Raw genomic sequence first — 57,671 nt, 5'->3', positions numbered from 1 at the left:
CGCCCGACGTGGCCGTGTCGATGTCGGTGCCGACGACCTTGGCGACGTCGAGGACGTACTTGAAGCTGCCGTCGGTCTCGCAGGCCGCGTACTGCTTGTTCGGGTCGTCCTGGACGCCCTGGCCGCGGTTGGCCGGGGTGGCGCAGTCGAGCTTGTTGAACTGCGCCAGCACCGCCGGGTCGATGCCCGAGGTGTCGATCCCGGCGTTGGGGTCCTGCGCGGGCGGCGTGCCGGCCTGGCCGGAGGGCGTGGCCGAGGGCGACGCCTTCGCGTCCTGGGCCTTGTCGTCCTGCTTCTTGCCGTTCTGGCCGCCGCTCTCATTGGCCGAAGGCTGCGCGGACGGGTCGGCGGACGCCTGGCCGGAGCCCTCGGCGGGCGCCGACGCCGCCGGGGACGGGGCGGTCAGCGCCGACGACAGCGCCTTGCCCGTCGGGGAGGCGCTCGGCGTGGAGACCGACTGCGAGCCGGACGGCGACGAGGACGGCGAGGTGGACGCGTTGCCCGACGGGCTCGCGGAGCCGCTCGGCGTCGGCGCGTTCGTGGGGAGGTTCTGCGGGACCTGCGTGGCCTCCATGGCGAGCACCTGGCGGAAACGCAGCTCCGCCGTGGTCGCGACCAGTTTGATGGCCTCGCTCTGGCCGACGCCCGGGATGGAGATGATGATGTTGTCGCCGGACTTGGCGACCTCCGCGTCGGAGATTCCGGTGCCGTTGACCCGGTCGCGGATGATGTTCACCGCGCGGTCGAGGATCTCCTCCGGCGGCGCCGCGTTGTTCTGGGTCACGGGGGACAAAGTCACCGTCGTGCCGCCCGCGAGGTCGAGCCCCAGCTTGGGCGTGAACGCCTTCTGCAAGAGCATCGTCCCGCCCAGGGCGAGGATGAGCGCCAGCAGCACCAGGAGCGTACGCCCCGGTCGGCTGTGGCGGCTGGTCGGTCGGGCCACTGGTCGTCAGTTCTTTCAGATAGAGGTTGTATCGCAGAGCTTAGTCAGGACTGCTTCGTGCTGGAGTCCTGGTCGCCGTTGCGCTCCACGGTGGCCTCGGACTCCTTCTTGCCCTCTTCGCCGAGCCCGGTCTCCTGGGCGGACGGCTCGTCGTCACTCCCGGCCGCGTCGGACTGGGTGACAACGCGGCCGATGGCGGCCTTCACCCAGCGCGTCTCGACCCCCGGCGCGATCTCGAGGATGACGTCCTCATTGTCCACCGCGACGACGGTGCCGAACAGCCCGGTCGTGGTCATCACCCGGGCGCCGGGCGCCAGGGAGTTCTGCATCTTGACTGCCTCTTGCTGGCGCTTGCGCTGGGGGCGGATCAGCAGGAAGTAGAACACCACCACCAGAAGAATCAGCGGCAGGATGCTTCCGAGTTGTCCCATGTCCATCAGGGGCGACCTTCCATTGTCGTACAAGAAGTTGACACCGGCCTCGCGCCGGAAATTCCGTGCGTTGCGTCGGGCCGCGCCGCTCAGCCCGTCAGCCTACACAGCCAGCCAAGCCACGGAGTGTAGGCGCTTGTTGCGAAACGCGGCAACGAGGCAGCGTTTCGGCGCGCGGGGAAGTTCCCAATTTGAAATGGTTGCAACCGTTCTGTGATCAGTCGAAAAGCGACGCTCCGAACGCGTCGGGTGGCGGAGTCATTCCGAGATGTGTCCAGGCGGCAGCCGTGGCGACCCGGCCGCGCGGGGTCCTGGCCAGCAGCCCTTGGCGGACGAGGAACGGCTCGGCCACCACCTCGACCGTCTCCGGCTCCTCCCCCACGGCCACCGCCAGCGTGGAGAGACCGACCGGGCCGCCGCCGAACTTCCGCAGCAGCGCGCCCAGCACGGCCCGGTCGAGCCGGTCGAGCCCTTCGCCGTCGACCTCGTACAGGTTGAGCGCCGCCGAGGCGATCTCCCGGTTGACCAGGCCGTCGGCGCGGACGTCGGCGAAGTCGCGCACGCGGCGCAGCAGCCGGTTCGCGATGCGCGGCGTGCCCCGGGACCGCCTGGCGATCTCGTGCGCGCCCTCGCCGGGCAGCGCGACCTCGAGCAGCTTGGCCGAGCGGTGGAGCACCTGCTCCAGCTCCGCGACCTCGTAGAAGTCCATGTGGGCGGTGAAGCCGAAGCGGTCGCGCAGCGGCGCGGGCAGCAGGCCCGCGCGCGTGGTGGCGCCGACCAGCGTGAAGGGCGCGATCTCCAGCGGGATGGCGGTGGCCCCCGGCCCCTTGCCGACCACGATGTCGACCCGGAAGTCCTCCATGGCGAGGTAGAGCATCTCCTCGGCGGGCCTGGCCATGCGGTGGATCTCGTCGATGAACAGCACCTCGCCCTCCGCCAGCGTCGACAGGATGGCGGCGAGGTCTCCGGCGCGCTCCAGGGCGGGGCCGGAGGTGATCCTCAGGGGGGCGTTCAGCTCGGCTGCGATGATCATGGCCAGCGTGGTCTTGCCGAGGCCGGGAGAGCCGCTCATGAGCACGTGGTCGGGCGGGCGCCGCCTGCGCAGGGCGCTCTCCAGGACGAGGGAGAGCTGCTCGCGCACGCGCCCCTGGCCGATGAACTCGCTCAGGCGCTTGGGCCGGAGCGCGGCCTCGATCTGGAGCTCGTCGCCTCCGGCGGAGGGCGACAGGATCTCCTCCCGCTCATACCCCACGCCCATGCCTCCTCTTGCCGACGCCCCGGCTGACCGAGCCCATGCCCACAGCGCCCTTGCCGACAGCGGCCTTGCCTACAGCGCCCCCGCTGACAGCGCCCCTGCCCTCAGCGCCCCCGCTGACAGTGCCCTTGCCGACAGCGCCCCTGCTGACTGAGACCTCGCTGACCGAGACCTTGCCGACTGAGATCTTGCCGGCGCAGACCCGGCTCACGGGCTCTCCGGCGAGGGTGCCGGTCCCGGCTCGCGGCCGTTCGCCTGTGGTTTCGGCTCTTCGCGGATCGCGCGGGACCGTGCGGGCGCGGCGGAGGGGAGGGGTCATCGGACGCTCAGGGAGCGCAGGGCGGCCTTGAGAAGGGCGGCGACCTGGGGCTGGCGTCCGGCGGCCAGCTCGGCCTCGGCCTCGGGCTCCACGGTGGCGACGGCCTCGTCGGCGTCCTTGCCGGAGTAGCCCAGCCCCACCAGCCCCGAGTGCACCTGATCCCGCCACAGCGCCACCCGCCGCTCCCCGTTGAGCGCGGCGTTGACGGCCTCTTCCGGCGTGCCGAGCCGGTCTTTCAGCTCCAGGACGATCCGCTGCGCGCCCTTCTGGCCGATGCCCGGCACCTTCGTCAGCGCCTTGAGGTCGGCACTGGCGACGGCCACCCGCAGCGCGTTGGGCGGGTGCACGGCGAGCATGGCCAGGGCCAGCTTGGGCCCGACGCCGCTGGCCGTCTGAAGCAGCTCGAACACGGCCCGCTCGTCGTCGGTGGCGAAGCCGTAAAGAGTGAGCGACTCCTCACGCACGACCAGCGACGTCGCCAGGCGCGCGTCTTCTCCCATGCGCAGGGTCGCGAGGGTGCCCGGAGTGCAGTGGGTCAGAATGCCGACGCCGCCGACCTCGATCACGGCTCCGTCGGGCGCTATCGCGGTCACCCTGCCCGCCACCGACGCGATCACGTCAGCCCTCCTGCCACCGCTCCCCCTGACCCGATCGCGGCCGTGCCGCCGGTCACCGGCCCCATCGGCGCGATCACACCCGTCCCCCTGGTCACTGGCACCTCCGCCACGGCTCTGCTTCCCGCACGCGTCTGCCCCGGCTGTGCCTTGGGCTCGCCGGCGATGCGGCTATCTGTCATAGCGCACTCCGGGCCCCGGCGACCACCGACACCACGTGAACCTCCGGCCAGGGCTCACCGGCGCGGGCCTTTCGGAGTGGCCTTGGCCAGGGCTTCGGCCAGGCGGTGCTGGGCGCCGCCGCGCCAGACGTGGCAGATGGCCAGGGCGAGCGCGTCGGCGGCGTCGGCGGGCCTGGGCATCTCCGCCAGCCGCAGCAGGCGGGTGACCATGGCGCCGACCTGCTTCTTGTCGGCCCTGCCGCTGCCGGTGATGGCCGCCTTGACCTCGGACGGCGTGTGCAGCGCCACCGGGAGCCCACGCCGGGCCGCGCAGAGCATCGCGATACCCGCCGCCTGCGCGGTGCCCATCACCGTGCGGACGTTGTGCTGGCTGAAGACCCGTTCGACGGCCACCGCCTCGGGGCGTACGTCGTCGAGCCACTCCTCGATGCCCGCCTCGATGCGGACGAGCCTGGACCCCAGCTCGTCGTCGGCCCCGGTCCGCACCACCCCGACGGCCACCAGCGACAGCGGCGCTCCCGGGCGCCCTTCGACGGCGCCCAGGCCGCACCGGGTCAGCCCCGGATCGACGCCCAACACCCGCACCCGCATGCCCTCCCGGCCCCGTCGCCGAACATCTGTTCGGCACGAGACTTTACCCCTGCTGAGCGGGGCGCGCATCGGGAAACGCCCGTCAGAAGCTGTCGAGCATGTACGGCTTGGCGGCGAAGGCAGCCTCAAGTGCCTGGTCGTATCGGTCATCTCCGGACATGAGCCCGCTGAGCCGCAGCGTCTGCACCGGAATCCCGGCGTACAGGGCGGACAAGCCGTTCACTGAGAGCGTGACACCGAGGGGCCCGGAGACCGGTGTGGCCGTGCCTGAGCCGCCGGAGACCTCCAGCCGGTACGTCCCCCCGCCCCCGATCGGGTCGTCCACGGTGACCACGGCCTCGCAGGAGACGTGCGCGGGAAAGCCCCTGCGCTCGACGGCCGCGGCCACGTCCAGCACCCTGAACATCCACCGCTCCTGGTGGACCCGCTCGGCCGTCCGCTCGTGGAGCAGCCACAGCACGGGGTCGTCGGGCGCCACCGGGGCCACCACCTCACGGGCGATCGTGGACGCGCTGCCCACCAGGGACCACAGCGCGCGCAACGTCTGCGTGGAGGCGGCGAGCAGGCTCTCGACCTCCATCGTGCCGTCGCCCTGCCATCGGTAGATGGCGTAGCCGTCGTCCGCGAGGTAGAGGAAGTCGTCCTCGTTGGCCAGCCACCCGCTCCAGGTGCGCTCGTCCCAGGAGACGGGACCGCTCGAACGGGCGGCGCCGTGCACGCGGTGCAGCACCGAGACCAGCTCCGCGGCGTCGTCCGGCCCCATCCTGCGCAGCTTGACCTGCCCGGACGGCCGGATCCCGCGCAGCGACTCGGCGGGCAGGCGGACGGTGTGCCGGGCACCGGCGTGCTCGTAGCCGACGCCGCGGTAGATGGCGGTGGTGGCCGGGAACAGCACGGACACCGCGTCGCCGAGCGCCTTCCCCCGCTCGACCACGGCGCGCATGAGACGGCCGCCGACACCGCGACCGCGGTCTTCCGGGCTGACGGTGACGGCCGCGACGCCCGACATCGGCTGCGGACGCCCGTGCCACCACTGCGTGAACGGGCGCAGCCGGGCCGCCGCCACCAGCCGGCCGCCGTCGAGCACCCCGAGGTAGCGGCCCTCGCTCAGGTCGGGGAGTACGACGCGCCGCCACCTCTCCCCGTCGGCGGGCGCGATCGGGCCGAAGGAGCGCTTGCGCAGGTCAAAGACGTCGTCGAGATCGTCGGGAGTGAGGTCGCGTATATCCACGAACAGGCAACCCTACGCAACCGGAGTACGTTCGGGCGAGCGATTTGCGGCGCCGTTCGTCGCGACCGCGAGCCTGTCGAGATAGAGGAGCTGGGCGGCGACCAGGGCGGCCAGCGCGACCGCGACGACGAGCAGCGGCGTCCCTGCGGCGACGTCGGGGGCGACGCCGCTGTAGCCGCTGAGCAGGGCCAACTGCGCGACCGGGGTGGTGAACAGCTCGGCGTTCTGCGCCACCAGCAGCGGCCAGCCGAGGTCGTGGGCGTTCACGAGCGTGACGGCGCCGACGAGGATGCCCGCCATGGGGAGCGAGGGCAGGAACACCCCCGCGAAGAAGTCCTTGTCGGTGCGCTCGGCCAGGCCCTTGCACAGCAGCGTGAGCACGAACAGGGCCGGGACGCTCACCAGCAGCGGCGGAATGAGCGCGGGAAGGGTGTCGATGAGGCCGAGGTTGCGGATGTTCTGCCAGTTGGCGACGCCGAGGGGGCCGGTGCCGACGAACAACCACGGGGCGAAGAGGAGGAGCAGCCACTCGCTGGCCCTGCCGAGCGGGCGCAGTCCGCCGATGCCGAGCGCGGCCAGGTACGCCACACCCACCGAGACGAACGCCCCGACGATCGCGGGCACCCAGGTATTGACGAACGCGCGCAGGCTGCCGGCCTCGGTGGAGGGCGAGGCGAGGACGCCGTCCATCCAGGGCCAGGTGAGCACGAACGCGGCCACCACGACGACCACGAGCGCGACGACGCCGACCGCCACGGCCACGGGGTTCGCCGCCGTTCGGGCCGGGGCCTGCCCGCCGTCGCCGCTCACGGGCCCCGGGAGGTACGGGCTGACCGGCCCGGGAACGGCGCCGGGAGCCGCCGGGGGCGGCAGGGGCACCGCACTGCCCGGGGTCGGCTCGCCGCCCGGGATGCCGGACGCCGGATCGTACGGGCCCTGCGGTGCCGGGTCCGACGCGGCGCGGCGGTTCACGGTGATGCTCAGGCGCGCGGCCACGGCGACGATCGTGGCGATAATGCCCAGCACGCCGAGGATCACCCCCGTAAGGACCGCGATGGACGCACCAAGGCCGAATTCGGCCGTTCTGAAGGCCTTGTCGTACTGGAGGCCCGCGAGCGTCTCTGTGACGCGCTCAGGGCCGCCCCGAGTGAGCGCCAGGCCGATGGAGAACGACTGGAGGCCGACGGCGACCATCGCGAGCACGACGAGGACGCCGACGACGAGCATCGCGGGCACGGGGGTGCCGCCGCGCAGCGCGGGCAGGAACGCGATCACCGCCAGCGCGCAGACCAGCCCGAACGTGGCGGCGGCGACGATCAGCCGGAGCGCGCCCGGGGCCGTGGCGGGCTCACGCAGGCCGTCGGCCAGGGTGGCCAGGCCCGTGGCGTCCTCCGTCAGCCCGCGCATCCAGGCCCCCGCGACCGCCACCGGCGAGAAGGTGACGACGGCCAGCGAGAGCACGACGCGCCCGGCCCGCCGCGTCCAGGTGCCCGCCCGGTCGAGGGCGAGGGCCAGCAGCGGTCCCACCACCACGGCCACCAGCAGCGGGAACACGATCATCGAGAACGTGAACCCCAGCGCACGCCAGAACTCGGCCTCGCCCAGCAGATGGGCGTAGTTGGCCGTCCCCGCGTAGGCGCTGTCACGCAGGATGCCGCCGCTCTGGAAGCTGAGCCAGATCGTCTGCCCGGTCGGCAGCACCAGGGTGATGAGGGCGCCGAGTAACGCCGGGACGGCCAGCAGGAAGCCGAGCGCTCGCGAGTAGGGCTGTGGAGGGATGGGGGAAGTCACGACGCCCGACCCTACGCTGCCCCGGCCCCCTCGTGCACGCATCGCCACCAGCCGGTCCGTGATCCATCACACCCGGACGAACCGTGCCGGTGAACGCCAGGCCACCGCGACCGTCCGCCAGAACGCCCGTCCGGTGAACGCCGCGCCCGCGAGCACCGCCCCGGTGAACGCGGGGCCAACAGGACGCCAGACGCGGTGGAACACCGAGGTGGCGGACGCGGGACCGGCCGGCTCGCGGACGTCGGGGGCCCGGCAGCGGAGCCGGGTCAGTCGAGGGCGGCCAGCACGTCGTCGGAGACGTCGAAGTTGGCGAAGACGTTCTGCACGTCGTCGCTGTCCTCCAGCGCCTCGATGAGGCGGAAGACCTTCTTGGCCCCGTCCTCGTCGAGCGGCACGCTCATCGTCGGCAGGAAGCTGGACTCGGCCGAGTCGTAGTCGATGCCGGACTCCTGGAGCGCCTTGCGCACCGGCACCAGGTCACCGGCCTCGGAGACGACCTCGAACGAGTCGCCCAGGTCGTTGACCTCCTCGGCGCCCGCGTCGAGCACGGCCATGAGCACGGTGTCCTCGTCGAGCCCGTTCTTGGGCACGATCACGACGCCCTTGCGGTTGAACATGTAGGAGACGGAGCCGGGGTCGGCCAGCGAGCCGCCGTTGCGGGTGAGCGCGACGCGGACCTCGGAGGCCGCGCGGTTGCGGTTGTCGGTGAGGCACTCGATGAGCACCGCGACGCCGCCGGGCGCGTAGCCCTCGTACATGATCGTCTGCCAGTCGGCGCCGCCCGCCTCCAGGCCGCCGCCGCGCTTGCGCGCCCGCTCGATGTTGTCGTTGGGCACGGAGTTCTTCTTCGCCTTGAAGATGGCGTCGAAGAGGGTGGGGTTGGCGTCCGGGTCAGGGCCACCGGTCCGGGCCGCCACCTCGATGTTCTTGATGAGCTTCGCGAACAGCTTGCCGCGCTTGGCGTCGAGCGCGGCCTTCTTGTGCTTCGTCGTCGCCCATTTGGAGTGGCCGGACATTACCTAGAGCTCCCTCACCATGTCTACGAAGTAACGGTGCACGCGCACGTCCCCGGTGAGCTCGGGGTGGAACGACGTCGCGAGCAACGGCCCTTGACGGACCGCGACGATCCTATCCCCAGGCTCGCACCTGCCCAGCACTTCGACGTCCGCGCCGACCGATTCGACCCAGGGCGCGCGGATGAAGATCGCGTGGACCCGTTCGCCCGCGAAGTCGAGGTCGGACTCGAAGGAGTGGACCTGGCGGCCGAACGCGTTGCGCCTGACCACCATGTCGATGCCGCCGATGGTCTGCTGGCCGGCGACGCCGTCCTCGATGCGGTCGGCGAGCATGATCATGCCGGCGCAGGAGCCGTAGGCGGGCATGCCCTCCTTGATCCGCATGCGCAGAGGTTCGAGCAGGTCGAAGGTCTCGGCGAGCTTCCACATCGTGGTCGACTCGCCGCCGGGGACGACCAGTGCGTCGACCGCGTCCAGCTCGGCGGAGCGGCGTACGGCGGTGGCCGTCGCGCCCGCCTCCCGAAGCATGCGCACATGCTCGCGCACGTCTCCTTGGAGGGCGAGAACACCGATCGCGGGCACAGCCGATCCTTCCGTCCGGGTACGGGTTCCGCTAATTCAACACCAGAACCACGCGCCGTCTTCCATGTGGGGCGCGTCCACGGCCCGTCCGCAGGCAAAGAGGCCCGCCCGAGGACCGGCCGCGGAGGGCCGGCGCAACGGGCGGGCAGGAACGGCGACGGGCGAAGGGTGAGGTCCCGTGCCCGTCGGCGGCGTTACGGGCGTTCGGTCTCCAGGCGGACCGTCTCCTCCACCGTCATCTCCTGAGCGGTGCGGAGCGTCGGGTCGAGCGGCCGCAGGTACGTCTGCTGCACCCCCGGCACCCGGTCCTCGATGACGAACGTGGCCCGGGTGTAGACCTCGGCCCCGGGCGTCTGCACCCGCGGCACGACCTTGAAGTCGGCCGACATCTGCTCGCGCTCGATCTTGGTCACCACGTACCCGCGCTGGTTGTTGTAGAACTTCAGGTGCGGGTTGATCGTCAGGAACGGGTGCCGGGCCGGGTCGGAGTCGGCCCCGTCGCCGCCGGTCGAGATCGAGGTCGCCACCAGCTCCGACCCCACCGTGGGCCCGGTCGGGTCGTCGTAGTCGAGCTTGAGGTCGCTGGCCCAGTGCGCGTGCACGTCACCGGTCAGCACCACCGGGTTGCGCACCTCCGCGTCGATCCAGCCCTCGGTGATGCGGCGGCGGGAGGCGACGTAGCCGTCCCAGCCGTCCTGAGAGGTGATCTTGGCGGGCCCGGCGTTGTTGTCGCGCTGGGCGAAGAAGACCTGCTGGCCCAGGATGTCCCACTGGGCGCGCGAGTTGTGGAAGCCGTTCAGCAGCCACTCCTCCTGCGCCGCGCCGGTGATCGAGCGGGCCGGGTCCACCGCGGCGGGGCAGTCGCGGTAGCCGTCGCCGCAGCCCTGGTCGTCGCGGTACTGGCGGGTGTCGAGCATGTGGAAGGTGGCCATGCGCCCCCAGCGGACGCGCCGGTAGAGCTGCATGTCGATGCCGCGCGGGATCGAGGTGCGGCGCAGCGGCATGTTCTCGTAGTAGGCGCGGAAGGCGGCCTCACGCCTGGTCAGGAAGTTCGGCTGGGGCACTTCGGGCTTCTCCGGCACCTCGTCGGCCCAGTTGTTGTCCAGCTCGTGGTCGTCCCAGACCACCAGCCAGGGCGCGGCGGCGTGCGCGGCCTGAAGGTCGGGGTCGACCTTGTACTGGGCGTGGCGCTGGCGGTAGTTCGCGAGCGTCTCGGTCTCGGGGCCCTCGTGGTGGCGGATGTTGCCGCCGGGGATGGTGTAGGTGTTCTTGGTGTACTCGTACTGGTAGTCGCCCAGGTGCAGGATGATGTCCGGGTGCTCCTCGGCGAGGCGCCGGTAGCTGGTGAAGTAGCCGTGCTCGTACTGGGCGCACGAGACGAAGGCCATGGCCAGGCCGCCGCCGTACGACAGGGGGTGCGGGGCGGTGCGGGCGCGGCCGAGCGGCGAGACGTACGGGCCCACGCGGAAGCGGTACCAGTACTCACGGTCGGAGCTGAGCCCCTCCACCTCGACGTGGACGCTGTGCCCCCACTCCGGGGCGGCGACGGTGACGCCGCTGCGCACGACCCGGCGGGCGCGCTCGTCGGAGTACACCTGCCACAGCACGGGGAAGGTCCGCTGCGGCATGCCGCCGAGCCCGTCCTCGGCCATCGGCTGCTGGGCGAGCCTGGTCCACAGCACGAAGCCCTCGTGGTCGGGGTCGCCGCTGGCGACACCGAGGGTGAACGGGTCGGTACGCAGCCCGCGAGACGCCAGGCTCTGGGCGGTCTCGGCGGCCGGGTCGGGCTCGGCGTGCGCGGCGCTGGCGGGGATGGCCGCGGCGGCGCCTGCCGCTAACCCTGTGACGAGGAAATGCCTGCGGTTCAGCTTGGACACCTGGGGCTCCTGTGGTGATCAAGGGTGAGGGACGCCCCGTAGCCTGTCTCAGCATGATGACCACTTGGTGAACAACAGACAACACGAAAAAGGCGACATCCTTCGCGGATGCCGCCTTCTCCGGCAATTTTCACCGTCACATTCTGGCGCCCCCGCCAGGCCGTCTCCGGCCTGCCGGATGTGATCGTCTCACGGGTCCAAGCCTGTGACCTGCAACGACGCGCCGGAACTACCAGCCGCGCTCGGCCAGGCGGTGCGGCTGCGGAATCTCGTCGACGTTGATGCCGACCATGGCCTCGCCCAGACCGCGCGAAACCTTGGCGATGACGTCGGGGTCGTCGTAGAACGTGGTGGCCTTGACGATGGCCGCGGCGCGCTTGGCCGGGTCGCCCGACTTGAAGATGCCCGAGCCCACGAACACGCCCTCGGCGCCGAGCTGCATCATCATCGCCGCGTCGGCGGGGGTGGCGATGCCGCCCGCGGTGAACAGCACCACCGGCAGCTTGCCGGACTTGGCCACCTCGGCGACCAGCTCGTAGGGGGCCTGCAGCTCCTTGGCGGCGACGTAGAGCTCGTCGTCCGGCAGCGAGGCGAGCCGCTTGATCTCGCCGCGGATCGTCCGCATGTGGGTGACGGCGTTGGAGACGTCGCCCGTGCCGGCCTCGCCCTTCGAGCGGATCATGGCCGCGCCCTCGGTGATGCGGCGCAGGGCCTCGCCCAGGTTGGTCGCCCCGCACACGAACGGCACGGTGAACTGCCACTTGTCGATGTGGTTGGCGTAGTCGGCCGGGGTGAGCACCTCCGACTCGTCCACGTAGTCGACGCCCAGCGCCTGCAGCACCTTGGCCTCGACGAAGTGGCCGATGCGGGCCTTGGCCATGACGGGGATCGACACGGCGCCGATGATGCCGTCGATCATGTCGGGGTCGCTCATCCTGGACACGCCGCCCTGCGCGCGGATGTCGGCGGGCACGCGCTCGAGGGCCATGACGGCCACCGCGCCGGCGTCTTCAGCGATCTTGGCCTGCTCGGGGGTGACGACGTCCATGATGACGCCGCCCTTGAGCATCTCGGCCATGCCGCGCTTGACGCGGGCGGTTCCGGTGACGGGGGTGCTTTCTGGCGTGCTGCTGGACACGGTCATCCTCACGGGCTCTACGGCGATTCTGTACACGTTTATCAAGCCCATCGTAGGTCCTGCGCCACCCCTCCCCCGACATACCAACATGTCAGGATCTATGGCCTCACCCATACAGGATGGCCAGAGCGCGGCCCCACGAGGCTCATGAGGGGGCCCTCCTTCCGGCGGGAGGGCGCTAGGGGATGACGGGCTTGCGGCTGGCGAGGGCCACCCAGACCTGGCCGGGCGCGAAGTTCATCGGCTCGCCGCTCGCGGTGGTGAACGTCGTGCCGCTCTCCTCCGACTTCCGCTCCCACTTGGCGTTGAAAGCTTTACCGTCGCGCAGCACGACCGCCGAGCCCTTGCCCGTGGTGTGCACCAGCGGCGTGTAGCTGTCGTTCACGTCGTGGAACTCCGAGCGCTCGGTCTTGGTGTACTGGACCACGATCGTCGGCGCGCTGAGCTGGCCGCCCTCGGCGGCCATGTCCTTCTTGCCGTCCTGCGCGATCATCCACTGCTTCTTCGCCTCCGACCAGGTGAAGGTGAAGCGCGCGGCGGGCCACCTGACCGTGAACGACTTCCGCTCGGTCCCGCCCTCGGCCGGCGCGTCGCCGAAGGTGAAGCCGACGTCCTTGGCCTTGCTCGCCTTGGGGGCCCCGGCCAGCAGTTCCTTGGTGTTGGCGAACAGGTTGTAGGGGGCGACGCGGCCCGGCTGACGGAAGTACGCGCCGGGGGTGCGCGTGTCGCCGACGTCGAACAGGGACGCCTCGGCGATGAACGGCAGCATCTTGGTCTGCGCGCCCGAGTAGGAGAAGGCCGGCTTGCCGAACTGCGGCGCGATGTGCAGGTCGGAGATGCGGGCGCTGCGCACCGGGCCCACCTTGGCCGGCAGCTTGGAGGAGAAGATGGCCATGAGCCGGGTCAGTCCGGCCTCGACCTGCTCCACGTAGACGATGTCGGCGCTCTTGAGCCCGAGCTGCGGCTTGCCCGCCGCGGTGTTCTCGATCTTCACCGCGAGCACCGGCTTGAGCTTGTCGTACGGCTTGCCGGTGAACGGGTGGGCGTTGACCTCCTCCGGCTCCTCGCTGGGCACCGCCGCGGCGGTGGCGGCCTGCGGCGCCTGCCCGGCCGCCGGGTCGTCGGAGGAACAGGCCGTTACGGGCAGCACCACGGCCGCTCCCGCCAGCCAGAGCGTGATCATCCGGGTAAGCCGCACGTGTAACTCTCCTTGCCTCAGCCCGAAAACGGGATGAAGCTTACTGGCTTCCCCAAATCAGGTCATTCAGTTGCCATGGTCGCGGGCGGATTGTCATCAATCTCGAAGAATTGCGGGTATTCGGTGTAGCCCGCCAGGCGCAGGGTTCTGGCCAGCCAGCGGCGCTGCGCCGTACGCGTGACGCCGACGGCGTTGTTGTAGAACCGGCGCGAGTAGACGACCTTGGCCACCGCCGCGTCGAGCTCTTCCAGCAGGTCGGGGCCGCCGGGCGCCTCCGACAGCTTCTCCCTGAAGCGCTCCTGGTCGACCACCGCCCGCAGCGCCCGCGACAGGTCGCTCTCCGCGTGCTCGCGCTCCTCCGGCCCCGCCGTCCTGGCCTCGTGGGCCGCCGCGGCCAGCACCAGCGACGTGGCCGGGTCGAGCAGGCGCGAGCCGGCCAGCTCCAGCACCACCGCCCGGCGCCGCATCAGCGCCGCGTCGAGCGACTCCTGGGCCAGCTCCAGCCGGATGTGCAGGCGGTCGAGACGACCGGCCCGCCAGGAGATGTAGACCGCCATGAGCACCACGACGATGCCCACGATCAGTACGATCATGGTGGACGTCACAGGTCTTCCTCCACCCGCCCCACACCGCTCATGGTGACGGTCTCGTAGACGCGTACGACGTCGCGCGCCACCGTGGACCAGTCGTACTTCCTGACCGCCACCAGCGCCTCCGCGGCCAGCTTGGCCCGCCGCTCCGGCGCGTCGAGCAGCACGCCCGCCTCGCGCGCCAGCGAGGCCGGGTCGCCGTTGGCGAACAGCGCGCCCGCCTGCCCCTCGCCCAGCACCTTGCGGAAGGCCGGGATGTCGCTGGCCAGCACCGTGGCCCCGGACGCCATCGCCTCGGCCAGCACGATGCCGAAGCTCTCGCCGCGCGTGTTGGGCGCGCAGAACACGTCGACCGAGTGGTAGGCGCGGATCTTGTCGACCTCGCTCACCATGCCCAGCACCGTCACCCGGTCGCGGAACTCCCTGGGCACCCGCTCGTAGACGTCTTTCTCGTCGCCGGGCCCGGCGATCAGCAGCTTCACCTCGGGCCGCTCGGCCGCCAGCGTGCGGAAGGCGTCGAGCAGGATCGGCAGGCCCTTGCGCTCTTCGTCCATGCGGCCCAGGAAGCCGATCGTGGCGCCGTCGGGCCCCCAGCCGTCGAGCGGCTCGGCCTCGGTGTAGCGGGCCACGGTGACGCCGTTGGGGATGAGCACCGTGTCGCCGCCGAACTGCTCGACCAGGCTCTTGCGGGCCGCGTCGGAGACCGCGATGCGGCCGCTGAGCTTCTCCAGCGCGCTGCGCAGCAGCGGCTCGGCGATCGCGATCGCCCGCGAGCGCGAGAACGAGGCGTGGAACGTGGCCACGATCGGCCCCTTGGCCGCCCAGCAGGCCAGCACGCCCAGGCTCGGGATCAGCGGCTCGTGGATGTGCAGCACGTCGAACTCGCCCGTGCGCACCCAGCGCCGCACCCGCGCGGCCGACAGGAATCCGAACGACATCCTGGCCACCGACCCGTTGTACGGCACCGGCACCGCCCGGCCCGCGCCCGTCACGTAGGGCGGCAGCTCGTCGTCGTCGGCGGCCGGCGCGATCACCGACACGATGTGGCCGTGCGCCATGAGCGCCTGGGCCAGGTCGTCGATGTGCTGCTTGACCCCGCCGGGCATGTCCCACGAGTAGGGGCAGACGATGCCGACCCTCATCGGGGCTCCAGGTCGTCGAGCCAGAGGCGCTGCATCATGTGCCAGTCTTCCGGATGCTCGGAGATGCCCTTCTCGAACACGTCGGCCAGGCCCTGCGCCAGCGCGGAGACCTTCTCCTGCCGGGTGCCCTCCGCGGGCACCGGCAGCTCCCCGTGGATGTGGATGCCCCAGTCGTCGCCCTCGAAGTAGACGATGGCGGGCAGCAGCGCCGCCCCCGTCTGCACCGCCAGCAGCGGCGGCCCCGCGGGCATCTTGGTGGCCGCGCCGAAGAAGCGCACCTCCACGCCGTTCTTGGTCAGGTCGCGCTCGGCCGGCAGGCAGACCACGCCGCCCTTGCGCAGGCGGGTGGCCAGGGTGCCGAAGTTGTGGCCGTCGCCGCCGGTCAGCGGCAGCACCTCCATGCCGAGGCTTTCGCGGAAGGCGACGTAGCGGCGGAACAGCGACTCGGGTCTGAGCCGCTCGGCCACGGTCGCGAACGGGTGGCCCACGCCCACCAGCCACGCCCCCGCCTGGTCCCAGTTGCCCATGTGGGGCAGGGCCAGTACCACCCCGCGCCCGGCCGCCACGGTGTCGTGGACGTGCTCGGCGCCGATGACGTGGGTGCGGCGGACGATCTCGGCGCGGTCCATCGACGGCAGGCGGAAGATCTCGTGGAAGTAGCGGAAGTAGGAGCGCATCCCGGCCCGCGTCAGCTCGCCCAGCTCCCTGCTGCCCGCGTCGAGGCCGCTCACCCTGGCCAGGTTGGACTCCAGCCGCAGCACGGACCTGCCGCGCCCGCGCCAGACCCGGTCGGCCAGGAACCGGAAGACGGCGGCCGTGGGTCGCCGCGGCAGCAGCGGCACGAGCCGCCACCCCGCCGCGAACCCGGCGGCCACGACACGGTCGGTGAAAGACGCCTTCTCGCTCATCTCTCCCTCGTCTGCTGGTAGACGGCCACCACGCGCTGCCCCACGGTGATCACGCTGGCCAGCGCGAGCAGCCACATGCCCACAGGCAGAACGTACGGAACGCCGAGCCCCGCCAGGCACGCGGCCACCAGTGCCACCACCAGCCGCTCCGGCCGCTCGGCCACCCCGACGTCGGCCGTGAGCCCGAGCCCCTCGGCCCTGGCCTTGGCATAGGACACCAGGGCCCCGGCGATCAGGCACACCAGCGTCACCGAGGCCGTCACGGTGTCGCCCAAGGAGATGAAGTAGAGGATCAAGCCGGCGAAGATGGCGGCGTCGGCGACCCGGTCGAGCGTCGAGTCGAGAAAGGCCCCCCAGGTCGTGCCCCCCTGCCCGCCGAGCCGGGCCACCACGCCGTCGAGCAGGTCGAACAGCACGAAGACGGTGATCACGAGGGCGCCCAGGGTGAGCTGCCCCAAGGGGAAGAAGAACAGGGCCGACACGACGGTGCCGAGGGTGCCGACCGCCGTGACGGCGTTCGGGCCGATCCCGCGGCCGACGAGAGCCCTGCCCAGCGGGGTGAGTATCCGGGTCATGGCCGGGCGCAGGAGTTTGAGCATCGCGCTCCGATCCTAGGCCACGACGGGGCTGACAACTTTCTTTGCCGTGCCCCCCTTGTGATATCCGCCACATGGGTATTTGGTGAACACACCGCGTCCATGCGGTTTCCAGCACCCTCCGCGCGGGCGCGGCGTTGGCAGACGTACCGACGACGCGGGAGGCGATGTGGCGGAAAGACATTCGAGCGGCGCCGTGGGAGCCGCGGGCAGGGCACCCGCGGCCGACAGGGCGGATGCGATACGCAATGTCGTGCTGGTCGGCCACTCAGGAGCGGGCAAGACGACCCTCGTCGAGCAGCTACTGGCCGCGACGAGCACCATCCAGCGCCCGGGACGGGTCGAGGACGGCAACACCGTCAGCGACTTCGACGAGGTCGAGGTCCGGCAGCAGCGGTCGGTCAACCTCGCCGTGGCGCCGCTGGTGCACAACGGCATCAAGATCAACCTTCTCGACGCACCCGGTTACGCCGACTTCGTGGGCGACCTGCGCGCCGGCCTGCGCGCCGCGGACGCCGCGCTGTTCGTGGTCTCGGCGTTCGAAGGGGTCGACGGTCTCACACAGATGCTCTGGGAGGAGTGCGCCAGGGTCGGCATGCCGCGGGCGGTCGTCATCACCAAGATCGACCATCAGCGGGCCGACTTCCACGAGGTGCTGGCCACCTGTCAGGAGGTCTTCGGCGACGGCGTCGCGCCGCTCTATCTCCCGGTGATCACCAACGGTCACGTGAACGGGCTGATCGGGCTGCTGACGCAGAAGTTCTACAACTACGCCACGGGGAAGCGTACGGAGAAGGACCCAGGCGCCGAGTACGAGGCGCAGATCGATGAGCACCGCGGCGTCCTGATCGAGGGCATCATCCAGGAGAGCGAGGACGAGTCGCTCATGGAGCGCTACCTCGAGGGTGAGCCGATCGACACCAAGGTCCTGGTCGACGACCTGGAGAAGGCCGTCGCGCGCGGCAGTTTCCACCCGGTGCTGTGCAGCGGCCTCGGGGTGGGCGCGCACGAGGTGCTGGAGCTGATCACGCAGGGCTTCCCGTCGCCCCTGGAACATCACATGCCCGAGATCACCGATCTGTCCGGCAAGCCGGTCAACGGCATCACCTGCAACCCTGACGGCCCGCTCGTGGCCGAGGTCGTCAAGACCACCAGCGACCCGTACGTGGGCCGCATCAGCCTCGTACGCGTCTTCTCCGGCACCCTGCGCCCCGACATGACCGTGCACGTCTCCGGGCACGGCCTGGCCGACCGCGGGCACGAGGACCACGACGTGGACGAGCGCATCGGCACCCTGACCTGCCCGCTGGGCAAACAGCAGCGCGGCGCGGCCAAGGGCGTCGCGGGCGACATCGTGGCCGTGGCCAAGCTCTCGCGGGCCGAGACCGGCGACACACTGTCGGAGGTCGAGCACCCGCTGCTGATGACGTCCTGGACCATGCCGGAGCCGCTGCTGCCCGTGGCGATCAGGGCCAGGTCGAAGGCCGACGAGGACAAACTGTCGCAGGCACTCGGCCGCCTGGTGGCCGAGGACCCGACGCTGCGCCTGGAGAACAACGCCGAGACCCGCCAGCTCGTGCTGTGGTGCATGGGCGAGGCGCACACCGACGTGCTGCTCGACCGCCTGGCCAAGCGCCACGGCGTGGAGGTCGAGCGGGTCGACCTGCGGGTGCCGCTGCGCGAGACGTTCGGCGGCAGGTGCCAGGCGATGGGCCGCAACGTCAAGCAGACCGGCGGCCACGGCCAGTACGCGATCTGCCACCTCGAGGTCGAGCCGCTCCCGTCCGGCGGAGGCTTCGAGTTCGTCGACAAGATCGTGGGCGGCGTGGTGCCGCGACAGTTCATCCCGTCGGTGGAGAAGGGCGTGCGCGCGCAGATGGAGCGCGGCGTGGTGGCCGGCTACCCGATGGTGGACGTGCGCGTCACCCTGTACGACGGCAAGGCCCACTCCGTCGACTCCTCCGACATGGCCTTCCAGATCGCGGGACAGCTCGCGCTCAAGGAGGCGGCGTCTAAGGTGCCGACGCTGCTGCTGGAGCCCGTGGACGAGCTGTCGGTGCTGGTGGCCGACGACTACGTGGGCTCGGTGATGTCCGACCTGTCGTCGCGGCGCGGCCGGGTGCTCGGCACGGAGCCGGTGGGCACGGGCCGCACGCTGGTCAAGGCGGAGGTGCCCGCACTGGAGATCACGCGCTACGCCATCGACCTGAGGTCCATGTCGCACGGGACGGGGACGTTCCACCGCGCGTTCCTGCGCTACGAGCCACTGCCGCCGAACCTCGCGAGCAAGATGACCGCCACGGAGTGAGCGCCACGGAGTGAACAGGTCCGGGTAGACAGGCAGACACATCAGGCCGCAGAAGCCGGGAGGGAAATGTCCCTCCCGGCCCAGCCCTTTACTTTTGTCACAAGAGCATCACGACTCGATTTCGTTTTTTCGTACCGAGCATGCCCCGGCGGCTGCCACACTGGGGGCACTATGCGAACCGGACGCCCACTCCTAGCCGTTGCCGCTCTCGCGGTGGTGACCACCACCGCCGCCTACGCCTTCGGCCCCGACGCCGGGCAGAGCACTGCAGCGAGCGGGAAGAAGTCGGCCCTCGCCGCACCCTCGGCGGCCTGCAAGGCCGACGCCCGTTACCCCAAGCGTGAGCTGCGCGGGGTGTGGATCGCCACGACGACGAACATCGACTGGCCCACCAAGACCGGCCAGAGCCCGGCGCGCCAGAAGGCCGACTACGTCAAGATCCTCGACAGCGCCGCCAAGCGCAATTTCAACGCGGTCTTCGTGCAGGTGCGGCCCGCCTCCGACGCGTTCTACAAGTCCTCGCTCGAGCCCTGGTCGCAATACCTCACCGGCACGGCGGGCAAGGACCCCGGCTGGGACCCGCTGCCCTTCCTCATCAGCGAGGCGCACAAGCGCGGCATGGAGTTCCACGCCTGGTTCAACCCCTACCGCGCCTCCTACGGCGACGACACCGCCAAGCTGCCCGCCGATCACCCCGCGCGCCGGCACCCCGACTGGACGGTCGAATACGGCGGCCGCCTCTACTACAATCCCGGCCTGCCGGCCGTGCGCGACCACGTGACCAAGGTCATCACCGACGTGGTGAGCCGCTACGACATCGACGGCGTGCACTTCGACGACTACTTCTACCCTTATCCGGTGGCCGGGGAGAAGTTCGACGACGCCGCGGCCTTCCGCAAGCACGGCAAGGGCAAGAAGCTGGCCGAGTGGCGGCGGAGCAACGTCAACACGCTCGTGGCCGAGGTCGACCAGGCCGTCCACCGGACGAAGAAGCACGTCAAGTTCGGCATCAGCCCGTTCGGCATCTGGCGCAACAAGTCCAACGACCCGAGCGGCTCGGCCACCTCGGGCATGTCCGCGTACGACTCGATCTACGCCGACTCGCGCGCCTGGATCAAGTCCGGCACCGTCGACTACGTGCTGCCGCAGCTCTACTGGCCGCGCGGGCACGACCTCGCCGACTACAGCACGCTGGTGCGCTGGTGGGCCGACGAGGTCGAGGGCAGCGACGTGCAGCTCTACATCGGCCACGGCCTCTACCGGGTCGGCACCAAGGACGACAAGGCCTGGACCCGTCCCGGAGAGCTGTCCGCCCAGGTGGCCGCGAGCCGCGACGGCAAGGTGGTCGAGGGCGCCGTCTACTTCAGCGCCAAGCAGCTCCTGTCCAACCCGCTCGGCGCGATGGACCGGCTGGCGAAGAGCCACTACAGCCGCCCGGCGCTGCTGCCGCTCATGAAGGACCGCGGAGGCCAGGCCCCGGCCGCGCCCGCCGGCGCCAAGGCGGCCGGCACCCGCCTGTCGTGGACGCCGTCGGCGAACGCACGGGCCTACGCGGTCTACCAACTGCCGAAGTCCGGCAAAGACTGTCACACCACCGACGCCAGGAACCTGGTGGCGGTGGTGAGCGAGCCTTCCTACACGACGAAGGCGGAGGGGACCTATCTGATCACCGCGCTCGACCGGCTGCACAACGAGAGCAAGGCGGTCAAGGTGAAGGTCGACGCCGTCTGACGTCCTCAGTCCACGGTCTGACGTCCGTAGGAGGCGGGGGCCGGTCCCTACCCGGGGCCGGCCCTCGCGCATGTCCAGGCCCTGACGCACATCCGGCTCTGACGCACATCCGGGCCTGACGCACATCCGGGCCTCGCGCTCGTCCGGGCCTCGGCACGTGCTGGTCGGGAAGATCTTCCTGTGCGGGACGGCGGCGTACGCCCTGTGTGACCGGCGCCGACGCGCGCCGTCCGCCCGGCCCCGGTCCAAGACGGCCTTGCGCGCGCCCGGCCCGTGAGAGGGTAGTCGGGTCTGATGGCGTGTCAGGGCCCGACTACAGCCTGCCGCGTCACGCGAAGTCAGCGAACGCGGGAGGTCGTCGGCGTGAGGCGCGCGCTGGTCGTGCTGGCCGTCCTGGTCGGTCACGTGCTTGTCGGTCAAGGTCTGTTCGCCGGGCCCGCCCGGGCGGAGCGGCCGGCCGATCAACGTTCCCCGGCCGCCGCGGAGCAGGCCGCGCAGCGGGTGGCGCTCATCGGCGTGTCCGGCCTGCACTGGAACGACCTGACCCCGTCGGACACGCCCCATCTGTGGGAGTTCGCCAAGGGCAGCGCGATCGGCTCGCTGTCGGTCCGTACGGTCGGCAACGTGACCTGCCCCTACGACGGGTGGCTGACCGTGTCGGCGGGCACCCGCTCGGCCGTCGGCTACGGCTGCGGCGCGCCCCCGGCGCCCGAGCCCAGGGGCGAGGGCGCGGTCATCCCCGACTACGGCTACCTCACCGACGTGGCCGGGCAGCGCAACGCGGGCACGCTCGGCGAGTCGCTCAAGGCGGCCGGCCAGTGCTCTACGGCGATCGGCCCGGGCGCCGCGCTGGGGCTGGCCGACCGGCAGGGCGCGGTCGGCCACTACCGCGCCTCCCCGCTCCAGGTCACCCCTGCCGACCTGGAGAAGTGCCGGATGATCGCCGTGGACGTCGACGACCTCGTCCTGCCCTACCTGGCGGGCGAGCAGGACCGGCTGCCCAAGGTGCCCGACAAGCTCACCCCGGCCCAGCGCCGCGAGGCGCTGCGGCAGGCCGACGCGAAGGCGGGCGCGGTGCTGTCGGCCCTCCCGGCCGGCACCACCGTGCTGCTGGCGGGGCTGTCCGACCACGGCTCGGTGCCCCACCTGCGGGTGGCCGCGCTGCGCGAGCCGGGGGCGGAGGGGCGGCTGCTCGGCGCGGCCTCCACCAAGCGCGCGGACATCTCGATCCTGCCCGACCTGACCTCCACCGTGCTGGGCAAGCTGGGCGTGCCCGTCCCGGCCACGGTCGTCGGCGGGCCGCTGCAGGTGGGCGACGCCGGGGCCACGTTCGAACGGCTCCAGCGCGCCGACGCCACCGCCCAGACCATGCGCTCGGCGAAGGGCGTCTACTTCACCGCCCTGGCGGTGCTCCAGGTCCTGTTCTACGTCCTGGCCTTCCTGCTGCTGCGCCGCCGCAAGAGCCTGCCCTGGGTACGCGCCTCCGCCGTGGCCCTGGCCGCCCTGCCGGTCACCTCGTTCCTGGTCAACCTGCTGCCCTGGTCCAGCCACCTGGAGCTGTTCGGCGGCATGCTGGCCTGGTGGGCCGCGATCACCGTGCTGGCGCTGGCCGGGCCGTGGCGGCGCGATCCGCTCGGCCCGCTGGCCGTGGTCGCCGGCGTCACCGCGCTCACGCTCGCCGGTGACCTGCTCACCGGCACCACGCTCCAGCTCAACAGTTTCATGGGCTACAGCGCCGAGCAGGGGGCCCGCTACTACGGGCTGGGCAACATCCCGTTCGCGCTGCTGGCGACCGGCACGCTGCTGGCCACCACGGTGATCGCGCACCGGTGGCCGGGCAAGGTGGGGCTGAGCGCGATCGTGGTGCTGGGGGCGTTCGCGATGGTGCTGGGCGGCTCCGGGATGGGCAGCGACTTCGGCGGCGTGATCGCGTTCGTGCCCGGCATCGCGGTGACCGCGCTGATTCTGTCGGGCCGACGGGTCTCGCTGGTGAAGCTGGCCGCGTTCTGTGTGGCCGGGGGCGTGATCGTGATGGGCTTCGCCTGGGTCAACTACCTGCGGCCGCCCGACGAGCAGTCGCACCTGGGCCGGTTCGTCGGGCAGGTGCTGACCGGGGAGGCGCTCGACGTCATCTGGCGCAAGCTGCAGGCCATGCTGTCCACCCTGCTCAGCCCCAACCTGATGCCGATCGTGATCGTGGCCGTGGCCTTCCTCGTCTACGCGATCGTCCGGCCCGAGCAGGCGTCGGCCGGCGTGGTGCCGGCGGCGTTCGAGCACTCCCCCGCGCTGCGGGCCGGGCTCATCGGCACGATGGTCAGCGGTGTGGTCGGGATGCTGGTCAACGACTCCGGCGCCGCCGTGCTGTCGATGGCCCTGGCGCTGGCGGTGCCGCTGCTGCTGGCGGCCGGCATCAGCGCGCTGGTCCGTCCGGGCGGGTCAGTCCCAGGCGTCGGCGAGCAGTTGGCGGGTGTCACGAAGTAGCTGCGGCAGCACCTTGGTCTGGGCCACGACCGGCATGAAGTTGGTGTCGCCGCCCCACCTCGGCACCACGTGCTGGTGCAGGTGGGCGGCGATGCCCGCGCCCCCGACGTGGCCCAGGTTCATGCCCACGTTGAAGCCCTGCGCGCCGCTGGCCTTGCGCAGCGCCCGCAGCGCCTTCTGGGTGAACTCGCCCAGCTCCGCCACCTCGGCCGCATCCAGCTCGTCGTAGTCGGACACGTGCCGATAGGGCACCACCATCAGGTGGCCCGAGTTGTAGGGGTAGAGGTTGAGCACGGCGTACACCGACTGCCCCCGCTTCACGATCAGGCCGTCCTCGTCGCTCATCTTCGGGATGGCGTCGAACGGGCAGCCGTCGCCGGGGCCGGTGCCGGTCGGCTTGTTCTCACCCTTGATGTAGGCCATCCGATGCGGGGTCCACAGACGCTGGAAGTTGTCGGGGGACCCGGCCCCTGCCTGATCGTGCATAACTAGCAGCATAGGACCCCGGACAAACGGGGTGCTCTTCCGGCACAATCCTGAGCACCGCCTACAGGAGGGCCGCCATGAGTGAAGCGTTGGCCGAGCAGCAACAGCCCGCCCCGCCCGGGGACTCCGCGAACGCCGACTCCCCGGAGGCCGTGCCCCCGTCCGCTCCGTCGTACGTCGAGGCCCCGACCACGGAAGCGGACGTGAAGGGCCGGATCAAGGTCGCCGACGAGGTGGTCGAGAAGGTCGCCGCGCTGGCCGCGCTGGAGGTGCCCGGAGTCGCCGACATGGGCGGCGACCTGGTGCGCGCCCTCGAGTCCGTACGCGACCGCATCGGCATCGGCTCACGGCGCGCCAACCAGGGCGTCAGCGCGCAGATCCAGGACCGCCAGGTGGCGGTGAGCCTGACCATCGTGGTCGAGTACGGCCATGTCGTCATGGACGTCGCCTCCGAGGTCAAGGCGAACGTGTCCAAGATCGTCAGCCGCATGCTGGGGATGAGCGTCACGGAGGTCAACGTGACCGTGGACGACGTCCGCCTCCCCGGCGAGGGCCGCCGCCCGGCCCCCGCCGAAGCCGAAGAACCCTCCTGACCCCGGCCCCGGCCCGGCCGCATCCCGCGTCGGGCCGGGCGCGCTGGTCTCCCGGCGGGCAGGGTGGTCAGCTCACGCGGGTCATGTCGGAGTCGTAGCCGCCGCCTCCGGGGTAGACCCAGGCGCCGTTCACCTTCGTGCCTTCGGCGTCGAAGGTGCCCCGGTAGTAGGCCGGTGAGCCCTTCTCCTCGCCCCAGATCGTCAGCGTGTCGCCGTCGACCTCGTACACGTAGGTGAACGTGCTGCCGTGGCTGTCGAAGTACCAGGAGCGCAGGTCCTCGCCCGGCTCCTGGGCGCCGAACGCGCGCTCCCTGCCGATGATCTCGGTACCCTTGATGGTCATGCCGTCCTGCCTGAGGTCCACGTCCTGGATCAGGAAGTAGCCGCCCTCCATCCACCGGTAGGTCACGGTGCCCTCGGCGCCGCCCGTGACGTTCCAGGTGCCGACGAGCCGGTCCAGGGCCTTGAGTTGAGGGTCGATGTGCTCGGTCATGATCGAGTCCTTTGCCGCCGAAGCGTTCGGAAGTGTCGTACGCCGGTATGACTTCGATGCGCAGGAAAAGGAATCGGTCGCGGACGAGAAATCCGGTCAAGCCTGCTGACGCGGGCGCGGGGACACAGCCTGAGCATTGATCGTCCAAGGAGCGTCAGTGTGCTCTGCCAGGATCTGCGCCATGACAGACTTCACCGATATGGTCCGGGCGCACTTGCCGTCGGCTGCTGCTGATCGTCTGATCGCCTTGTTGCGTCCGGGGATCCAGCTGTCGCACGCTAAGGACGGCGATCCGGTGGTGGGACACCTGGGCGGCAGTGCCAGTCTGCCGGAGGGCGTCGCCTGGCCGGTCAGCCCGGGTATGCGGCCGTTGTCGCTGGCCGTAGCCCTCGACTGCGCGCGCCTGGCCGGTTACGAGGTGGACATGTCGCTGCCCGGCGTCGGCACGCTGCTGTTCTTCGTCGAGGACGAGGGCGACGGCAACGCGGTGATCTACGTACCCGACGGGGTGGCGACCGTTCCGGCGACCCGCGGGGCGGCCTTTCCCGAGGTGCCGCTGACTGCGCGTACGGTGCTCACCTGGCCGGAGGGTGATCAACCACACTTGGTGGAGGCATTCGGCGGCATCACCGCGCTCTATGAGCAGGTGTGGAGGCATGAGTCCCAGGGGGACGAATTCATGGTCGCCGTCGGCGATTGGGAGCGTACCCGTCACGGCTCGCGCCATCAGGTGGGCGGGCATGCCGTGGTTCTGCAGAGCCCCTTCGAGGTGACTGCGGCATACCACGCGGGTGCCGACTGGAGCGACAAGAAGGCACTCTATTCACAGGCCCGCGACTGGGTCCTCCTCCTGCAGCTCGACGAAGACATGGAGGCCGGCATGATCTGGGGCGACGGCGCCCACATGATCTGGGGCATTCACATCGACGACCTGGCCGCTCGCGACTTCTCCAAGACCGTGTTCGACGTCCAGGGGCACTGACCGCGAGGTGAGCCAGGCGATCGGGCGACAGTCCCGCCTGCGGCCCCGGTCAGGACCGAACGCTTCCCGGCCATCGCCACTCGCCGTGCTCTGCTCAGCCGAGATCAGGCGTGACGTTCGCACCGATGGCCTGGGCGAGCTCCATGGGCAGGGGATAAGGGCGCTCCACGGGAAGCAGGTCGGTGACGTCCTTCCTCTCGCGTAGTGCCTGTCGGATGTCATGGACCCGATCGGTCAGGTCAGTGATCCTCACGACCCATTGATCGACGTAGCGCGTGACGGCGTCGCCGGACAGGCCCACCTGGACGGAACGGTGGGGCAGGGCGTTGTGGTGCGGGTCACGTTCAGGATCCCACTGGACGCGGACCGGGCTGTCACGCAGGCGCTTCTTCCACGTCGCCTGGTCCGTGCCGGAGTCGGGGTGGCTGAGGCAGGAGTGCCCCAGCGCCCATTCGAACCCCTCCCGCGTGATGGCGACGGCCAGGACCCTGGTCTGGCCGGGCTTCGTGGCCCAGCCGCAGCGGTACATCATCCACAGGAAGGATGGTTTGATCCAGGTCATCCGTTCCCGTTTGAAGGGCGGGACGAAGCGTTGCGAGGCGACGGCGGGGGCCGCGATGGCCGGCTCGTATGCCTGGTAGACGGTGATCGCTTGGTCGGTGAAGTCGGCACGGATCTGCCGGTACGGGACGTTCATCCCCTCGATCATGGCCAACCGCCTGCCTGCCGGACAACCGGATTAACACCGCCCGGGTCCGGTCAGAGGCGTCAGGGCACCGGGCCGGTGTGATGGGCGCTCAGGCGGCCGGGGCTGGGCCAGCGGACGTCGTGGGCCCAGCCCGCCCGCTCGAACCACCGGATCAGCCGTGCGCTGGGATCGAGCTGGCCCCGCAGCACCCCGTGCCGGGCGCAGGTCGGCTCGACGTGGTGCCAGTTGTGCCAGCCTTCGCCGAGCGTCAGCATCGCCACCCACCACACGTTGGACGAGCGGTCACGGGTGCGGAACGGGCGGTCGCCGAAGGTGTGGGCGATCGAGTTCACCGACCAGGTGACGTGGTGCACCACGGCGTAGCGGACCAGGCCGCCCCACAGCAGCGCGCTCCACGCGCCCGTCCAGGACATCGACCACAGCCCGCCGACGACGGCGGGCAGCCCGAACGACAGCGCCACGACGGCGGGATAGGCGGCGTCGAAGCGCCGCACGTCCGGGTCCGCCAGCAGGTCCGGCACCCAGTGCTTGCGGCTGGAGCGCCGGCGGGCGGTGTAGAACCAGCCGATGTGGGCGTGCAGCATGCCGCGCAGCAGCGCCAGGCCGCTGTCGCCGTAGCGCCACGGTGAGTGGGGGTCGCCCTCGCGGTCGGCGTACTTGTGGTGTCTTCGATGCTCGGCCGCCCACAGTGTGACCGGTCCCTCGACGGCCATGCCGCCGGCGAGCATGAGGCAGATCCGCAGTGCCCGGTTGCCCTTGAAGGCGCGATGGGTGAAGAGCCGGTGGTAGCCGATGGCGATGCCGAAGATGCTCACCAGGTACATCACGACCGCGATGACCAGGTCGCGGAGCCCGATGCCCCATCCCCAGGCGGCCGGCACGGCGAGCGCCAGCGCCAGAACGGGCAGGATGACCAGGACGACCAGGTAGGCGCTACGACGGCCAGTGCCGATCGCCACCGTCTCCGCCGTGCCCTCGCTCTGCCGCCGGCTGCGTGACGTCACGCTTCCCCCCCGTGAGCGGTACGGAATGATCAGTCCTTTTCCATTGAACGGCGGGGCCCCTGCACTCGGACAATGACCTGACGGTGACGATTCAATTACTTTAAGGAGTCATAAAACTGCGCTCCGTAGCCATGAGAAGGCGGTCCGTAGCCTTCATAGATTGTGTGTGCACAGGTGATCATCATTGGGTTGGGAAGGGCTGCGGCATGGGTTCTGTCGATCAGGCGACCACGGGTGGTTTGCTGCAGAGGTACGACGAGGCGCTCGCCCGCGACCCGATAGCGGCGCTCGGCCTGATCAGGCAGTGGATGCGCGAAGACTGGCGGAGCCTGTTCGCCGAGCTGCGCGAGCACCGTCCGATCTTCGTCACTCCCGCGTTCACGGTCGTGACCCGCTTCGCCGACGTGCTGGAAGTGCTCTCCCACGAGGAGGTCTTCTCGGTCCGCGCCTTCGGCCCGCGCCTCGACGCCGCGCTGGGCGCCCCCTTCATGCTGGGCAGGGATGCGACCCCGATGAACTGGCGGGAGAAGGGCCTGATGCGGGTCATGCTCGAGCCGGGCGACGCCGGCCGCGTACGCGAGCTGACCGGGCGCCTGGCCGACGACCTGCTCGACGTGGCCGAGCCCCATGGGCGCATCGACGCGATCGACGAGCTGTTCCGCCCTGTCGCCCTCGGTGTGTGCGCCGGCTACTTCGGCATCCCCGGCCCTGATCAGCAGACCCTGTCGCGCTGGACGCAGGCCATCGTCGCCGACGGCTTCGCCAACTACCTCGCCGATCCGCAGATCCAGGCCGCGTCCGTCGAGGCGGGCACGGAGCTGGTCGCGTACCTGCGTGGGCGGCTGGCCGCGCTGCGGGCGCGGGACGAGCTGCCCGACGACGTCTTCGGCCGGCTCGTCGGCTCCCGCCTGCCCGACGGTGTCGGCATGACCGACGACCGGATCCTGGTCAACATGGCCGGGCTCGCGCTGGGCTTCGTGGAGAGCGCGCCGGGGGCCATGGCCGGGGCGGTCGAGCAGCTCCTCCTGCGCCCGCACGTGCTCGCGCAGGCGCTGGAGGTGGCCGGCGACACCGAGCGCTTCGAGCAGTACGTCTGGGAGGCGTTGCGGTTCAACCCGTTCTTCAAGCTGATCCCCCGGATCTGCGAGCAGGACCACGTCCTTGCCGCCGGCACCCCGCGCGCCGCGCTCATTCCCGCAGGCACGTTCGTACTCACGGCGCCTGCCTCGGCCATGTTCGACGCGGACGTGGTGCCCGAGCCCGAGGAGTTCAGGCCCAACCGGCCGCGCCACCATCGGCTGTTCTTCGGCTCGGGTCATCACGCCTGTCTCGGCATGCACGTGGCCGGGCCGGTGATCGGAGAGGCCGTACGCCGCCTGCTGCTGCGCCCCGGCGTGCGCCTGCTCCCGCCACCCGAGGGCGAGATCGAATACCGCCTCGGAATCTTCCCCGGCAGGTTCGCGCTCGAGCTCGGCACCGGCGAACGGGAGGGCTGAGCGATGGCCGCGAGACGATCGAGTGCCCGTACCGTCGCCACGGACGGCCTGTCCAACCGGCTCAAGTTCCTGGCCCTGACCCGTGGCCGGCCGTTCTGGAGGCTCCTGCAGGCCAGCCGGCCGCTGCGGCGCCGGGTCAACGCCTCGCTGATCGATCAGGCGGTCCGCGAGATGCCGCCACGCCCTGAGCCGTTGAGCACCATGGCCGGCTACACCTCGTGGGCCTCGCTGACCGACCGCACCTACAGTGGCAGGCACCTGCCGCCGATCGAGGTCGCCGACGACAGGCGTCCCAGCCCTGAGAGTGCCGCCGGGCTGTTCACCCGGGCCGAGAGCATGATCCCGTGCCCGCGTTCGACAGTGCTGTTCGCGTACTTCGCCCAGTGGTTCACCGACGGCTTCCTGCGCGGCGACGTCAACGTGCCGCGCGACCCGCGCAAGAACACCTCCAACCACCACATCGACCTGAACCAGGTGTACGGCCTCAACGAGGCGGCGACCGCCGCGCTGCGCAGTTTCGACGGCGGGCTGCTCAAGAGCCAGATCATCAACGACGGCGAGTTCCCGCCCCATCTGTGCGAGCGCGGCAAGATCAAGCCGGAGTTCGCCGCGCTGCGGGTCATCCGCTTCGACGAGCTGACCGACACGCAGCGCGACACGCTGTTCGCCACCGGCAGCGACCGGGGCAACGGCCAGATCGGCTTCACCATGCTGACCGTGTTGTTCCTGCGCGAGCACAACAGGGTGGCCCGGCTGCTGGCCCGGCACTACCCGGGCTGGGACGACGAGCGGCTGTTCCAGACGGCCAGAAACATCCTCATCGTACTGCTGATCAAGCTGGTGGCCGAGGAGTACATCAACCACATCACCCCTTACCACTTCCGCTTCACCCTGGACCCGCGGCTGTCGGCGATGCTGGCCCACGCGCCCTGGCAGCGGGAGAACTGGGCCTCCGTGGAGTTCAACCTCGTCTACCGCTGGCACAGCCTGATCCCGTCGCTGCTGTCGGTGGGCGGGCGCGACCTGCCGCTGGTGCAGACCCTGATGAACGGCTCACTGATCCCCGGCCCCGGCCTCGGGCGGGTCTTCGAGGACGCCTCCCGCCAGCGGGCCGGCCGCATCGGGTTGTTCAACACCGATCACCTCCTGCTGCCGATCGACGTGCGCAGCATCGCCGACTCGCGGGTGCTGGGGCTGGCGCCGTACAACAGCTATCGCGAGCACTGCCGCTTCCCGCGCGTGCGCGACTTCGAGCAGATCTCCGGCGATCGGCGGGTCACCGACGCGCTGCGCGGGCTCTACCGGAGCGTGGACGACCTCGACCTGTACGTCGGGCTCTTCGCCGAGGAACCCGGTTCCCCCCGCGCCATCCTGCCCCCGCTGCTGACCAAGATCATCGCTATTGACGCCTTCTCCCAGGCGCTGACCAACCCGCTGCTGGCTCCGCGTGTCTTCAACGCCGCCACCTTCTCCCCGCAGGGCGTACGGATCATCGCGGCCACGCGCTCGCTGTCGGACATCGTGCGCCGCAACACACCGGAGGATCCGGGGCCGCGCCTGGTCACCATGTCCTGGCGGGAAGGGCCGTGAGCGGGGCGGGCGATCAGGACCCCGAGCCGCTGCGCGCCGCGGCCCGCGAGCTGGTCGACATCGCGGTCACCATTCACGACGCGGCGGCTCACGCCACGGCCGCGCTCACCGACGGCGCGCTGCTGCGCGCCCTGCCACACGGCCTCTCGGCGGCCGGCCCCGCCTACCGCGCACTGCTGCGGGCCACCACGAACGCCCGGGGACTTGGGCACGCGTTCACCGGCGGCCGGCTGGCCACGCTGGCCGCCAAGGCCGGGACCATGATGGGGGCCGAGAGCCTGGCCGTCCGCGTGCTGGCCACCTCGCTGCGGCTGCGCGTGGCCGCCGTCGCGATCGGCCATCCGGAGCTGACCACGGACCCGATGCTCGCCCGGCTCATCGCCGCGGCCGCGGCGGACCGCGATCTGGAGGCCGTCCGCGCCCTGCGCGCCCTGCTCAAGGACCGCGGCGCGGTGCACGCGCTCAGCCAGCTCGCCCCGGTCCTCGGCGAGGTGCTCGCGCTGCGCGCGCTGCTGGACGAGAACCCGCTCAACGACGCCACCGCCTGGCTCATCGCGACGGGCAAGGGCTACGCCACCGCCGACCCGATCACCGGCATGAGCAACAGGGCCATCGCCGCGCTCGACTCCGGCGAGGGGGCCGCGCGCCGGATCGAGCTGACCGTGGCCGAATCGGAGCGGCTGAGCAGGCGGGGATCGCTGCTCGGCTTCCTGGGCAACATCGCCGCGATCGGCACCGGCGGGCGGATCCTCATCCAGAGCCTCCAGGGGCCCGACGGGGTGATCCGTCACGTCGTCCAGGCGCCGGGCATGCGTGCGGGACGCCCCGACCTCGACTCCCCTCAGGACCTGCTCGGCGCGTTCAGCAGCGCCGTCCTGGCCAGCAGTCCCTACAGCCGCGCGCTGGTCAAGGCCGTCGCCGACTACGGGCTGCCGCAGGGTGCCGAGGTGGCGCTGGTCGGGCACAGCGCGGGCGGTGCGGCGATCATGAACCTGGCGCAGGATCCGGCGTTCTGCGCTCGCTACACGCTCACCCACGTCGTCGCCGTGGGCTCGCCCGTCGACTTCAAGCGGACCGCCGACCCACGCACCTGGGTGGCCAGCATCACGAACCAGCACGACATCATCCCCACCCTCGACGGGCAGGGCACGGGCACCGTCTTCGAGCTGCATCCCGACTGGTACGTGGTCGACTACACCGACCCCACCCACCTGTTTCCGCTGTGCCACAGCATCGAGCACTACGTGGCCAACCTGTCCGACGATCTGCCCGAGGCCCGCGATCACATCGACGAGCGGCTCGCGGCCTTCCGTGGACCGGTCGTGCGCTCCCAGGCGTACCGGCTGTCCGACCGTCCACCCGGCCCGGAGGGGTTCCCCTTCCTGACCGTGCCGACCCACCCGGTCGACGGTCCCGACGGAGCGGTCGAACTGCCGATCAGATGCCACCACGGCAACGCGCTCACGGCGTACTTCGCCGCCGACCCCGAGGCGGCCGTCCGGCTGCTGGAGGGGACGGGGCTCGGCTCCGCCGTGCGGGTGAGAGGCCGGGCCCTGGTCGCCGTGCACGCCGCCTGGAACCGGCACACCAGCGTCGGCGCCTACCGGGAGGTGCAGGCCGGCATCGTCGTGCCCGGTCCGTCGCAACCGCACCCGCTGTCCGTCTGGCCCGATCTGCTGCGCCCGGCGGACCGGCGCCGCTCCGGGAGCCTCCTGGTCGGCTCCGCAGTGGACTCGCCCCTCGTCCACGTCCTCGCCCCGCGGCTGTGGGGCGGCCAGACGGTCCTGACGCCACTGAACGTCCTGCTCAGCAACCGGTCCGTGCACGTCAGCGCCGACCAGGTCCTCACCCTGCGCGGCCGGCTCGGTCCAGGACTGTCCGTGCGCGATCCCGACCTCGTCGGCTACACGAGCGAGATGGGTGTCGCGCTGCGCTCCTGCGTACGGACCCGCGGCCAGGCCCGGCTGCACTTCAGGCCCCTCATGCGGCTCACCGTCGAGCAGCGCTCGCACCATCCGCTGGCCGATCGGCTCCGGGAATTGGGGCTCGACGGTGCCCGCCCGCTGCTCTGCCTGTCGGCCGTCACCCGCCAGACCCGCCGGGACAACGCCGTCCCCGTGCCGCTCGCCTGAGAGGGAGCCATGTCAGCCGACATCACGGCGATCAGTCTCCACGCCGAAATCCTGCACGCGGACGCCTGCGCGCTCGCCGCCTGCGCCGAACGCCTGCGCGCCGTCGAGGCGGCCCTAGGGGAGGGTGGCTCGGCGCCGACCTGGCTGCGGGCGTCGGTGGAGTATCACGTCGGCGCCTGCGCGGCGGCCGCCGCGGACCTGGAGACGGCCGCCCGCCGCCTGCGCCGCTACGCCGACCAGGCAAAACCTTGATCGAGTGAGAACGGGGTGTGCGGCCCGTCATCGACACCGGCACAGTCACCTGCCTCGCCGGGCACACCCGCACCCTCCGGCCGCTACCGGCAGCGTCGCGCCACCCTCGCCGCCCTCCTGGCTCCGTGTCCGACCCACTACGGTACGCGTCAGGTCCGACAGGCCGCCCGCGTTCCACTGGCCGAGTGCGCCTGAGAGGGTTGTGCCCGAAACAGGTCACGCCGCGGAGGAGGGCGAGGCAGGCGTTGGTGGCGATCCGGTAGAGCCAGGCGCGCAGGGCCGAGCGCCCCTCGAACGTCTCCCGCCGCCGCCACGCCCGCGGCAGCGGTGCTCGGGCCGTCCGTGCGACGCCCCCTGCTTCTCCTGGCCGCGCCTGCCAGGATGACAGCCATGACAGACCAGCTTGAGCCCATGCCGGAGGACTGGCAGCGCGCCCTGGCCATCGTGGCCCACCCCGACGACCTCGAGTACGGCTGCGCGGCGGCGGTGGCCACCTGGACCGACGCCGGGCGTGAGGTCTCCTACGTGATCGTCACCAGCGGCGAGGCGGGCATCGACACGCTGGCACCCGACCGGTCCGGGCCGGTGCGCGAGCAGGAGGAGCGGGCCAGCGCCGCCGTGGTCGGCGTGACGAACGTGGAGTTCCTCGGCCACCCCGACGGAGTGATCGAGTACGGCACCGCGCTACGCGAGGATCTGGCCGCCGCCATCCGCAGGCACCGCCCCGAACTCGTCGTCACGTTGAACTTCGACGACACCTGGGCGGGCACGCACTGGAACACCCCCGACCACCGAGCCGTGGGCAGGGCGGTGCTGGACGCCGTCGGCGACGCCGGGAACCGGTGGATCTTCCCTGACACCGACGCCGAGCCCTGGAACGGCGTGCGCTGGGTCGCCGTCGCCGGGGTCGACTCCCCCACCCACGCGGTGGACGTCACCGACGGCCTGGAGCGGGGCGTGCGCTCGCTCATGGAGCACCGGGCCTACATCGAGGCGCTGACCGACGAGGACCCGGAGGCGTACGCCAGGGGCCTGATCGAGGGCTTCGCCCGGGACGAGGCCAAGCGCTTCGGCGGCCGCCCGGCGGTCACCTTCCGGCTGTATCCCCGCTGAACCCCCGATCCCCGCTGAACCCCTGAGCCCCTGAGCCCCGCTGAACCCCTGAGCCCCGCTTAGTCCCTGCCGACCCGCCATCCCCACCGACCGGGCCCTCGCCCCCCAACCGCAGACGCCCCAGCCCCGCAGCACGGACGAGCCCGCCCCCGGGACAACCGGCCCGCGCGGGAGGCCCGGCCGAGACGATCGGCCGGGCTCCCGCGATCCGCGCCTACGGGCTCGCGGGCGGGATCAGACCTGCACGCGGTGCTCGACGGCGCTGACGATCTCGGCGATGGCGTCCTCGATCGGCACGCCGTTCTTCTGCTCCCCGCTCCGGTAGCGGAACGACACGGCGCCGTTGGCGATGTCGTCGTCACCGGCCAGCAGCATGAACGGCACCTTGGCCTTCTGCGCGTTGCGGATCTTCTTCTGCATGCGGTCGTCGGCCATGTCGACCTCGACGCGGATGCCGCCCTCCCGCAGCCGCTTGGCCACGTCCTGCAGATAGGGGGCGTGCGCCTCGGCGATGGGGATGCCGACCACCTGCACCGGCGCGAGCCAGGGCGGGAAGGCGCCCGCGTAGTGCTCGGTGAGCACGCCGAGGAACCGCTCGACGGAGCCGAACAGCGCCCGGTGGATCATGACCGGCGTCTGCCGCGAGCCGTCGGCCGCCTGGTATTCGAGGCCGAACCGCTTGGGCTGGTTGAGGTCGAGCTGGATGGTGGAGAGCTGCCAGGTGCGGCCGATGGCGTCTTTCGCCTGCACCGAGATCTTCGGCCCGTAGAAGGCCGCGCCGCCCGGGTCGTCGACGAGTTCGAGCCCCGACTCGGTGGCCACCTGGCGCAGCGCCGCGGTGGCTGTGTCCCACTCCGCCGGGTCGCCGATGAACTTCTCCGACTCGTCGCGCGTGGACAGCTCGAGGTAGAAGTCGGTCAGGCCGAAGTCGCGCAGCACGCTGAGCACGAACCTCAGCAGCGACTTGATCTCGTCGGCCATCTGCTCGCGGGTGGTGTAGATGTGCGCGTCGTCCTGCGTCATTCCGCGCACCCGGGTCAGGCCGTGGACCACGCCCGACTTCTCGTAGCGGTAGACCGAGCCGAACTCGCACAGCCGCAGCGGCAGCTCACGGTAGGAGCGCCCGCGCGCCCGGAAGATCAGGTTGTGCATCGGGCAGTTCATCGGCTTGACGCGGTATTCGACGCCCTCCAGCTCGAAGGCCGGGAACATGTCGTCGGCATACCACGGCAGGTGGCCGGAGGTCTCGAACAGCGAGGACTTGGTGATGTGCGGGGTGTTGACGAACTCGTAGCCCGCCTCGGCCTGCCGCCTGCGCATGTAGTCTTCCATCTCCTTGCGGATGATCCCGCCCTTGGGATGGAAGATCGGCAGGCCGCTGCCCAGCTCGGGTGGGAAGCTGAACAGGTCGAGCTCGACGCCGAGCCTGCGGTGGTCGCGCTTCTCGGCCTCCTCAAGCAGCTTGAGGTATTCGTCCTGCTTGTCGCGCGACTCCCACGCGGTGCCGTAGATGCGCTGGAGCTGCGGGTTCTTCTCGCTGCCTCGCCAGTAGGCCCCGCCGGAGCGCATGAGCTTGAAGGCCGGGATGAACCGGGTGGAGGGCACGTGCGGGCCGCGGCACAGGTCTTTCCAGCACAGCTCGCCGCTCTTGGGGTCGAGGTTGTCGTAGATGGTGAGCTGCCCGGCCCCCACCTCGACCGACTCCTCCGCGTCCGCGCCGCCCTTGAGGCCGATCAGCTCCAGCTTGTACGGCTCCGCCGCCAGCTCCGCCCGCGCGTCTTCGTCGGAGACCGGCCGCCGGGAGAAGAGCTGCCCCTGCTTGACGATCTCGCGCATGCGCTTCTCGATGCGCTTGAGATCGTCGGGGTTGAACGCCTGCTCAACGTCGAAGTCGTAGTAGAACCCGTTTTCCACCGGCGGCCCGATGCCCAGCTTGGCCTCGGGGAACAGCTCCTGCACGGCCTGCGCCATGACGTGGGCCGTGGAGTGGCGCACGATCGCCCGGCCCTCTTCGCTGGAGATCTCGATCGGCTCGACGACGTCGCCCTCGGCCAGCGGGTGGGCCAGGTCGCGCGGCTCGCCGCCGACCCGGGCGGCGACGACGGTGCGGTCGTCGGCCCCGAGCGCCTCCCCGGCCGTCGTGCCGGCCGCGACCACACGCTCGGCTCCGGCGAGGGTGATGCGTAGCTCGGCTGACACGGTGACTCCCTGTGGATCGCGCTCGATGCCCGGCACCGAGGCAAGGTCGATGACGAACACCGATGCTATCGCGGGTCAAACCCCAGGCTTGTCAGCTCCTGTCTGCTCCCGTGGAAGACGTTGCGGTCGACGGGGCTGCTGGCGTATTGGTGGATGGTCCAGTCGTTCCAGGGCCTGGGCACAGGCGGCCGGCCGCGCGGGCTCGCGGGGCTGGCCAGCCAGAGCGGATAATCGCCCAGGCCGGCGCAGTGTCCGCCGCGCGCGAACGCCTGAAAGGTGTAGATGAAAGGCCGCAGGCCGGTGTACCGCTCGACGAATTGGCACCAGCGGCGGGCGAAGCGGGCGACCCGTTCCGGGCGCGCGCGGTCGTTGGTCTCCAGGTCGAGCGCGATCAGGTCGCCGCGGCGCAAGCCGCCGGCCGACCCGATCACGCCGAGGAAGTGGCGTGCCTGCTCGATGGGGTCGCCCTTGGGCCGGGCGAAGTGGTACGCGCCGCAGACCATCCAGCTCTCACGCATGCCGTTCCAGTTACGCGCGAACCACTTGTCGGTGTAGTCGCCGCCCTCGCTCGCCTTGGCGAAGGCGAAGGCGACTCCGTCGTCCGCGTGGCGGGCCCAGTTGACGGAGCCCTGCCAGTTGGACACATCTATGCCATGTAGCACGCGTTTCACCCTGTCGGAGTCTATTGAGACGTCTCCTGATCAGCCGTTCGCCGCGCCGATCAGCAGGTTCCGAGTGCGTTCCCGGTTCGCGAACGGCGAGCCCACGAAGTCGGTCACCCCCGCCCGGCTCAGCTCGTCGAGCTTGGCCAGCACCGTGTCCTCGTCGCCGACGACGGCCACATCGCCCGGCCCCGCCGCGCCCTCCCTGTCGAGCATCGCCCGGTACGACGGCAGCGTCCCGTACACCGAGAAGATCTCGTTGGCCCGCGCGACGGCGGCGGCCGGGTCGTCGGTGACGCTGATCGGCAGCGCGCAGACGATCCTGGGCGACTCGCGGCCCGCCTGCGCGGCGGCGGCCGTGATGGTGGGCGCGACGTGCCTGGCCACGGTCTGCGGGCCGGTCATCCACAGGACGGTTCCGTCGGCCACGGTGCCCGCCAGCTTGAGCATGCGCGGGCCGAGCGCGGCCACCAGCACGGGGAAGCCCGCGCCCGGCGTGGTCAGGCGCAGGTCGGCCTTGAGCGTCTCGCCCTCGTAGACGACGCGCTCGCCCCGGGAGAGCGGGATCAGGATGTCGAGGTACTCCTTCATGTGCCGTCCCGGCCGCTCGAAGCTGTAGCCGAACATGTTCTCGATGACGATCTGGTGCGACAGGCCGATGCCCAGGGCGAACCGGCCGCCGAGCGCGGCGTTGGCGGTCATGGCCTGCTGGGCGAGCGCGCCCGGGTGACGCGGGTACGTCGGCACGACGGCGGTGCCGAGTTCGATGGCCGGCGCCTGAGCCCCCGCGGCGGCCAGGGCGGTGATGGCGTCCAGGCCGAAGATGTGGGAGAGCCAGGCGGAGTCGAACCCGTCGTCGGCCGCCCGCGCGATCTGGTCGCGCAGGTCGCCGATGGGGTCGGAGCCTTGGGGCTCGCTCAGGAAGTATCCGTAGCGCATGAGAACAGAACTCCGTTCTGGTGACTGACGCGAATGTATCTCCTTACGCCTCCACTCGGTCATCCGCCGGGCCGTGCCCGATTTGTAAAGTGGCCTCCATGACCCACGAACGCGCGGGACAGCCCGCCCAGCCCGCCGATCTGCCCGACATCGCCAGGCTCGTGACGTCCTACTACGCCCTGCGTCCTGACGCGGGAGAGGTGGGGCAGCGGGTGGCGTTCGGCACGTCGGGGCACCGGGGGTCGTCGCTGAAGACGGCCTTCAACGAAGACCACATCCTGGCCACGAGCCAGGCCATCTGCGAATACCGGCAGTCGCAGGGCACCGGCGGACCGCTGTTCCTGGGCATCGACACACACGCGCTGTCGGAGCCCGCGCGGGTCTCGGCGCTGGAGGTGTTCGCGGCCAACGAGGTCGAGGTGCTCGTCGACGCGCGTGACGGCTACACGCCCACGCCGGCCGTCTCGCACGCCATCCTGCGCCACAACCGGGGCCGCACGACCGGGCTGGCCGACGGCGTCGTGATCACGCCGTCGCACAATCCGCCGGGCGACGGCGGGTTCAAGTACAACCCGCCGAACGGCGGTCCCGCCGACACCGACGCCACCACGTGGATCCAGGACCGCGCCAACCGGCTGCTGCAGGACGGGCTCAAGAGCGTGCGGCGGGTGCCGTACACGACGGCGCTGGGGCGGGCGGGGCGCTACGACTTCCTGTCCGCGTACGCCGACGACCTGCCGTCGGTGGTCGACCTCGACGCGATCAGGTCGGCGGGGGTGCGGATCGGGGCCGACCCGCTGGGCGGGGCGAGCGTGGCCTACTGGGGGGAGATCGCCGAGCGGCACGGGCTGGCGCTGACCGTGGTCAACCCGCTGGTCGATCCGACGTGGCGGTTCATGACGCTCGACTGGGACGGCAAGATCCGGATGGACTGCTCGTCGCCGTACGCGATGGCCTCGATCATCGCCAACCGCGACCGCTACGACGTCTCGACCGGCAACGACGCCGACGCCGACCGCCACGGCATCGTCACGCCCGACGGCGGCCTGATGAACCCCAACCACTATCTCGCCGTGGCCGCCTCCTACCTCTACGCCCACCGTGACGGCTGGCCCGCGGACGCCGGGCTGGGCAAGACGATGGTCAGCAGCGCCATCATCGACCGGGTTGCCGAGTCGGCGGGCCGACGGCTCTACGAGGTGCCGGTGGGCTTCAAGTGGTTCGTGCCCGGGCTGCTCGACGGGTCGCTGGGGTTCGGGGGCGAGGAGAGCGCGGGGGCGTCGTTCCTGCGGCGTGACGGCTCGGTGTGGTCCACCGACAAGGACGGCCTCATCCTGGCCCTGCTGGCCGCCGAGATCCTGGCCGTCACCGGCGAGTCGCCGAGCGCCCGCTACCGGGCGCTGGTCGAGCGGTTCGGCGAGCCGGCGTACGCGCGCGTGGACGCGCCGGCCACCCGCGAGGAGAAGGCCGTGCTCGGGAGGCTGTCGGCCGAGCAGGTGACGGCCGACTCGCTGGCGGGCGAGCCGATCACCTCGGTGCAGACGTCGGCGCCCGGCAACGGCGCCCCGCTGGGCGGGGTGAAGGTCTCGACGCGCAGCGCCTGGTTCGCGGCCCGGCCGTCGGGCACCGAGGACGTCTACAAGATCTACGCCGAGTCCTTCAAAGGCCCCGATCACCTGGCCAAAGTGCAGGAGGAGGCCCGCTCCCTGGTGTCGGCCGCCCTGGGGGCCTGAGCACGGCCGCCGCGACGGGTTGTCGCCGGGAACGGGGTCATGTGCCCAGTTCGCGGGCCGCGGCGGTGCTCATCCCCGTGCGTCCGAGGTCGGCCCTGCGGCCTGCGGCGACGCCGTCGCGGTAGCCGGTGCCGCTGGTCGTGGGCACGCTCATGCGGATGTCCGGGTAGCGGGCGGCCACGGCCCGCTCGACCTCGGCGCGGCGGTCGGCCAGGACGAGCGCGGAGCCCGTACCGGCCGACTCGGCCTCGGCGCGGGACTCGGCCGCGCACAGCAGCCGGTACACCTCGTCGGTGAACCCCAGCAGCCACGACCTCCGGTACGCCCGCACGGCCCGCACGTCCCCGGGCAGCCGCACCCTGGCCAGCCCCGTGGCCATCTGCAGCAGCAGCGACGTGGCCAGCAGGTCGGCCCGCTCCAGGTCGGCCGCGAAGCCGAACACGTGCACGCGCTGCCCGCCGTCGCCCCGGCCGATCAGCAGCGGCCGGCAGCGCACGGCCTGCGCGACCAGGCTCACCAGGCGCGCCTTCTCCCTGGCCCAGGGGGCGGGCAGGGACACGATGCGGTCACCGGGGATCTGACGGGTGCCCGCGGGAGGCAGGGAGTCGATGCCGTGCCTGGCCATCAGCGCCGAGGCGGCGGCCATGAAGGTGGCCCGCTCGTGCTCGTTGTCGGTGCGTTCGGCCTTGGCCAGCAGTTTCCTGACGCGTTCGAGCGTGCGCTCCCGCACCTGTCCCCGGCCCCCTACAGCTTGGTGGTCAGCACCCGCCCGTCGTCGGCGATCGCGGGGAAGGCGCCGGTGTCGACGATGCCGTGCTGCTGGTACAGCGCCTCGATGAGGGCGTGCGCCTGCGGCTCCAGCTTCCACAGGGCACGATACTCGCGCGCCGTGGCCAGCGGGATGCCGATCTCCTGGGCGATGTCCACCGTACGCGGCACGATGCCCTTGGCGATCTGCCGGAGCCAGAACTCGCGGGCGGCCCGCATGCGCGCGGCCCGTTCGGCGGTGCTGACCACCTGCGGGGTGGCGTCGAGCACCTCGATGTCCTCGTCCTCGTCGTTCACGAGTTCGGCCAGTGCGGGCGGCAGCGCGGGGCGGGCGGGCACCGGGTGGTGGTCGGCCTCGGGCTCCCAGGGGACGCGGGGGGCGGCGTCGATGAGCGCGGTGGTGTTGTACAGGGCGGCGATCTGGGCCAGCAGCGCTTCCTGGCGCTGCTGGTCCACGGCCAGGCCCGTGTGCTCGACGGCCTGGTCCATGGCCTTGTCGAGCTTGGCCAGCGCGGCGCGCATCTTGCGCTCCGAGCCGCCGCCCTCGCGCAGCGCCTTGGCGCGCTTGGCGGCCAGCGCGACGCGGGTCAGCCTGCGGTGCGCGTCGACCTCGCTGGCGGTACGGTCGCTGACCTCGGCCAGCCCCATCCTGACCATCAGCCGCTCGGGGGTCAGCCGCCAGTTGATGCGGCCGGTGCCGCGGATGCGGTGGCGTTCGATGGCCATGCCGCGCTCCCACAGCCAGGCGGCCACCAGCGGGGCGGCGAGCCTGAACAGCGCCTCGGGCAGGCTGTGCGCGTCCATGCTCGACAGGACGGCGGTCAAGGCGGTGAGGGCCCAGACGGCGATGCCGTCGATGCCGCCCGAGTAGTTCTCGCGCATGTTGCGGCGGGCGCGTACGGCGGAGGTGATGATCGCGACCTCGATGAACGCGAACAGCAGTAACCTGAGCGGCCCGTCGAGGCCCAGCACGTCTCCGGAGAAGCGCCACATGCCCTGCGCGGACACGCCGGTCGCGATGGAGGCGGCCACGATGGTCAGGACGTCCTCGACGGGACGGTCGGCGACGTACCTGGCCCATAGCCAGGAGACCACGCGCCAGGCGACCCTGAGCACCAGGAACGCCAGCACCAGCCCGGCCAGGCTCAGCAACGCGATGATGGCGGTGACGAGCGGCTGCTCCGTTACAAAGGTTGTAATTTCCTCAAATGTCGGCATCAGTCACTATCCGTGAGGCTCAAACTCCGGCTCTATGCGACGAGATCATCGCAGAATGTCGCCATCTTGTACGCCAAACGACGTCTCCCGCCCCATTTTGCCCATGTTTCACCGCTGTTCGACACTCCTCACGGAGGGTTCGCAAGGCGCGGCGCTGGGTGCCGTGCGGTCACAGGGGGTTCTCCTGCGGGCTCCGCCCCGTCCTGGGCCTTCCGGATGAAGGGGCGAGGGCCGCGGGAAGGATGGGGGATGCCGTCTTGGTGACAGGGGCGATTCGGGGTGGCCGGGCGCGAAGGGCGGGCGCACAATGGGACCCGAGCCGTGGCCGCTCGGGCCAGGCCCCTCGCGGAGGCTGTCGTACCTCGTCCTCGGCCAGGAGGGGGGCGAGGGTGAGAGGTAAATTCGTCCTTTCGGAGGGCAACATACACCCTTCCGGATGGCACCATCTGTGCAGGGATTTATCCCAACATAGTGTGATGTATCCCAGCAGGACGGATATCGATGTCAGAGATAGAAGAGTTCCCGCTCGTCCAGTTCATGCGTGACGGGTTCGACCCCGTCGGCGAACTCGGACGCATCCGGGCCGAGCACCCGGTCTTCCCGATGGAGATCCCCGGCGGCCAGACCGTCTACCTCGTCACCCGCTGGGAGGACGTACGCGGTGTGCTCGGCGACCACGAGCGCTTCAGCAACGACTTCGCGGGCGTGATCGGGCTGGGCTCCAACCAGGAGGACCCGGGTGGTCTGGGCTTCCGCGACCCGCCCGAGCACACGCGGCTGCGCAAGTACCTCACGCCCGAGTTCACCATGCGCCGCCTGCGCAGGCTGGAGCCGCGCATCGAGGCCATGGTCGCAGAGCACCTCGACCGCATCGAGGCCAAGGGCGCCGAGGGCCTGCCGGTGGACCTGGTGGAGGAGTTCGCGATACCGATCCCGTCGCTGGTCGTGTGCGAGCTGCTCGGCGTCCCGTACGAGGAGCGCGCCGCGTTCGTCAAGATCGGCAAGGACCGCTTCGACCTCAGCGCCGGGCCCGAGGCGTCGCTGCAGGCCATCAACGACGCGATGACGTACCTGGTGGACCTGGTGGCCAGGGAGCGGCAGAACCCCGGCGAGGGGCTGCTCGGGCAGTTGCTGATCGAGCACGGCGACGAGCTCGACGACCGCACGCTCGCCAGCATGGCCGACGGCCTGCTGACCGGCGGCCACGACACCAGCACCAGCATGCTCGCGCTCGGCACCCTGTGGCTGCTGCGCAACCCCGAGCAGGCCGCCAAGGTCCGCGAGGTGGACGGCTACATCGTGGACGTGGTCGAGGAGCTGCTGCGCTACATGACGGTCGTGCAGGTCGCCTTCCCGCGCTTCGCCCGCGACGACCTCGAACTGCACGGGGTGCAGATCAAGAAGGGCGAGATGGTGCTGTGCTCGCTGACCGGGGCCAACAGGGACCCGGCGCTGGGCGAGAACATGGACCAGGTGGTGCCCGGCCGGGAGACGGCGGGCTCGCACATGGCCTTCGGCCACGGCATCCACCGCTGCATCGGCGCCCCGCTGGCCCAGATGGAGATGCGCATCGCCTTCCCCGCGCTGCTGCGCCGCTTCCCCGGCCTGCGCGTCGCCGGAGAGGTGCCGTTCAGGGAACTCGCCATCGTCTACGGCGTCAAAGAGCTACCCGTCGCCTGGTAGAGCGGTTACGTTCACCATGTGAACGTGCACGTCATCGACCTGACCGCGATCAGCGCCGTCGTCTTCGACACCGACGGCGTGGTCACCGACACCGCTCGGGGGCACGCGGCCGCCTGGAAGCATGTCTTCGACGTGTTCCTGCGCGGCCGCTCGGCGCCGTTCGACATCCGTGACGACTACCTGCGCCACGTGGACGGACGGCCGCGCCTCGACGGCATCCGCACCTTCCTGGCCGCGCGCGGCATCACCGTGCCCGAGGGCTCTCCCGACGACGAGCCCGGCGCCCCGACCGTGCACGGGCTCGGCCTGGCCAAGGACCGTTCCTTCATGGCCCAGGTGGACAAGTACGGCGTGGCCGCCTTCCCCGCCACGGTGGCGCTGCTGCACGAACTGCGCAGGCGCGGCGCGCGTACGGCGGCGGTCTCGGCCAGCATGCACGGCCGCAGGCTGGTGGGCTCCGCTGGGGTGGCGCACCTGTTCGACGAGCTGGTCGACGGCAACGACGCCGCGCTGCTCAACCTGCCGGGCACGCCGGACCCCGCGCTGTTCCTGGAGGCGGCGCGGCGGCTGGACCTGCCCGCGCCCAAGGTCGCGGTGGTGGCGTCGGCGCTGCCGACGCTCGAGGCGGGCAGGAAGGGCGGGTTCGGCGTCGTGGTCGCGGTCGGCGGCAGAGGACCGGGCGACGGACCGGACGGCGAGCCGAGTGACGAGCCGGGCGACGGGCCGGGCGACGGGCCGGGCGACGGGCCGGGCGACGGGCCGGGCGAGGTCGTGGTGTCTGATCTGGGCGAGCTTGAGGTGCGCGGGCGGGTTCTACCCTTGAGGGCGTGAGCGTACTGATCGATCCGCCCGACTGGCCGGGGCCGCGCGGCCTCATGTGGTCGCATCTCGTCAGCGACAGTTCGCTGGAGGAGTTGCACGCCTTCGCCGTGCGGCTGGGGGTGCCGCAGCGGGCGTTCGACCGGGATCACTACGACGTGCCGGAGACCGTGCACGCGCGGGCGGTGGCGCTGGGCGCGGAGGCGGTCAGCTCGCGTGAGCTGCTACGGCGTCTCGTCGGGGCCGGGCTGCGCCGCCGCAAGCGCCGTTAGCTCGGCCAGCTCGGCGGTCATGTTCGCGCGGGCGCGCTCCTCCCACAGCTCGCGGGCCGCCTCGCTCTGGTAGAGGCGGGGCGTGGCCAGCAGGCGGCGCAGCACCTCCGCGCGGCCCAGGGCGAACAGGGCGTCGGGCACGTGGGCGTACTCCTCGCGGACGGCCCGCGTGTAGGCGTCGTAGCCGGGGCCGCCGAGGACGGACAGGTCGGCGTCGCACAGCACGGCCCCGTCGCGGTCGCCTGGCCGCAGCGTGTCGTGGGCGGCCGTGAGGCGCACCAGGCGGGCGACCTCCGCGATCCGGCCCGCGGGCACGCCGCAGCGGGGCAGGCGCGACTGGGCGAGCTGGGCGCTGCGCTCCTCGTCCCAGCCCGGCCTGCCGTCGTAGACGGCGTCGTGGAACCAGGCCGCCAGGCGCACCGCCGTCGCGTCCGCGGCCTGCCCGGCCAGCCGGTCCACGGCGGACAGGACGGCGGTGAGGTGGGTGAGCGTGTGGTAGCGGCGGTGCGGCTCCGACCAGCGGGCGATCAGCTCGGCGCGGGTGGCGAGGGACGCGGCCGAGCCGCCCGCCAGTGCCGTCCAGTCGTCGATCATCGTTCCACCGTAGCGGCGGCGCCCGGAACGAGGGGCGGCGAGGCTTGTGTCGAGGCTTGAACCAACCCCTACGCGATGGTGGGGACGGACTCGGGAGACACGGTGCCGCCGAACAACGGCTCGATCACGAGCGTCGCCGCGCCCAGCGCCACCGCGTCCGGGCCGAGGCGGCCCAGCACCACCGTCTCCGGGTCGAACGGCTGCGCCTGCGTGTTGGCGGCGGTGGCCGCGCGGATGTCGTCCAGCAGCCGCCCGCCCAGCATCAGGCCCGCCCAGCCGCCGATCACGATGCGCTCGGGGTTGAACAGGTGCACCAGGCTCGACAGGCCCACCCCAAGCAGCTCGACGCTCTCGCCGATCACCGGCGAGCCCTCCTCCAGCAGCCTGGCCAGCGCGGCCTCCTCGTCGGCGGAGTCGGCCACGACCCCGGCCCGGTCGAGGATGGCCTCGGCCCCCAGGTACGCCTCCAGGCACCCGCGGGCCCCGCACCGGCAGGCCCGCCCCCCGGCCACGATCTTCAGGTGGCCGACCTCGCCCGCGGCCTTGCCCGCGCCGCGGTAGATCGAGCCGCCGGTCACCACCGTGCCGCCCACGCCCGAGCCCACCAACATGATGATCGCCTCGCTGGTGCCCCGGCCCGAGCCGAACCACAGCTCGGCCTGGCCCATCGTCTTGGCCCCGTTGTCAACGTGGAGGGGCAGCGGGGTGCCGGCCCGCAGCAGCGCGCCCAGCGGCACCGCCTCCCAGCCGAACGTCTTGGCCCGCACCAGCGCGTCCGCGCCCGGCTCGACGATGCCCGGCACGCCGACGCCCACACCCAGCACCCGTCCGGCCGGCACCTCGCCCTCGGCGATGACCGCGTCGACGCCGGCCAGGATGTGGCGGGCGACCAGCTCGGGATCGTGCTTGGCCGAGCGGACCGCGTAGTGCGCCCTGGCGCGTACGTTCATCTCCAGGTCGAACAGCTCGACCTTGACCTGGGTCTCGCCGACGTCCACGCCCACCGCGTAGCCGTAGGCCGGGTTGACCTTGAGCAGCACCCTGGGCCGGCCGCCGTCGGAGTCGACCTGGCCCGCCTCGACGATGACGTCGTCGGCCAGCAGGTCGCCGGTCATGGTGCTGACCGTGGCCGCGCTCAGGCCGGTCTCGGCCGACAGCTCGTTGCGGCTGGCGGGGCCGCCGAAGTACAGCGCGCGCAGCAGCATCGCCTGGTTGCCCCGGCGAAGGTCGCGTACGGTCCTGCGCCCTGACGTGCCCATCCTCGTCCCTGTCCTCTCAGAAATCCGCCGCCATGGTAGTTCACGGTTGGTTCACGCCTCGAAGGGCGGGCGCGCGAGGCGGCGGCCCCGCGTGCCCGACACGCGCCGGTGACGCTGCGACGGGCGCGTGTACCGGGCGTTACCGAAGCGTTTCCGCTCGGCCCCTGACTTTGTTCGAAGCTTAGATTATGGTCTGCCCATCCCCCCGATGAGGAGATGACATGAGCCGAGGACTTGTGCGAGGCGCCCTCGTGGCGGTGCTCGCGAGCGGGCTGGCCGCGTGCGGCGGTGGCGGCACCGGAGGCGGCGACTCCAAGGAGCTGACCTTCTGGATGTACCAGGACCGCACCCCGCAGGCGGGCCAGGTCGTCGAGAAGATCCGCCAGGACTTCGAGAAGGCCAACCCCGGTGTCACCGTCAAGCTCGTCAAGATCCCGAAGGACGACTACAACACCAAGCTCGGCAGCGCCGTGGCCAGCAAGAGCGCCCCCGACGCTGGCATACTCGACCAGCCCCTCGTGTCCAAGTACGCCCTCGACGGCACGATCAAGGAGGTCCCCGCCGGCCTGATCGACGAGGCCGACTACTACGAGGGCGCGCTCGACACCAACCGCGCCGGCGGCAAGCTCTACGGCCTGCCCCAGGACCAGACGACCGTGGCCCTCTTCTACAACAAGAAGCTCGTGCCGGCGCCGCCCAAGACCTGGGACGAGCTGAAGCAGGTCGCCGCCCAGGTGCACGCCGCCGACGCCGGCGTGGCCGGCATGAACGTGCCCAAGGGCGACGGGTACGGCGCGTGGATGTTCCCCGGGATCGTGCACGGCGCGGGCGGGGAGATGGTGGACGACGCGGGCAAGAAGGTGCTGTTCGACCAGCAGCCGGCCGTGGAGGCCCTGCAACTGTGGGTGGACCTGCAGAAGTCGTCGCCCCGCAAGATCACCGACTCGGACAAGCCGTTCGAGAACGGCCTGGCCGCCATGACGATCTCCGGCCCGTGGGACGTGCCGACCATCCGCGAGCAGTTCCCCGACCTGGACTTCGGCGTGGCGCCGCTGCCGTACAAGAGCGAGCCGGCCGGGAACATCGGCGGCGAGGACTCCGTCGTCTTCTCCACCGGCAAGAACCCCGACCTGGCGTGGAAGTGGCTGGCGTTCCTGGCGGGCGCGGAGCACAACGGCGCGGTCGCGGACGCGTTCGGCGGCTTCCCCGTGCACCTCAAGGCGCAGGTGGTCGCGGGCGGGCCGGAGCAGGCGGCGTTCCTTGAGCAGCTCAAGGTGGCGCACGCGCGGCCGGCGGTGCCGCAGTGGATCCAGGTCAACGACGAGATCATCGCCCCGGCGATCGAGTCGGCGCTGACCGGCAAGGTCACCGCCCAGCAGGCGCTGACGGACGCGGCGGCCAGGACGCGGGCGCTGCTCGGCTGGAACGGCTGACATGGCGGCACCCGTGCTGGAGCGGGTGGCGGCGGGGCCCGGCGGGCGAGCCGGACGCGGCGCGGGCGCCCGCCGCCGCGACCACCTGATCGGCTGGCTGCTGGTCGCCCCCGCGCTGGCCTACTTCGTGGTCTTCCTGCTGTATCCGGCCCTGTCCGCGCTCTACTACAGCTTCACCGACTGGAACCTGCGCACCGACGCGGTCTGGGTGGGCCTGGCCAACTACACCGACCTGCTCTTCGACGACGTCGAGTACCCGCACTTCTGGAAGTCGGTGCGGGTCACGCTGCAGTACACGATCGTCGCCGTGCCGCTGACGCTGGTCGCGGCGCTGGCGCAGGCGCTGCTGCTGAACGCGATCAGGCGCGGCGCGAACGTGTTCAGGCTGCTGCTGTTCCTGCCGGTCGTCACGGCGGAGGCGGCGGTCGGGGCGATCTGGCGCTGGCTCTACGACCCCCAGTACGGCCTGATCAACACGCTGCTCGGCCTGTTCGGCATCCCCGGACAGAACTGGCTCAACACCCCCGAGCTGGTCATCCCGGCGCTGGCGTTCATCGCGGCCTGGCAGTGCGGCATCTCGATGATCATCTACCTGGCGGGGCTGAAGGGCATCCCTGGCGCCATCCAGGAGGCGGCGATCATCGACGGGGCCGGACCGTGGCAGCGGTTCTGGCGGGTGACGTTCCCGATGCTCCGGCCGACCACGTTCTACCTGCTGGTGACCGGGGTGATCGCGGCGCTGCAGGTGTTCGGCCTGGTGTACGTGATCTTCTCGGGCAACGGGCGCAGCGTGACCGGCGGGCCCGAGCAGTCGGGGCTGACGTACGTGCTGCACCTCTACCTGTTCGCCTTCCGCTACGACGCGATGGGGGCGGCCTGCGCGATGTCGTTCATCCTGCTGGTCTTCATCGTGATCGTGACCGCGCTGCAGTTCAGGTTCGTCAAGCAGGAGGCGGCATGACCGGGGCCCGCAAGGCGTCGATCTACGTGGCGCTGGTGCTGCTGGCGGCGGTGTCGGTGGTGCCGTTCCTGTGGATGCTGGCCACCTCGTTCAAGCACGGCCAGGACATCTACACCAAGGTGCCCAGCCTGCTGCCGCTGGACAAGCGGACCGGCGAGTGGGCGGCCACGCTCGGCAACTACGACTACGTGCTGGGCGTCGGCGGGCTCGGGAACGCCTTCGTCAACAGCGTCTGGGTGTGCGCGGTGCTGGTGCCGGCCAAGCTGCTGATCGACGCGCTGGCCGCGTACGCGTTCGCGCGCATCCCGTTCCCCGGCCGCGACAAGCTGTTCGTGATCATGCTGGGCGGCATGATGGTGCCCGCGATCACGCTGCTCGTGCCGCGCATCCACGTCACGCAGTCGCTCGGCATGTTCGACTCGGGGTGGGGGCTGATCGTCCCGAACATCGCCTCGGTGCTCGACATCTTCCTGCTGCGGCAGTTCTTCCTGTCGATCCCGCGCGAGCTGGAGGAGGCCGCGCTGATCGACGGGGCGGGCCGGATGCAGATCTTCTGGCGGATCGTGCTGCCGCTGTCGAAGCCGGTGCTGGCGGTCGTGACCATCACCAGCTTCCTGTTCCACTGGAACGACCTCGTGTGGCCGCTGCTGGTGACCAACGACCCCGAGCTGTACACCCTGCCGCTGGCGTTGCAGCAGCTCGTGGCGAGCCCCGACGGCGGGCGCGCGTACTACATCATGGCGGGCGCCACGCTCGCCGTCCTGCCGGTGATCGTCGTGGTGCTGCTCTTCCAGCGCCGCATCCTGCAGGGCATCGCATTCACCGGACTGAAGGGTTAGGGAGGATCAGCGTGGTCATCGAGGTCCGCGACGGGGTCGCCGTCGTCGACGGCGTGCCGCGGGTGCTCGTCACCGCCGACTATCCGTACTACCGCGACGATCCGGCCGTGTGGGCCGACCGGCTGCGGGCCGTACGGGACGAGCTCGGGATCGAGGTGATCACCTGTTACCTGCCGTGGCGGCACCACCAGCCGGAGGCGGGCACGGCTCCCGACTTCACCGGCCTGACCCATCCGGCCAGGAACGTCACCGGCTTCCTGGAGCTGTGCCGGGAGCTGGGGCTGGGGGTGGTCGCCAAGCCGGGGCCGTTCATCCACGCCGAGGTGAACTACGGCGGGCTGCCCGACTGGGTGTGCCCCGACGCCGACCCGGCGATCGAGCCGCTGCTCGACTCCGCCGGCACGCCGTCGCGCTGGGCGGACGCCACCGCCCCCGCCGGACGCGCGCTGCCCGCGCCGCTCGGCCCGGTGTTCCTGGCGCGGGCCACCCAGTGGTTGTCGGCCGTGGGCAAGGAGGTGCTGGCCGGCGCGGAGGCGGTGGTCGCGCTGCAGATCGCGAACGAGGGCATCTACACCAGCGGGGCGCTGCCGTTGACGGCCTACGACTACAGCCCGTCGGGGCTGGCGTTCTTTCGGGACCGGCTGCGGTCCTGGTACGGCACGACGCAGGCGTACAACGCCGTCCACGGCACCGCGTACGCCGGGTGGGCGGACGTCGCGCCCTCGGGCGTCGGCCTGCTCGCCCAGGCCGACTGGGGGCGCTTCCACGCGGAGTACCTGGCCGAGGTCTACCGCGTCTGGGCGCGGGCCGTCGGGTCCGAGCTGCCGGTGTTCGTCAACCTCAACCCGCCGACCGTGCCCGAGCTGGACGACTGGCTGGCCCGGGTCCGGCCGGAGCTGTGGGGCGGCATCTCCTACGGCTTCACCAACTGGATGGGCGTCGTGTCGGCCGACCGCGACGCGCACGCCCGCTACGTGATCGCGGCCAAGCGCGCCCCCGGCCCGAACCTGGAGGAGAACTGGGGCTTCTCCGAGCTGTACGACCCCGCCTACATCGACGGGGCCACCAGCTTCCACCAGTCGCTGCTCGCCCTGGCCGCGGGGGCGAGCGGCTTCAACGTCTACACCGGGGTGGCCGCCTCCGGCTGGGGGCCCGAGCTGGACGCGGGGCACGAGGGGCCGTACCCGGACAGCGCGCCCATCGACGCGGACGGCGCCGCCACCGGGAAGGCGCCGGTGGTGCGGGCGCTGGCGGACTACTTCGCCGCCCACGGGGCCGAGTTCCTGGAGTGCGTACCGGTGCGGCGGGACGCCTTCGGGCTCTACCTGCCCTACGCCGGGATCGCGGCGCTGTCGGGCGCGCTTTCTGACTCCCTGTCGGGCTCTCCGGCCGGGCCCGCGGGGCCGCAGTGCGGGCGGGCGCTGCGCGCCTTCCACGAGCGGATGCGGGTCAGGGGCCTGGACTACGGGCTGGTGGACCTGGAGAGCGTCTCGGCGGAGGAGCTGGCCGCGTACCGGACGGTCACGGTGCCCGGCGGGCCGTTCATGCACCGGCGCGTGCAGGAACTGCTGGCCGCCTACGCGGCGGCGGGCGGGCGGGTGCTGGTGGACGGTCCCGTGCCCACGCTCGACGAGCGGCTGGCCCCCTGTGCCCTGATCGCCCCCGCCGATCCCCCGGCGGACGCGGGCGAGGGTCTCGTCCTGTACGGGGAGGCCGACGCGTACCTGCGCAGCCACCCCACCCGGGACGTGCACCACCTCGTCGTGCTCGTCCGTACCGGGAACGAGGGCCCGGTGGGCGTGCGCACGCCGTACGGGACGGCCGAGGTCGTCGCCGCGGAGGGCGGCGGCGCGGTGCTGCGCCTGGCCGGCGGCGAGCTGGGCGACCTGGTGGTCAGAGGGCTCAACGCCTATCTGGACTGCGCCGTGGAGGCGTCCGTACGCCTGAACGGCGTGCGGGTCGGCGCTCCCGGCCCCGGCGACCTGATCAGAATCCGCTGACGAATCCCGCGATTTATCACCGGATTATCGACAGAAAGGACGCGTATTTCACCACCGGTGTCGTCGCTCTGGTCGTTCACACGGGGACCTGTCCCGGCGGAGAGGAGATCGCGATGGCAACCGGAGAATTCCAGGTGATGAAAGTGCCGGCCGAGCAGTTGGCCGGCATTCTTCACGGCCAGGTGGTCGATCCCGGAGCCCAGCCCACGAACGTCGTCCATCGTCATGAGGGCTGGACCGTGGACGTGAGCTGGGAGGTCACCGGCGAGCTGATCGACTGGCTGGCCGGGCGCTGGCAGTTGGAGATCATCGCCGATCTGCTGGGGGGTGGCGAGTCGAGGCATCCCTCGCCTCCTGTGGAGATGACGTTCACTCCTGGATCTGGCAGATATACGGCTTCTATCCCCATGCGCGGACAGCTTTCTCCCGGCACCTATGACCTGGTGGTCAACCTCACCACGACGACGGCCGCCGGCTCCGCGGGGGCGCTCGGCGGATTCGTCGTGATCAGCAGGATCATGGTCAAGGACTGACGAGCGCCGCCCCGGGACCGACGCCCGGGGCGGCCCGCTGCAAGCCCGTCGCAAGTGACGCAATCTACGCTCCTGGCCTGGCGGTCACGGGGCAAACCGGCCGCCGGGCCGTATCTGACGCCGCTGGAGGCGCTCTTATTTCCGTGAGCACGCCTCGAGGCGACGGGACGCGAACGGGAGACTGCATGTCCGACACTCCGATGACCGCCGATGACGTGCTGCGCATCGCGGCCTACAAGGACCGGAGCGCGGCACTCGAGGCGATGGTCATCGCCTACAGCTACCACCGCGTGGCCGGCGACCTCGCGGAGCACCTGGGCCGCGAGACGAACAACTGGTACTGCTACGCCACCTGGACCTCGAAGGCCGTCGGCGAGAGCCTCGACCTCGGTCCCGACTCCCCCTTCATCGAGGACTTCAGCCGCCGCCTGGGCGTGCCGCAGCGGTTCAAGCGGCTGTTCAGGGCCGCGCTGCTCACCCTGCTCGGGCCGAGCTACCAGCTCGGGCTGGCGCTGGCCAACCGCGCCATCTTCCTGGAGACGGCCAGCCTGGCGGTCAACCTGTGGAACGACACGCCCGACCGCTACCTCCGGGTCAGCCCGGAGTCGCAGGTGACGCCGACGCCGCCGGAGTTCCTGACCGGGCTGCTGTCACCGGCCGACCCGCGCTATCTCAGGGACGCCGCGCAGCTCCTGGTCGAGGCGGCCGGGACCGAGGACCCCGACGAGCGGGCCGAGCTGATGCTGGGCGCGAACATCGCGCTGTCGGCCTACGAGCAGGCCCGCGCGCAGGCGGCGCTGGAGCTGGTGCTCTACCGGCCGGTGCGCTGGCTGACCCGGGTGTCGTGGCGCTCGCTGCGCTCGCTGGTCACGCGCAGGCGCTTCGCCCGCTTCCGCCTGTACTCCGCCACGCACGCGGACCAGCCCTGGCTGACCCGCAAGCTGGAGGACCTGTGGTCCTCCCTCTACACCCGCCACCTGTTCTCGGTACGCACACCGCTCAGCGACATCAAGGTGGGCAGGCCGCTGACCGCCCCGGCGGGCGTGGACCCGGCCCAGGTGTGGGCGCCGATCAGGAACGAGCGGGTCCGCAAGCTGGCCGAGGAGTTCATCACCGAGGACCAGGCGGCCTCGACGGCCGGGGTGACCGACTGGGTGTCCTATCCCGACCGGATGCGCTTCATCGTCAGCTATTTCCGCGTCTACCAGCGGGTGGACGCGCTCTACCAGGTGCCCTTCGACAAGGAGCTCGCCGAGGGGCTGGCCGAGGAGATGCGGCGCGGGCTCGTTCCCGAGGCCGTCGGCCACCTGCCGTCGCTGCGCGGGCGGCGGTACTACGCGTACCCGGCCGAGACCGATCCCGACGTGCACGAGATGGCGCACTTCGACTTCGAGCCGTTCCTGGAGGCGATCCCGCTTGACCCGGACACCAAGTAGACCGGACCCGAAGAAGATCAGTCGAGGAAGTCACGCGTGATCTCGCGGGCCTGGAGAAGCCCGCGCAGCTTCGCGAAACAGCGGGCTCGGGTGGGCCCGATGCTCCCTACCGGCCTGCCCAGCCTGCGCGCCACGTCCACGTAGTGGGGCTCGGAGGTTTCCGTGAGCGCTCTGAACAGGACCCGTTGCGCCACCGGCAGCTCCTCGACCAGCTCTTCGAGGGTGCCGGCCAGCCAGATCCTGGCCAGTTCCCTGTCCACGTCGTCGGTGCTGCCCAGCGAGTCGAGGTCCGGTGTGCAGATCTCCCTCGTCCGCCTGTTGAGCTTGAGGCACTCGCGGAAGGCGATGGTGGCCAGCCAGCCCGCCATGCGCTGGCCGTCCTCGACGCTTCTCAGGTTCTGCCAGGCCAGCAGCCAGGTCGTCTGGAGCACGTCCTGGGCGTCCTCGTGGCTGAGCCGGAACCTGCGGATGCGGGCCCGCAGCATCGGGCTGAACTCCTCGACCAGCCGCTCCCACGCCACGGCGTCGCCGTCCTGCGCGGCGGACACCAGGGCGGCGGTGCCGAGGCGTTCGATGGTCTCCACATGCATGTCCTTCTCCCCGCCGGCCCGGACACTCGGGGGGTCATCTCCGGCCGGCCCTCTCACGGTGCGCCGAATGATGCAAAAGGACTGTTCCGGGCGTGACAGTCGGAGTGTGGCCCTCGTCACATTTCGGAGATCGATTACCACCTGCTGTCCGCCGGAGGAATGCGGCCTAGAGTTCTTGCATGAACGCGCGCAGCGGGCCTCCCCACGACGCCGGCCAGGTCGCCGCCGTGCTGGCGGAGATCTCGCTGTTCCGCGTGCTCGGCGAGAGCGGCATCCAGAGCACGGCACGCGCCGGGCTGGCGCGCAGATACCGGTCCGGGCAGACCATCTTCCATCAGGGGGACCCGGGAGAGTCGCTGTACGTGCTGCTGGACGGCCTGGTGAAGGTGGTGTTCACCACCGAGCACGGCGACGAGATCGTCCTCAACATGCTGGGCCGCGGCGACACCTTCGGCGAGATGGCACTGCTCGACGGCTCGCCGCGCTCGGCCTCGATCGTGACCGTGCGGCCCGCCTGGGTGTTCGCGCTGCCCAGGGCGCGGCTGCTGGATCTGATGCGGGAGCACCCGGGGCTGGCCGACGAGTTCCTGCGCCTGCTCGGCCGGATGGTGCGCAGGCTCACCGACCAGGCGGCCGACCTGGCCTTCCTCGACCTGCGCGGGCGGCTGGCCAAGCTGCTGCTGCAACTGGCCGACAAGCACGGGCAGAGCGACGGCGTGGTCGACCTGCCTGGGCTGACCCAGTCCGACCTCGCCGCGCTCATCGGCGCGTCGCGACCGGCGGTCAACCGGGCGCTGCAGTCACTGGTGGCGCGGCGTCTCATCGCCGTCAAAGGCCGGACCATCACGCTTCTCGACGTCGCCGCCCTGCGGAAACGGGGCGGCCTCTGACCGAATCTGGAGTACGGGGTAGATGAACGATCATGACGAGCGCTGGCCGGAGGAGAGGTTCCGGCAGTTGCGACAGCAGGCCGATCCCGACGTCGACAAGGTGGTGGCCGAGTACGTCCAGGCCCAGCCCGACGGGAAGGGCCCGCTCGACCTGGTGAAAGCCGTGATCGCGGAGCTGGCGGAGGCCAAGCGGGAGGCGCGGGCGCCCTCGGGCAGGCCACCGGCCTCGGAGATCTTCGACGCGATCGACTTCGCGAAAGAGCTGCCCGACTGGGGCGACGACAAGGAGCTGCTGGCCACGGGCCAGGCCGTGTTCGCCGACTACGGGCTCTACCAGTCGGCCGCGCTGTTCTGCAAATGCCTGCCGATGGCGTACGTCGAGGTGGCCAGCGCCAAGGTGCTGGCCGGCGTCTCCAACCTGGCCACGCACAGCCTCACCCGCCGGGTGGCCGAGACCGGGCAGATGCTGGTCGACGTGATGGGGCTGAAGGCCACCGACAGCCTGCGGCCCGGCGGCCCCGGGCACACCACGGCGATCGGGCTGCGCATCCTGCACTCGTGCGTACGCGCCCTGGTCCACGAGCGCTACGCCGACAGGTGGGACACCGGCCGGCACGGCCCGCCGGTCAACCAGGAGCTGCTGCTGGCCACGATCTTCGACTTCTCCGTGGTCACCTGGGAGGCCATGGAGACCATGGGCGTGGTGCTGACCGAGGAGCAGCGGACCGCACACCTGTACACGTGGAGCGTCTTCGGCCACCTCATGGGCGTGGACGCCTGCCGCGACGGCCCCCTGACGCTGGCCGACGTGCGGCCGGTCAGCGAGCGCCTGGGCCGCCTGTACGAGTCCAGCGACGAAGGCCGCCGACTCATGGCCAGGCTGCTGGCGGAGATGGAGGAGTTCATGCACCTGGGCTGGCGCAAGCTGCCGCGCAGCCTGGTGCACTGGGTCTTCCGCGACGCCGCGTACGGGGCCGACCGGGTGCCCGAGCTGCTCGGCGTGCCCAGGCCGGCCTGGTGGTTCACCGCGATCTTCGCGGCGGCCCGCTCCGCCCACCGGCACTCGTGGCTGGCGGGGCCGGTGGACGGTGTGATTCGCTGGCTCATGCGCAGGGCCGGACGGCACATCGTGGTCGCCCTGATCGACCGCCACTCCGACGGGCAGGCGGCGTTCAGGATCCCCGAGGAGCTGGCCCGCGCCTGGCGGATCAAGCAGTCGAGGACAGCGGTGAAGACGCGCGAGATCCGCAGGACCGTCCGCAACACGCTACGAGCGCCCGCGCAGGGGCGGAAAGGGCCGCGCCAGTGACCGCCCCGCAGCAACCCCCCCATCAACCGGGCACGCTCACCACGGCGACCATCCTGTTCACCGACGTGGTGAGCTCGACCGCCCTGCGGATCAGGCTCGGCGAGGAGCGCGCCAACGTCGTCTTCCGCCGCCTCTACCAGCTCCTGCACTCGGTGGTGACGGCCAGCGGGTCCTCGTTCACCAAGAGCCTGGGCGACGGGCTGATGGCCGTGTTCGACTCGGCCACCGCCGGGCTCGACGCCATCATCGCGGTGCAGCAGGCGGTGGCCGACGAGAACGAGCGGGCCATGGAGAAGATCTCCATCCGGTCCGCGCTCGCCGCCGGCGACGTGTGCTGGGGCCACGACGACGTGAGCGGCCTGCCGACCGTGGAGGCGGCGCGGCTGGTCGCGGTGGCCGAGGGCGGGCAGGTGCTCTGCACCGACCTGGTGCGGCGGCTCGCGCAGGGGCGCAGCCGGCACGAGTTCAAGGACCTCGGGCGGCTGCCGGGCAAGGGCTTGCGCGAGCCGCTGCACACGTACGAGCTGCACTGGCAGAGCGCCGCCCACCACCTCGGCGGCGGGCTCGCGCCGTGGCTGGACGACGGGCACGCGCCGACGTTCGTGGGCCGGGAGGAGGAGCTGCGCGCGCTCGACGGGGAGCTGGCGGCGGCCGAGTTCGGCAGCGGGCTGGTGATCCTGGAGGGCGAGCCGGGGGTGGGCAAGACCCGGCTGGCCTCCGAGGTGGCCAGGCGGGCGCTCAAGCGGCAGTTCACGGTGCTGGCGGGGCGGTGCACGGATCCGGCGCGCAAGGCGTACGAGCCGATCGCCGGCGCCGTCGAGCGGCTGGCCCGCACCTCGCCCGCGCTGCTCCTGCGGGCCGGGATCGACCAGCAGTGCGGCCAGCTCGTCCGCCTGGCGCCGTCGCTGGCCGCGCCCCCGCTGTCGCTGGAGGTGCCCCCGGCCACCGAGCCCGTCTCCGAGCGCTACCACCTGATGGCCGCGGCCCGCACGCTGATCGAGCGCCTGGCCACCGTACGGCCCGTGCTGCTGGTCATCGACGACCTGCAGTGGGCCACGCTGGAGTCGCTGCAGATGCTCAGCGCGCTCATGTGGGACGCCGACGCGCTGCCGTTGCTGGTGCTGGCCATGTCGCGGCCGGTGCCGGTCGAGTCGGCCATGCCCGAGCTGCACAAGCTCACCGCAGGGGCGCGGGTCGTCCCCGTGCCCTCGTTCGGGCCGGACGAGGTCTCCCGCGCGCTGGCGCACGCGCGGTCGAGCGGCGACCCCGAGGTGCTGCACCGGATCACGGGCGGCAACGCGTTCCTCATCACCGAGGTGATCAGGGAGCTGGCCGCGGGCAAGGACCTCGACGCACTGGCCGTCCCCGACTCCGTCACCCGGATGGTCATGGCCCGGCTCGCGCAGCTCCACCCCGACGCCAGAGACCTGGTCAGCCTGCTGGCCGTGGGCGAGCGCATGGAATCGGCCGAGCTGCGGCGCGGTCTCGGGCTCGACGAGCCCCGGTTTGTGGCCGCGGTGGAGGAGGCCATGGGCACCGGTCTGGTGACCATGCTCGCCAACGGGTCCTGCCAGTTCTCCCACGAGCTGACCAGGAACGCCCTCTACAGCACGCTCTCGGCCCCGCGGACCGCGCTGCTGCACGGGCGGGTGGCCGACGCCCTGTGCCAGGCCGACCCCCACGCGATGCGGTCGCGCCCGTACGTGGTGGCCGCCCACCTGCTGGCCGCCGCCGAGCGCGGCCCCGACCCGGCCCGGGTG

53 protein-coding genes (1 of these 53 running past the window's edge) are annotated in these 57,671 nt (G+C 71.2%); 23 read left to right on the top strand and 30 right to left on the bottom strand.

All coding sequences use genetic code 11. The features are described from left to right. From secD to pgsA, 18 genes are all read right to left on the bottom strand, one after another. Positions 1–943, bottom strand: partial view of a protein translocase subunit SecD gene (gene secD, locus ABD844_RS10505; protein WP_344875466.1) — the 5' portion only. 896 nt of this gene lie to the left of the window's left edge; the window shows 943 of its 1,839 coding nt (coding positions 1–943); the start codon lies at positions 941–943; the stop codon falls past the left edge of the window. Positions 944–987: 44 nt separating this feature from the next. Continuing rightward, positions 988–1,380, bottom strand: a complete 393-nt coding sequence (yajC, locus tag ABD844_RS10500; protein ID WP_344875464.1) for a preprotein translocase subunit YajC — start codon at positions 1,378–1,380, stop codon at positions 988–990. 211 nt (positions 1,381–1,591) lie between these two features. Then, positions 1,592–2,632 (bottom strand): Holliday junction branch migration DNA helicase RuvB, encoded by a 1,041-nt coding sequence (gene ruvB, locus ABD844_RS10495; RefSeq protein WP_344875462.1) that lies wholly within the window; start codon positions 2,630–2,632, stop codon positions 1,592–1,594. 312 nt (positions 2,633–2,944) lie between these two features. Then, the gene (gene ruvA / locus ABD844_RS10490; protein WP_344875460.1) at positions 2,945–3,565 is read right to left on the bottom strand and encodes a Holliday junction branch migration protein RuvA; all 621 of its coding nucleotides are present in this window, start codon (positions 3,563–3,565) and stop codon (positions 2,945–2,947) included. Continuing rightward, entirely contained in the window at positions 3,562–3,744 is a 183-nt protein-coding gene (locus ABD844_RS10485) for a hypothetical protein (RefSeq protein WP_344875458.1), read from the bottom strand. Before ABD844_RS10485 ends, ruvA begins: the two co-directional genes overlap by 4 nt. Before the next feature lie 54 nt (positions 3,745–3,798). Beyond that, a complete protein-coding gene (gene ruvC, locus ABD844_RS10480) occupies positions 3,799–4,329 on the bottom strand; it encodes a crossover junction endodeoxyribonuclease RuvC (protein ID WP_344875567.1) in 531 nt (176 codons plus the stop codon). Positions 4,330–4,417: 88 nt separating this feature from the next. Continuing rightward, complete coding sequence (locus ABD844_RS10475; RefSeq protein ID WP_344875456.1) at positions 4,418–5,566, bottom strand: GNAT family N-acetyltransferase; 1,149 nt, start codon at positions 5,564–5,566, stop codon at positions 4,418–4,420. Between the two features lie 12 nt (positions 5,567–5,578). After that, entirely contained in the window at positions 5,579–7,357 is a 1,779-nt protein-coding gene (locus tag ABD844_RS10470; RefSeq protein WP_344875454.1) for a hypothetical protein, read from the bottom strand. 66 nt (positions 7,358–7,423) lie between these two features. Continuing rightward, a complete protein-coding gene (locus ABD844_RS10465; protein WP_344875452.1) occupies positions 7,424–7,561 on the bottom strand; it encodes a hypothetical protein in 138 nt (45 codons plus the stop codon). Positions 7,562–7,623: 62 nt separating this feature from the next. Then, complete coding sequence (locus ABD844_RS10460) at positions 7,624–8,373, bottom strand: YebC/PmpR family DNA-binding transcriptional regulator (RefSeq protein ID WP_344875450.1); 750 nt, start codon at positions 8,371–8,373, stop codon at positions 7,624–7,626. 3 nt (positions 8,374–8,376) lie between these two features. After that, entirely contained in the window at positions 8,377–8,955 is a 579-nt protein-coding gene (pdxT, locus tag ABD844_RS10455; RefSeq protein WP_344875448.1) for a pyridoxal 5'-phosphate synthase glutaminase subunit PdxT, read from the bottom strand. Positions 8,956–9,149: 194 nt separating this feature from the next. Beyond that, positions 9,150–10,832, bottom strand: a complete 1,683-nt coding sequence (locus ABD844_RS10450; RefSeq protein WP_344875446.1) for an alkaline phosphatase D family protein — start codon at positions 10,830–10,832, stop codon at positions 9,150–9,152. Positions 10,833–11,061: 229 nt separating this feature from the next. Next, a complete protein-coding gene (pdxS, locus tag ABD844_RS10445; RefSeq protein ID WP_344875565.1) occupies positions 11,062–11,976 on the bottom strand; it encodes a pyridoxal 5'-phosphate synthase lyase subunit PdxS in 915 nt (304 codons plus the stop codon). Positions 11,977–12,148: 172 nt separating this feature from the next. Beyond that, positions 12,149–13,168 (bottom strand): DUF3048 domain-containing protein, encoded by a 1,020-nt coding sequence (locus tag ABD844_RS10440; protein ID WP_344875444.1) that lies wholly within the window; start codon positions 13,166–13,168, stop codon positions 12,149–12,151. A 62-nt stretch (positions 13,169–13,230) separates the two neighbouring features. Beyond that, entirely contained in the window at positions 13,231–13,761 is a 531-nt protein-coding gene (locus tag ABD844_RS10435) for a hypothetical protein (protein WP_425568535.1), read from the bottom strand. An 8-nt stretch (positions 13,762–13,769) separates the two neighbouring features. Further along, positions 13,770–14,900, bottom strand: coding sequence for a glycosyltransferase family 4 protein (locus ABD844_RS10430; RefSeq protein WP_344875440.1), 1,131 nt, complete (start codon positions 14,898–14,900; stop codon positions 13,770–13,772). Next, the gene (locus ABD844_RS10425) at positions 14,897–15,808 is read right to left on the bottom strand and encodes a phosphatidylinositol mannoside acyltransferase (protein WP_344875438.1); all 912 of its coding nucleotides are present in this window, start codon (positions 15,806–15,808) and stop codon (positions 14,897–14,899) included. The genes ABD844_RS10430 and ABD844_RS10425 overlap by 4 nt, the downstream gene beginning before the upstream one ends. Further along, positions 15,805–16,407, bottom strand: a complete 603-nt coding sequence (gene pgsA / locus ABD844_RS10420) for a phosphatidylinositol phosphate synthase (RefSeq protein ID WP_344875436.1) — start codon at positions 16,405–16,407, stop codon at positions 15,805–15,807. The genes ABD844_RS10425 and pgsA overlap by 4 nt, the downstream gene beginning before the upstream one ends. 166 nt (positions 16,408–16,573) lie before the next feature. Here pgsA and ABD844_RS10415 point away from each other — a divergent pair, with 166 nt between their 5' ends. From ABD844_RS10415 to ABD844_RS10405, 3 genes are all read left to right on the top strand, one after another. Next, a complete protein-coding gene (locus ABD844_RS10415) occupies positions 16,574–18,712 on the top strand; it encodes an elongation factor G-like protein EF-G2 (protein WP_344875434.1) in 2,139 nt (712 codons plus the stop codon). A gap of 216 nt (positions 18,713–18,928) precedes the next feature. Further along, positions 18,929–20,443, top strand: a complete 1,515-nt coding sequence (locus ABD844_RS10410; protein ID WP_344875432.1) for a glycoside hydrolase family 10-like protein — start codon at positions 18,929–18,931, stop codon at positions 20,441–20,443. A gap of 363 nt (positions 20,444–20,806) precedes the next feature. Then, on the top strand, positions 20,807–22,924 hold the full coding sequence (locus tag ABD844_RS10405) for a hypothetical protein (protein ID WP_344875431.1): 2,118 nt from the start codon (positions 20,807–20,809) through the stop codon (positions 22,922–22,924). Here the strand turns inward: ABD844_RS10405 and ABD844_RS10400 are convergent. Then, on the bottom strand, positions 22,880–23,410 hold the full coding sequence (locus ABD844_RS10400) for an HIT family protein (protein ID WP_344875429.1): 531 nt from the start codon (positions 23,408–23,410) through the stop codon (positions 22,880–22,882). The two genes, ABD844_RS10405 and ABD844_RS10400, sit on opposite strands and share 45 nt — an antisense overlap. Before the next feature lie 77 nt (positions 23,411–23,487). On the opposite strand from ABD844_RS10400, the gene ABD844_RS10395 reads away from it, so the two are divergent. Then, positions 23,488–24,003 (top strand): Asp23/Gls24 family envelope stress response protein, encoded by a 516-nt coding sequence (locus ABD844_RS10395; RefSeq protein WP_344875427.1) that lies wholly within the window; start codon positions 23,488–23,490, stop codon positions 24,001–24,003. Between the two features lie 67 nt (positions 24,004–24,070). Here ABD844_RS10395 and ABD844_RS10390 read toward each other — a convergent pair whose 3' ends face one another. After that, positions 24,071–24,496: a hypothetical protein gene (locus ABD844_RS10390; RefSeq protein ID WP_344875425.1), complete on the bottom strand. Its 426-nt coding sequence runs from the start codon at positions 24,494–24,496 to the stop codon at positions 24,071–24,073. 181 nt (positions 24,497–24,677) lie between these two features. On the opposite strand from ABD844_RS10390, the gene ABD844_RS10385 reads away from it, so the two are divergent. Next, positions 24,678–25,478 carry a YwqG family protein gene (locus ABD844_RS10385; protein ID WP_344875423.1) on the top strand — a complete coding sequence of 267 codons (801 nt, stop codon included), beginning with the start codon at positions 24,678–24,680 and terminating at the stop codon, positions 25,476–25,478. 94 nt (positions 25,479–25,572) lie between these two features. On the opposite strand, the gene ABD844_RS10380 is transcribed toward ABD844_RS10385, so the two are convergent. After that, complete coding sequence (locus tag ABD844_RS10380; RefSeq protein WP_344875421.1) at positions 25,573–26,175, bottom strand: DUF4291 domain-containing protein; 603 nt, start codon at positions 26,173–26,175, stop codon at positions 25,573–25,575. 71 nt (positions 26,176–26,246) lie between these two features. After that, positions 26,247–27,191: an acyl-CoA desaturase gene (locus ABD844_RS10375; RefSeq protein ID WP_344875419.1), complete on the bottom strand. Its 945-nt coding sequence runs from the start codon at positions 27,189–27,191 to the stop codon at positions 26,247–26,249. Positions 27,192–27,397: 206 nt separating this feature from the next. Here ABD844_RS10375 and ABD844_RS10370 point away from each other — a divergent pair, with 206 nt between their 5' ends. The 5 genes from ABD844_RS10370 to ABD844_RS10345 all read left to right on the top strand — a co-directional run bounded on the left by ABD844_RS10370 (position 27,398) and on the right by ABD844_RS10345 (position 33,774). After that, entirely contained in the window at positions 27,398–28,687 is a 1,290-nt protein-coding gene (locus ABD844_RS10370; RefSeq protein WP_344875417.1) for a cytochrome P450, read from the top strand. A gap of 3 nt (positions 28,688–28,690) precedes the next feature. Next, positions 28,691–30,277 carry a peroxidase family protein gene (locus ABD844_RS10365; RefSeq protein WP_344875415.1) on the top strand — a complete coding sequence of 529 codons (1,587 nt, stop codon included), beginning with the start codon at positions 28,691–28,693 and terminating at the stop codon, positions 30,275–30,277. Further along, on the top strand, positions 30,274–32,409 hold the full coding sequence (locus tag ABD844_RS10360; protein WP_344875413.1) for an alpha/beta hydrolase family protein: 2,136 nt from the start codon (positions 30,274–30,276) through the stop codon (positions 32,407–32,409). Before ABD844_RS10365 ends, ABD844_RS10360 begins: the two co-directional genes overlap by 4 nt. 9 nt (positions 32,410–32,418) lie before the next feature. After that, positions 32,419–32,661 carry a hypothetical protein gene (locus ABD844_RS10355; RefSeq protein ID WP_344875411.1) on the top strand — a complete coding sequence of 81 codons (243 nt, stop codon included), beginning with the start codon at positions 32,419–32,421 and terminating at the stop codon, positions 32,659–32,661. A 390-nt stretch (positions 32,662–33,051) separates the two neighbouring features. Then, entirely contained in the window at positions 33,052–33,774 is a 723-nt protein-coding gene (locus tag ABD844_RS10345; protein ID WP_344875409.1) for a PIG-L deacetylase family protein, read from the top strand. 234 nt (positions 33,775–34,008) lie between these two features. Here ABD844_RS10345 and thrS read toward each other — a convergent pair whose 3' ends face one another. The 3 genes from thrS to ABD844_RS10330 form a co-directional block, all read right to left on the bottom strand. Then, a complete protein-coding gene (gene thrS, locus ABD844_RS10340) occupies positions 34,009–35,973 on the bottom strand; it encodes a threonine--tRNA ligase (RefSeq protein WP_425568533.1) in 1,965 nt (654 codons plus the stop codon). A 65-nt stretch (positions 35,974–36,038) separates the two neighbouring features. After that, complete coding sequence (locus ABD844_RS10335) at positions 36,039–36,644, bottom strand: glycoside hydrolase family 25 protein (protein ID WP_344875407.1); 606 nt, start codon at positions 36,642–36,644, stop codon at positions 36,039–36,041. A 30-nt stretch (positions 36,645–36,674) separates the two neighbouring features. Continuing rightward, entirely contained in the window at positions 36,675–37,574 is a 900-nt protein-coding gene (locus ABD844_RS10330) for a TIGR03564 family F420-dependent LLM class oxidoreductase (protein WP_344875405.1), read from the bottom strand. A gap of 98 nt (positions 37,575–37,672) precedes the next feature. On the opposite strand from ABD844_RS10330, the gene pgm reads away from it, so the two are divergent. Further along, on the top strand, positions 37,673–39,307 hold the full coding sequence (gene pgm / locus ABD844_RS10325; protein WP_344875403.1) for a phosphoglucomutase (alpha-D-glucose-1,6-bisphosphate-dependent): 1,635 nt from the start codon (positions 37,673–37,675) through the stop codon (positions 39,305–39,307). 37 nt (positions 39,308–39,344) lie between these two features. Here pgm and ABD844_RS10320 read toward each other — a convergent pair whose 3' ends face one another. Together ABD844_RS10320 and ABD844_RS10315 are read right to left on the bottom strand one after the other, a co-directional pair. After that, positions 39,345–40,037, bottom strand: coding sequence for a DUF2786 domain-containing protein (locus ABD844_RS10320; protein WP_344875401.1), 693 nt, complete (start codon positions 40,035–40,037; stop codon positions 39,345–39,347). 14 nt (positions 40,038–40,051) lie between these two features. Next, positions 40,052–41,293 carry a hypothetical protein gene (locus ABD844_RS10315; protein WP_344875399.1) on the bottom strand — a complete coding sequence of 414 codons (1,242 nt, stop codon included), beginning with the start codon at positions 41,291–41,293 and terminating at the stop codon, positions 40,052–40,054. 501 nt (positions 41,294–41,794) lie between these two features. Between ABD844_RS10315 and ABD844_RS10310 the strand changes: the two genes are divergently transcribed. From ABD844_RS10310 to ABD844_RS10300, 3 genes are read left to right on the top strand one after another with little or no spacing between them, the layout of a single operon-like run. Next, positions 41,795–42,976 carry a cytochrome P450 gene (locus ABD844_RS10310; RefSeq protein ID WP_344875397.1) on the top strand — a complete coding sequence of 394 codons (1,182 nt, stop codon included), beginning with the start codon at positions 41,795–41,797 and terminating at the stop codon, positions 42,974–42,976. Between the two features lie 18 nt (positions 42,977–42,994). After that, complete coding sequence (locus ABD844_RS10305) at positions 42,995–43,807, top strand: HAD family hydrolase (RefSeq protein WP_344875395.1); 813 nt, start codon at positions 42,995–42,997, stop codon at positions 43,805–43,807. Further along, complete coding sequence (locus ABD844_RS10300; RefSeq protein WP_344875393.1) at positions 43,804–44,067, top strand: DUF4031 domain-containing protein; 264 nt, start codon at positions 43,804–43,806, stop codon at positions 44,065–44,067. Before ABD844_RS10305 ends, ABD844_RS10300 begins: the two co-directional genes overlap by 4 nt. Here ABD844_RS10300 and ABD844_RS10295 read toward each other — a convergent pair. Both ABD844_RS10295 and ABD844_RS10290 read right to left on the bottom strand, forming a co-directional pair. After that, positions 44,020–44,661 (bottom strand): HD domain-containing protein, encoded by a 642-nt coding sequence (locus tag ABD844_RS10295; RefSeq protein WP_344875391.1) that lies wholly within the window; start codon positions 44,659–44,661, stop codon positions 44,020–44,022. The genes ABD844_RS10300 and ABD844_RS10295 overlap by 48 nt on opposite strands. A 68-nt stretch (positions 44,662–44,729) precedes the next feature. Further along, a complete protein-coding gene (locus tag ABD844_RS10290; protein WP_344875389.1) occupies positions 44,730–45,920 on the bottom strand; it encodes an ROK family transcriptional regulator in 1,191 nt (396 codons plus the stop codon). A gap of 221 nt (positions 45,921–46,141) precedes the next feature. On the opposite strand from ABD844_RS10290, the gene ABD844_RS10285 reads away from it, so the two are divergent. From ABD844_RS10285 to ABD844_RS10260, 6 genes are all read left to right on the top strand, one after another. Continuing rightward, the gene (locus tag ABD844_RS10285; RefSeq protein ID WP_344875387.1) at positions 46,142–47,353 is read left to right on the top strand and encodes an ABC transporter substrate-binding protein; all 1,212 of its coding nucleotides are present in this window, start codon (positions 46,142–46,144) and stop codon (positions 47,351–47,353) included. 1 nt (position 47,354) lies between these two features. After that, entirely contained in the window at positions 47,355–48,314 is a 960-nt protein-coding gene (locus tag ABD844_RS10280; protein WP_344875385.1) for a carbohydrate ABC transporter permease, read from the top strand. Then, positions 48,311–49,153, top strand: coding sequence for a carbohydrate ABC transporter permease (locus ABD844_RS10275; RefSeq protein WP_344875383.1), 843 nt, complete (start codon positions 48,311–48,313; stop codon positions 49,151–49,153). The genes ABD844_RS10280 and ABD844_RS10275 overlap by 4 nt, the downstream gene beginning before the upstream one ends. An 11-nt stretch (positions 49,154–49,164) precedes the next feature. Then, a complete protein-coding gene (locus tag ABD844_RS10270; protein ID WP_344875381.1) occupies positions 49,165–51,153 on the top strand; it encodes a beta-galactosidase in 1,989 nt (662 codons plus the stop codon). Between the two features lie 113 nt (positions 51,154–51,266). Further along, positions 51,267–51,686: a hypothetical protein gene (locus tag ABD844_RS10265; RefSeq protein WP_344875379.1), complete on the top strand. Its 420-nt coding sequence runs from the start codon at positions 51,267–51,269 to the stop codon at positions 51,684–51,686. Between the two features lie 185 nt (positions 51,687–51,871). After that, on the top strand, positions 51,872–53,122 hold the full coding sequence (locus ABD844_RS10260) for a hypothetical protein (protein WP_344875377.1): 1,251 nt from the start codon (positions 51,872–51,874) through the stop codon (positions 53,120–53,122). Between the two features lie 17 nt (positions 53,123–53,139). On the opposite strand, the gene ABD844_RS10255 is transcribed toward ABD844_RS10260, so the two are convergent. Further along, on the bottom strand, positions 53,140–53,712 hold the full coding sequence (locus ABD844_RS10255; RefSeq protein WP_344875375.1) for an RNA polymerase sigma factor: 573 nt from the start codon (positions 53,710–53,712) through the stop codon (positions 53,140–53,142). A 179-nt stretch (positions 53,713–53,891) separates the two neighbouring features. Between ABD844_RS10255 and ABD844_RS10250 the strand changes: the two genes are divergently transcribed. The 3 genes from ABD844_RS10250 to ABD844_RS10240 all read left to right on the top strand — a co-directional run. After that, a complete protein-coding gene (locus ABD844_RS10250; protein ID WP_344875373.1) occupies positions 53,892–54,602 on the top strand; it encodes a Crp/Fnr family transcriptional regulator in 711 nt (236 codons plus the stop codon). A gap of 22 nt (positions 54,603–54,624) precedes the next feature. Further along, positions 54,625–55,911, top strand: a complete 1,287-nt coding sequence (locus tag ABD844_RS10245) for an oxygenase MpaB family protein (RefSeq protein ID WP_344875371.1) — start codon at positions 54,625–54,627, stop codon at positions 55,909–55,911. Next, positions 55,908–57,671, top strand: a 1,764-nt coding sequence (locus ABD844_RS10240; RefSeq protein ID WP_344875369.1) for an ATP-binding protein, incomplete at its 3' end; no start/stop codon positions are given. The genes ABD844_RS10245 and ABD844_RS10240, both read left to right, overlap by 4 nt.

Origin of the sequence: Nonomuraea antimicrobica (genome assembly GCF_039536965.1) — a bacterium.
Classification (GTDB): Bacteria; Actinomycetota; Actinomycetes; order Streptosporangiales; family Streptosporangiaceae; genus Nonomuraea; species Nonomuraea antimicrobica.
The sequence above is the reverse complement of the archived record's forward strand: the minus strand, read 5'-3'. Positions and strand labels throughout refer to the sequence as shown.

Bases quoted from the DNA above. Each gene is read 5' to 3' on its own strand.
- yajC (WP_344875464.1), bottom strand. From the start codon at position 1,380: ATGGACATGGGACAACTCGGAAGCATCCTGCCGCTGATTCTTCTGGTG.
- ruvB (WP_344875462.1), bottom strand. From the start codon at position 2,632: ATGGGCGTGGGGTATGAGCGGGAGGAGATCCTGTCGCCCTCCGCCGGA.
- ABD844_RS10485 (WP_344875458.1), bottom strand. From the start codon at position 3,744: ATGACAGATAGCCGCATCGCCGGCGAGCCCAAGGCACAGCCGGGGCAG.
- ABD844_RS10460 (WP_344875450.1), bottom strand. From the start codon at position 8,373: ATGTCCGGCCACTCCAAATGGGCGACGACGAAGCACAAGAAGGCCGCG.
- pdxS (WP_344875565.1), bottom strand. From the start codon at position 11,976: ATGACCGTGTCCAGCAGCACGCCAGAAAGCACCCCCGTCACCGGAACC.
- ABD844_RS10435 (WP_425568535.1), bottom strand. From the start codon at position 13,761: ATGATCGTACTGATCGTGGGCATCGTCGTGGTGCTCATGGCGGTCTAC.
- ABD844_RS10430 (WP_344875440.1), bottom strand. From the start codon at position 14,900: ATGAGGGTCGGCATCGTCTGCCCCTACTCGTGGGACATGCCCGGCGGG.
- ABD844_RS10425 (WP_344875438.1), bottom strand. From the start codon at position 15,808: ATGAGCGAGAAGGCGTCTTTCACCGACCGTGTCGTGGCCGCCGGGTTC.
- pgsA (WP_344875436.1), bottom strand. From the start codon at position 16,407: ATGCTCAAACTCCTGCGCCCGGCCATGACCCGGATACTCACCCCGCTG.
- ABD844_RS10400 (WP_344875429.1), bottom strand. From the start codon at position 23,410: ATGCACGATCAGGCAGGGGCCGGGTCCCCCGACAACTTCCAGCGTCTG.
- ABD844_RS10395 (WP_344875427.1), top strand. From the start codon at position 23,488: ATGAGTGAAGCGTTGGCCGAGCAGCAACAGCCCGCCCCGCCCGGGGAC.
- ABD844_RS10390 (WP_344875425.1), bottom strand. From the start codon at position 24,496: ATGACCGAGCACATCGACCCTCAACTCAAGGCCCTGGACCGGCTCGTC.
- ABD844_RS10385 (WP_344875423.1), top strand. From the start codon at position 24,678: ATGACAGACTTCACCGATATGGTCCGGGCGCACTTGCCGTCGGCTGCT.
- ABD844_RS10380 (WP_344875421.1), bottom strand. From the start codon at position 26,175: ATGAACGTCCCGTACCGGCAGATCCGTGCCGACTTCACCGACCAAGCG.
- ABD844_RS10370 (WP_344875417.1), top strand. From the start codon at position 27,398: ATGGGTTCTGTCGATCAGGCGACCACGGGTGGTTTGCTGCAGAGGTAC.
- ABD844_RS10365 (WP_344875415.1), top strand. From the start codon at position 28,691: ATGGCCGCGAGACGATCGAGTGCCCGTACCGTCGCCACGGACGGCCTG.
- ABD844_RS10355 (WP_344875411.1), top strand. From the start codon at position 32,419: ATGTCAGCCGACATCACGGCGATCAGTCTCCACGCCGAAATCCTGCAC.
- ABD844_RS10345 (WP_344875409.1), top strand. From the start codon at position 33,052: ATGACAGACCAGCTTGAGCCCATGCCGGAGGACTGGCAGCGCGCCCTG.
- ABD844_RS10330 (WP_344875405.1), bottom strand. From the start codon at position 37,574: ATGCGCTACGGATACTTCCTGAGCGAGCCCCAAGGCTCCGACCCCATC.
- pgm (WP_344875403.1), top strand. From the start codon at position 37,673: ATGACCCACGAACGCGCGGGACAGCCCGCCCAGCCCGCCGATCTGCCC.
- ABD844_RS10315 (WP_344875399.1), bottom strand. From the start codon at position 41,293: ATGCCGACATTTGAGGAAATTACAACCTTTGTAACGGAGCAGCCGCTC.
- ABD844_RS10310 (WP_344875397.1), top strand. From the start codon at position 41,795: ATGTCAGAGATAGAAGAGTTCCCGCTCGTCCAGTTCATGCGTGACGGG.
- ABD844_RS10295 (WP_344875391.1), bottom strand. From the start codon at position 44,661: ATGATCGACGACTGGACGGCACTGGCGGGCGGCTCGGCCGCGTCCCTC.
- ABD844_RS10290 (WP_344875389.1), bottom strand. From the start codon at position 45,920: ATGGGCACGTCAGGGCGCAGGACCGTACGCGACCTTCGCCGGGGCAAC.
- ABD844_RS10285 (WP_344875387.1), top strand. From the start codon at position 46,142: ATGAGCCGAGGACTTGTGCGAGGCGCCCTCGTGGCGGTGCTCGCGAGC.
- ABD844_RS10280 (WP_344875385.1), top strand. From the start codon at position 47,355: ATGGCGGCACCCGTGCTGGAGCGGGTGGCGGCGGGGCCCGGCGGGCGA.
- ABD844_RS10275 (WP_344875383.1), top strand. From the start codon at position 48,311: ATGACCGGGGCCCGCAAGGCGTCGATCTACGTGGCGCTGGTGCTGCTG.
- ABD844_RS10265 (WP_344875379.1), top strand. From the start codon at position 51,267: ATGGCAACCGGAGAATTCCAGGTGATGAAAGTGCCGGCCGAGCAGTTG.
- ABD844_RS10260 (WP_344875377.1), top strand. From the start codon at position 51,872: ATGTCCGACACTCCGATGACCGCCGATGACGTGCTGCGCATCGCGGCC.
- ABD844_RS10255 (WP_344875375.1), bottom strand. From the start codon at position 53,712: ATGCATGTGGAGACCATCGAACGCCTCGGCACCGCCGCCCTGGTGTCC.
- ABD844_RS10250 (WP_344875373.1), top strand. From the start codon at position 53,892: ATGAACGCGCGCAGCGGGCCTCCCCACGACGCCGGCCAGGTCGCCGCC.
- ABD844_RS10245 (WP_344875371.1), top strand. From the start codon at position 54,625: ATGAACGATCATGACGAGCGCTGGCCGGAGGAGAGGTTCCGGCAGTTG.